This window comes from Fertoeibacter niger, assembly GCF_009380135.2.
Classification (GTDB): Bacteria; Pseudomonadota; Alphaproteobacteria; order Rhodobacterales; family Rhodobacteraceae; genus Fertoeibacter; species Fertoeibacter niger.
On sequence record NZ_WHUT02000005.1, the window covers coordinates 1 to 56,164 of the forward strand.

A 56,164-nucleotide genomic window follows, 5' to 3' on the forward strand; every position below is an offset into this window, starting at 1 on the left:
GCCTGGAATGCGGGGTCGACGCTGCTGAAGCGGGGGATCGCGCTGACGCCGGTGAAGTTCGGGATATCGTTCACGCTGACATGGCTCAATCAGGCCGGAGCTTTGGTGCATGTGTATCAGGATGGATCAATCCACCTGAACCATGGCGGGACCGAGATGGGGCAAGGCCTGTTCCAGAAGGTGGCGCAGGTGGCGGCGTCGGTGTTTGGCGTGGGGCTGGAGGCGGTGAAGATCACCGCGACCGATACCGGCAAGGTGCCGAACACGTCGGCCACGGCGGCCAGTTCCGGGTCTGACCTGAACGGCATGGCGGCGCGGGTGGCCTGCGAGACCATCCGCGCGCGGATGGCGGATTTTCTGGCCGAGCGGCATCAGGCGCAGGCGGCGGATGTGGAGTTTGACGCGGGCCGGGTGCGGGTGGGCGGGGCGGATTACAGCTTTGCCGCGGTGGCGGGGATGGCCTATCAGGCGCGGATTTCGCTATCGTCCACCGGGTATTACCGGACGCCGAAGATCGTGTGGGACCGGACGCGCGGCGAGGGGCGGCCGTTCTTCTACTTTGCTTACGGCGCGGCGGTGACGGAGGTGGTGATCGACACGCTGACCGGCGAGAACCGGATCTTGCGGGTGGACGTGTTGCATGACACCGGGGCGTCATTGAACCCGGCGCTGGATATCGGCCAGATCGAAGGGGCTTATGTGCAGGGCGCGGGCTGGCTGACGACCGAGGAACTGGTGTGGGACGGCAAGGGGCGGCTGCGCACGCATGCGCCATCAACCTACAAGATACCCGCCTGTTCTGACCGCCCGCCGGTGTTCAACGTGGCCTTGTGGGGGCGGCCGAACCGGGAGGATTCCATCGGCAGGTCGAAGGCGGTAGGCGAGCCGCCGTTCATGCTGGGGATATCCGCGCTGATGGCGCTGAGCGATGCGGTGGCCGCCTGTGGTGACGGGTCGGTTTACCCTGCGCTGGATGCGCCTGCGACCGCCGAGCGGGTGCTGTTTGCGGTGAAGCGGCAGCATCATGGCTGAGGTGGGGTTTGATCTGGCGGGCCTTGCGGCGGCTGTGGCGGCTGAGGGCCGCGTGGCGCGGGTGGTGATTGCCGCGCATGACGGGTCATCGCCGCGCGAGGTGGGGGCCGCGATGCTGGTCTGGGGCACGGGTGCCTCGGGGACGATCGGAGGCGGGGCGCTGGAGTGGGAGGCGATCGGGCGGGCGCGTTTGATGCTCGCCTCGGGCGGCCTGCGGCTGGACCGCGAGGCTTTGGGACCGAAGCTTGGGCAATGCTGCGGCGGGGCAGTGACACTGCTGACCGAGGTGTATGGCGCGGCAGAAGTGGCGGGGCTTGAAGGAGATGTGATCGCGCGGCCCGTGGCGGGGGCGGCGATGCCCCTTGCGGTCAAGCGGATGCTGGACCGGGCGCGGGCGCAGGGAGACTTGCCGCAGGCGGTGCTGGTGCAGGGCTGGATGGTAGAGCCTGTGGCCCGTACGGAACGGCAGATCTGGGTCTGGGGGGCCGGGCATGTGGGGCGCGCTCTGGTGGGGGTGTTGCAGCCCCTGCCCGGGCTGGCGATTACATGGGTGGATGTGGCGCGCGAGCGGTTTCCCGATGCGCTGCCGGAGGGGGTGACGGCCCTTTGGGCCGCAGCGGCGGAGCGGCTGGCCGATCATGCGCCGCAGGATGCCGAGCATCTGGTGCTGACATATTCGCATGCGCTGGATCTGGAGCTGTGCCACCGGCTGTTGTTGCGCGGATTTGGCGGGCTGGGGCTGATCGGGTCGGCGACGAAATGGGCGCGGTTTCGCGCGCGGTTGCGGGCGCTGGGGCATGGCGATGCGGCGATCATGCGGATCAGGTGCCCGATCGGGGATACTTCGCTGGGGAAACATCCGCAGGCCATCGCACTGGGCGTGGCGCTGGACGTGTTGAAACACAAGAACAAGAACCAAACCGAGACGGAGATCGCGGTATGAAGACGGGGACGGATCTTTTGCGCGTGGAGGGGCTGACCAAGGCCTATCCGGGCGTGGTGGCCAACAGCGACGTGTCTTTCACCATCAAGCCCGGCGAAGTGCATGCTTTGCTGGGGGAAAACGGTGCGGGCAAATCGACGCTGGTGAAGATGATCTATGGGCTGGTGAAGCCCGACAAGGGGCGCATGACGCTGCGGGGGGCCGATTATGCGCCATCGGAACCCAGGGCGGCGCGGGCATCGGGCGTGGCCATGGTGTTCCAGCATTTCAGCCTGTTCGAGGCGCTGAACGTGGCCGAGAATGTGGCGCTGGGCATGGAAAACCCGCCCAAGATGCGCGAACTGGCGGGGCGCATCCGGCAGGTGTCGCAGGCCTATGGCCTGCCGCTGGACCCTGACCGGATGGTGGGCGATCTGTCGGCGGGCGAACGGCAGAGGGTGGAGATCATCCGCTGTCTGCTGCAAGACCCCAAGCTGTTGATCATGGACGAGCCGACTTCGGTGCTGACCCCGCAAGAGGTGGACATCCTGTTCCGCACACTGCGGCAATTGTCGGCGGAAGGGACGGCGATCCTGTATATCTCGCACAAGCTGGAGGAGATCCGCGCGCTGTGCGACGAGGCGACGATTTTGCGGCGCGGCAAGGTGGTGGCAACCTGCACCCCGCGCGAACGGTCGGCGCGTGAAATGGCGGAGCTGATGGTGGGCGCGGTGCTGACCCCGCCTGCGAAGAACGCCAAGCCCAAGGGCGCGGTGGCGCTGGAGGTGACGGGGCTGTCGGTGAATTCGCCCATCCCCTTTGGCACATCCTTGAAAAACATCAGCTTTGCGGTGCGGAAGGGCGAGGTTCTGGGCATCGCCGGGGTGGCGGGCAACGGGCAGGACGAATTGCTGCTGGCGCTGTCGGGGGAACTGAAATCGGCGCGCGATGCGGTGAAGATCAGCGGTGCCGCGGTGGGCGAACAGGGGCCGAACGAGCGGCGGGTTCTGGGCCTGGTATCGGCGCCCGAGGAGCGTTTGGGCCATGCGGCGGCCCCCGACATGTCACTTGTGGAGAATGCCCTGCTGTCGGGGTCGGTGCGCAAGGGACTGACCACGCGCGGGTTCATCGACTGGGGCGCGACGCGGACCTTTGCCGAGGAAATCGTGAAAGAGTTTGACGTGCGCACGCCGGGCACCTGGGTGGCGGCGCGGGCACTGTCGGGCGGGAATTTGCAGAAATTCGTGGTGGGGCGGGAATTGTCGCAGGCCCCGAGCGTGATCGTCATCAACCAGCCGACATGGGGGGTGGATGCGGCGGCGGCGGCATCCATCCGGCAGGCGATCATCGACCGGGCGGCGGATGGGGCGGCGGTGGTCGTCATATCGCAGGATCTGGATGAACTGCTGGAAATTGCCGACAATTTCGCCGCGCTGAACGGCGGGGCGATGACGGTGCCACGCCCGACACAGGGCCTGACCATCGACGAGATCGGCCTGATGATGGGCGGCGCGCATGGGATGGAGGTGGCCCATGTGGCGTAGCGAGATGCGGACGGGAGCAGAAGTGGTCTGCTGCAATAATCACGGCGCAGTTGCAGGCGGGAGGGCCATGACATGCTGATACTTGAAAAACGCCCGAGCCCCTCGCGGTTCTGGCAGGGGGCCACGCCGGTGCTGGCGGTGGCGCTGACGATGATTGCGGGCGGGGTGATGTTTGCCATTCTGGGCAAGAACCCGTTCGAGGCGATACGCACGATATTCTGGGATCCGGTGTTCGGCGAATTTGCCTGGTATTTCCGGGGGCAGTTGCTGGTGAAGGCCGGCCCGCTGATCCTGATCGCGGTGGGGCTGTCACTGGGCTTTCGCGCGGGTATCTGGAACATCGGGGCCGAGGGCCAGTATATCATGGGGGCGATTTTCGGGGCTGCCGTGGGGCTGGCATTCTACCCGGCGTCGGGGTGGTTCATCTTTCCGCTGATGGTGCTGGCGGGGGGGTTCGGCGGCTGGCTGTGGGCGATGATCCCGGCGATCTTGCGCACGAAGTTCCGCACCAACGAAATCCTCGTGTCGCTGCTCTTGGTCTATGTGGCGCAGTCGATCCTGTCATCCATGGCGCTGGGGGCGCTGCGCAACCCTGAAGGCGGCGGTTTCCCGGGCTCGCGCAACCTGTCGCAATATCCGGCGGCGGCGAACCCCGAGATCATTGCGGGGTCGGGCATGCATTGGGGCGTGGTGGCGGCGTTCATTGCCGTGATCGCGGCCTATGTGCTGCTGCAACGCCATATCCTTGGGTTCCATATCCGGCTGGCCGGGCAGGCCCCGCGGGCCGCGCGCTTTGCCGGTGTGTCGCCTGACAGGCTGGTGGTGCTGTGCATGGGCATTTCGGGGGCTTTGGCCGGGCTGGCCGGGCTGTTCGAGGTGTCGGGGCCTGCCGGGCAGATCAGCATTGATTTCGCATCCGGCTATGGCTTTACCGCCATAATCGTGGCCTTTCTGGGCCGGTTGAACCCGCTGGGCATATTGCTGGCCGGGCTGTTGATGGCGCTGACCTATGTGGGCGGCGACAATGCCTCCACCAACCTCGGGCTGCCGTCGGCGTCGATCCAGGCGTTTCAGGGGATGCTCTTGTTCTTCCTGCTGGCGGTGGATCTGCTGTCAAACTACCGGATCAAATTTCTGCTGAAGGAGCGTGCGTGATGGAGTTGTTCGGAGGCATCAACCCTGCCGTGCTGATCGCGTCGCTGATGGTGGCGGCGGTGCCGATCCTGCTGGCGGCGATTGGCGAGCTGGTGGTGGAAAAGGCGGGTGTTCTGAACCTCGGGGTCGAGGGGATGATGATCATGGGCGCGATCTGCGGCTTTGTGGCGGCTGTGGAAAGCGGCAGCCCGCTGGTGGGCTTTATTGGCGGGGCGCTGGGGGCTGCGGCGCTGAGCCTGATCTTCGCCTTCCTGACGCAGGTGCTGCTGGCCAATCAGGTGGCGACGGGGCTGGCGCTGACGCTGTTCGGGCTGGGGCTTTCCAGCCTGATCGGGCAGGGGTATGTAGGCATCAAGCCGCCCTTGACCGGCGAGGTGCCCTTCGGCCCGCTGGCCGACATTCCGGTGATCGGCACGATATTGTTCCAGCATGACTGGATGGTCTATGCGTCGATTGCGGTGATTGCCGCCGTTTGGGCCGTGCTGCGCTATACCCGCACGGGGCTGATCATCCGCGCGGTGGGCGAAAGCCACGATGCGGCGCATGCGCTGGGCTACAAGGTGATCCGCATCCGCGTGCTGGCGATCATGTTCGGCGGGGCCATGGCGGGGCTGGGCGGGGCCTATATTTCACTGGTCCGGGTGCCGCAATGGACCGATGGCATCACGGCAGGCGCGGGCTGGATTGCGCTGGCGATTGTGGTGTTTGCCAGCTGGAAACCCTGGCGCGTGCTGGTCGGTGCCTATTTGTTTGGCGGAATCACGGTGTTGCAGCTTAATCTGCAAGCGGCGGGGGCGCGGATTCCGGTCGAATACTTGTCGATGTCCCCCTATCTGATAACCATCCTCGTGCTGGTCATCATGTCTGCCGACAAGAGCCGCGCCGCGCTGAACGCGCCCGCAGCTTTGGGTCGGAACTTCCACGCCTCGCGCTGAGGCATCACAACGCCCCTTCAAGGGCATAAAAACACCGGAAAATCCGGTTCAACAGGGAGCCTAATATGTTTCGCAGAACCCTTCTTGGCACCGCCGCCGTGGCGCTTGGCCTGTCACTGGCCGGTGCGGCCTTTGCGCAGGACAAGCTGAAGGTCGGTTTCATCTATGTCGGCCCGGTGGGCGATGGCGGCTGGACCTATCAGCACGATCAGGGCCGTCTGGCCGTGGAAGCCGAGTTTGGCGACAAGGTTGAGACGGTCTTTCAGGAAAACGTGCCCGAAGGCGCGGATGCCGAGCGCGTGCTGACCCAGATGGCACTGGGCGGGGCTGACATCATCTTTACCACCTCGTTCGGCTATATGGACCAGACCAATGCAGTGGCGGCCAAATTCCCCGATGTGAAGTTCGAACATGCCACGGGGTTCAAGCGCGAGCATCCGAACGTATCCACTTACGATGCGCGGTTCTATGAGGGCCGGGCCGTGATGGGCACGATTGCCGGACACATGACCAAATCGGGCAAGATCGGCTATATCGGGTCGTTCCCGATCCCCGAGGTGATCCAGGGTATCAATTCCAGCTTCATCCATGCCAAGAAGATCAACCCGGATGTGACGATTTCGGTCGTCTGGGCCTATACTTGGTTCGACCCGGCGAAAGAGGCCGATGCGGCCAAGGCGCTGATCGAACAGGGCGTGGATGTGATCTTGCAGCACACCGATTCCACCGCGCCTTTGGCCGAAGCGGCCAAGACCCCCGGCGTGATCGGCTTCGGCCAGGCGTCGGACATGACCGAATACAAGCCCAGCCCGCGCGTGTCGGCGATCATCGACAACTGGGCACCCTATTACATCAAGCGCGTGGGTGCCCTGCTGGACGGCACCTATGAGCAGTCGGCGGCCTGGGAAGGCATCGCGGGCGGCGAGGTGGAAATCGGCGAGATCACCGACGCGGTGCCGGCCGAGGTGAAAGCGGCGGCGGAGAAGATGCGCGATGACATCGCGGCGGGCACCTATCACCCGTTCACCGGGCCGATCAACAAGCAGGACGGTTCGGTCTGGCTGGCTGACGGCGTGGTGGCGCAGGATGGCGAACTGGCGGGGATGAACTTCTACGTGGAAGGCATCACCGGCGACATTCCGCAGTAATCGCGCCCCGAGCCAAAGCCGGGGGGCTGCCTGCCCCCCAGCCTTGCCATTGGCAAGGCGTTCTTCGCAAAAAACCTTCCCCCGGAAGGTTTTTCGGGCGCTCATCACCCCCGGGGATATTTAGAGACGGAAAATGAGGGCAGAAGGGTGACTTTCTGCCCTTTATGCGTGGGAGGACGCGATGGATTTCGACTTCATCATCATCGGCGGCGGGATTGCCGGGGTGTCGGCGGCGGCGCGGCTGGCGGAACTGGGCCGGGTGCTGCTGCTGGAGGCTGAGGCGGCATTGGCGCATCACGCCTCGGGCCGGTCGGCGGCGCTGTATGAGCCGCGCTATGGGCTGGGGCCGGTGGTGGAACTGTCGCTGGCGTCGGAAGGATATTTCCACGCGGCCGAAGGGGTGCTGGGGCCGCGCGGGATGATGATCGTGGGGCGGGAAAGCGATGCGGCGGTGTTCGGGGCAGAGGCCGATGGCATGGCGCTGCACCGGATCAGCGTGGATGAGGCTGTGGCCATGGTGCCGGTGCTGAACCCGGGCGCGGTGGCCTTTGCCGCCCATGCCGACCATGCCTGGGATATTGATACCGATCTGCTGTTGCAGGGTTTTGCACGCCACGCGCGGGGGTTGGGCGCGCAGATCCTGACCGGGGCACGGGTGGGCCGTATCGCGCGCAATGGGGCCGGGTGGCGGGTGGCGACGGCGCAGGGCGATTTCACGGGGCGGATCGTGGTGAATGCCGCCGGGGCCTGGGCTGATGGGGTGGCAGCGATGGCCGGGGTGCGGCCGCTGGGCCTGACGCCCTTGCGCCGGTCGATGGCGCGGATACCTGCGCCGGGCGGGCGGGATGTCAGCCGCTGGCCCATGGTCTTTGGTGCGGGCGAGACATGGTATGCCAAGCCGGATGCCGGGGCCTTGATCGTGTCGCCCGCCGAGGAGCATCCGATGGAACCGCATGACGCCTGGGCCGATGACATGGTGCTGGCCGAGGGGCTGGCGCGGTATGAGGAAATGGTGAGCGAACCCGTGACCCGCCTGCTGGCAAGCTGGGCGGGCTTGCGCACCTTTGCGCCCGACCGGGTGCTGGTGATCGGGCCGGATGCGCGGGAGCCCGGGTTTTTCTGGCTGGCGGGGCAAGGCGGCTATGGGTTTCAGACCTCGCCTGCCGCCAGCCTGCTGGTCGCCGATCTGATCGGCGGGCGCGACAGCGGGCATGATGCCACCCTGCGCGCGGCGCTTGACCCGGCGCGGTTTGGCTGAACCCGAGGGGTGACGCGGAATTGCCGGGTGACAGCCCCCGCGTTCCGCGCCAAAAGGGGGCGTCCCCAGCCGGAGAATGCCATGACCCGCCTTGCCCTGCTTGCCCTGCTGCTGCTGGCCGTCGCGGGCTGTGGTGGCGGGCGTGACCGCCAGGCCGCGTTTGACAGGCCAGCCCCTGCCGCCAGCGCCGCCGTGATCGCTCCGCGCTTTGGCGATGCCGATCCGCATCCCTGGGACGGGCGTGCGCCGCAGACCTATGCCGTGCATGGCATCGACGCCGCGCGGTTTCAGGGTGAAATCGACTGGCCCGCAGCCCGGGCCGCCGGGGTGAATTTCGCCTTTCTGAAAGCGACCGAGGGCGGCGACCGGGTGGATGAGAGATTCGCCGACCATTGGCGCGGGGCGGGCCGGGCCGGGGTGGCGCGCGGGGCCTATCATTTCCACTATCATTGCCGCCCGGCGGCGGAACAGGCGCGCTGGTTCATCCGCAATGTGCCACGGGTGGCGGGCGCCCTGCCCCCGGTGCTGGACATGGAATGGACGCCGTTTTCGCCCACCTGCACCATCCGGCCCGACGGGGCGGTGGTGCGGCGCGAGGCCGAGATTTTCATGGATGCGGTCGAGGCGCATTATGGCCAGCGCCCGCTGATCTACACCAGCATTGATTTCTGGGAGGACAACCAGATGTGGCGCATTCCGCGCGCCGAATTCTGGCTGCGGTCGGTCGCGGCGCACCCGGACAGGCTTTACCGGCATCCCTGGACGTTCTGGCAATATTCCAGCACCGGGCTTATCGACGGGGTGACGGGCGAGGTGGACCTGAACGTGTTCGCCGGATCGGCACAGGACTGGCGCAACTGGCTGGCGGCCCGGGCGCGGTAAAGGGCGGCTCCCTGCCGGGCGGCCCCGCGATACGCACTACTGTCACATCCCTGCGCTATCCCCGGTGGTGGAGATTCCACAGCCACTGCCCAAAGGGGAAAGCCATGAGAGATTTCAATATCAACCAGATCACCTTCGATGAACTGGACGAACTGCGCCGCCCCGCGCCCGAAACCACCGATTTCGACCGGGTGGTCGATGCCGCCATGTCGCGCCGCGGCTTTCTGCGTGGTGTGCTGGCCTTTGGGTCGGGCGCTGCCGCGATGGGTCTGGGCAACATGATGTCGGCCACCTCGGCCCAGGCGCAGGCTGCTGCCGCCTCGCGTTTTGCCTTCACGCCGATCGCCATCGCCACCGATTTCACCGTGCATGTGCCCGAGGGCTATTCCTGGGCACCCGTGGCCAAATGGGGCCAGCCGCTGTTTTCCGACGCGGAGGCCTATGATCCGGCGAACGGTATCAGCGCCGCCGGTCAGGCTCGCGCCTTTGGCGAAAACACCGACGGGATGGAGCTGTTCAACATCGGTGGCCGTCAGGTCATCGCGGTGAACCACGAATACGTGAACCTCGACATCAACCTGCCGAACAATGCCGATGACGGCCTGCCTGCCAGCGCCGAAGACGTGCTGATGGTGCAGAACGCCCAGGGTATTTCCGTGATGGAAGTGGCCGAAGGCGCGGATGGCTGGTCCATCGTGGTTGATTCGCCCTTCAACCGCCGCATCACCAACAACACGCCGATGACGATCAGCGGCCCGGCTGCCGGCCATGACCTGCTGAAGACCGAAGCCGACCCGACCGGCACCGCCGTTCTGGGCACGCTGAACAACTGCGGCGCGGGCAAGACCCCCTGGGGCACCTATCTGACCTGCGAAGAAAACTTCAACGGCTATTTCGGTTCAACCAATGCCGAGCTGGCCATGCCGGAAGGTTTCGACCGCTACGGCATCGAAGCGGAATCGGGCTATGCCTATGAGAAATTCGACCCGCGTTTCGACATTGCCGTGAACCCGAACGAGCCGCACCGCTTTGGCTATATCGTCGAAATCAATCCCGCGGATCCGACCTCGACCCCGGTGAAGCACACCGCCCTTGGCCGGTTCAAGCATGAAAACGCCGCCTGCGTGCTGAACGCTGCCGGGCGCGTCGTGGTCTATCTGGGCGATGACGAACGCGGCGAGTTCCTGTATCGCTATGTGTCGAACGGTGTGTATGTGACCGGCGGCGACACCTCGAACCTGCTGGTGGATGGTGTTCTGTCGGTGGCAAAATTCGCCGAGGATGGCACCGGCCAGTGGCTGGCGCTGACCCCCGAGACGACCGGCATGGATGCCGCGATGATCTGCATCCACACCCGTCAGGCTGCATCCGCCGTGGGCGCCACCACGATGGACCGCCCGGAATGGGTTGCGGTGAACCCGGTTGCGGTCGAGGGCTATTGCGCGCTGACCAACAACTCGCGCCGCAAGGCCGATGCGACCAACGCAGGCGGCGACGCCATGGTTGCGGTCGAAAACAGCCCCAACCCGCGCGCCGAAAACGGCTATGGCCAGATCGTGCGCTGGTATCCGGCCGATGACGATCACGCGGCAGATGCCTTTACCTGGGATCTGTATGTCATGGCGGGCAACCCCACCGTGCATCAGGATGCCTATGCCGGTTCGGCCAACGTGACGGCGGGCAACATGTTCAACTCGCCCGACGGGATGATGTTTGACAGCACCGGCCTGCTGTGGATCCAGACCGATGGCGACGACAGCAACGAAGGCGACTTTGCGGGCCAGGGCAACAACCAGATGCTGGTTGGCGACCCCGTTACCGGCGAAATCGCCCGTTTCCTGACCGGGCCGAAGGGCGGCGAAGTGACCGGCCTGACCTTCTCGTCCGACCGGCGCACGGTGTTCGTGGGCCTGCAGCACCCGGGCGGCAACTTCCCCGATGGCGAGGGCCTGCCGCGCTCGACCGTCATCGCGGTAAAGCGCAACGACGGCGCCGTGCTGGCCTGATCTTTGTTTGAGAATGCGAAAGGGCACCCATCGGGTGCCCTTTTTCATTTGCAGGCCTTTTCCGTGGCAGATCCGGGGGCTGAAGCAAGTATATTCGCAGAAACGTGTGCGACACCGGGGTGCCGCTGCCCTCAGCCGTCCTTGCGGATGCGCGCGTTCTGCGGGTCAAAGGGGCTGTCCTCCACCACCGTCACATCGAACAGGTCGCGGAACATGCGCAGTTTCAGCTTTTGGCCCACCTCGGCCAGATCATTGCGCACATAGCCCATGCCGATCTGCTTGCCAAAGGCCACCGACCAGCCGCCCGAGGTCAGCCGCCCCACCTTCACGCCGTCATGCAGCAGCGCCTCTTTGCCCCATGGGTCGGCATCGGCCGGGCCATCGATCAGCACCGTCACGCATTTGGAACGGATACCAGTGGCCAGCATCGCGGCCTTGCCCTGAAAATCCTTGGAAAGGTCAACGAAACGGTCCAGCCCCGCCTCCAGCGGCGTGGCATCGCGGCCAAGTTCGGTGCCGAAGGCGCGGTAGGATTTTTCCTGACGCAGCCAGTTCTGTGCCCGCGCGCCGACCAGTTTCATGCCGTGCTTTGCGCCCGCCGCCAGCAGCAGATCCCACAGATAAGTTTGCATCTCGATCGGGTGGTGCAGTTCCCATCCCAGCTCGCCGGTATAGGCCACGCGGATGGCGTTGACTGGGCACATGCCCAGTTCGATCTTGCGGGCGGTCAGCCAGGGGAAACGCTTGTTCGACAGCACGGTGTCGGGATCGGCATCCTTGACCACCTCGCGCAAGATCGCGCGGCTGTTCGGCCCGGCAAGGGCAAAGACGCCCCATTGGGTCGTTACGTCATGCACCTCGATATAGCCGAATTCGGGGGCCTTATCCTCGGCGCATTTGCGCAGCCAGTCGCCGTCATAGGCCGTCCAAGCCCCCGCCGACACGAGGTAGTAATCATTCAACCCGTTGCGCACGATGGTGTATTCGGTGCGTGTGGTGCCGGTGGGGGTCAGCGCATAGGTCAGGTTGATGCGGCCCACGGCGGGCAGCTTGTTGGTGGTGAACCAGTCGAGGAAGGCCGTCGCGCCGGGCCCGCGCACGATATGCTTGGTGAATGCGGTGGCGTCGATCAGGCCGGCGGTTTCGCGCAATGCCTCGGCCTCGGCCTTGGCATATTGCCACCATGCGCCACGGCGGAACGACCGCGAGTCGTGGTCGAAATGCGTGGGCGCGTCCAGCGGGCCATAGTAGTTCGGCCGCTCCCAGCCGTTCACCTGGCCGAATTGCGCGCCAAGCGTCTTTTGCCGGTCATAGACCGGGGCGGTGCGCAGGGGGCGGCAGGCTTCGCGTTCTTCGTCCGGGTGGTGCAGGATGAAGACATGCTCATAGCATTCCTCATTCTTGCGCGCGGCATATTCGGTGGTCATCCATGACCCGTAGCGGCGCGGATCAAGCGACGCCATGTCGATCTCGGCCTCGCCATCCACCATCATCTGCGCGAGGTAGTAACCCGTGCCGCCCGCCGCCGTGATGCCGAAACTGAAGCCTTCGGCGATCCATATGTTGCGCAGGCCGGGCACCGGGCCGACCAGCGGGTTGCCGTCGGGGGTATAGCAGATCGGGCCGTTGTAGTCGTCTTTCAGACCCACGGTTTCGGAACTGGGCAGGCGGTGGATCATCGACATGTATTCCGCCTCGATCCGCTCCAGATCCAGCGGGAACAGGTCGGCGCGGAAGCTGGCCGGCACGTCGTAAAGGAACCGCGCGGGGGCGTTGCGCTCATACGGCCCCAGAATCCAGCCGCCGCGTTCCTCGCGCACATACCATTTCGCGTCGGCGTCGCGCAGGACGGGGTGCTGCGGGTTGGTCTTGCGCCATTCGACCAGCATCGGGTCGGGTTCGGTGACGATATACTGGTGTTCGACCGGGATAGCCGGGATCTTGATGCCCAGCAGCCGCGCCGTGCGCTGCGCATGGTTGCCGGTGGCGGTGACGACATGTTCGGCGCGGATCTCGAATGTTTCATCCGAGGCCACCAGATTGCCGCCCTGTTCCACCATCCGCGCGCAGGTCACGATCCATTCGCTGCCCGTCCAGCGGTAGCCGTTGACCTGAATCTTGCGCTCGATCGTGGCACCCAGTTGCCGCGCGCCCTTGGCCATGGCCTGCGTGACATCCGCCGGGTTGATGTAGCCGTCCTGCGGGTGATAGAGCGCGCCTTTCAGATCATCCGTGCGCAGCAGGGGCCAGCGGTCTTTCATCTGCGTGGGCGTCAGGAATTCGTGATAGACATCGGCGGTTTCGGCCACGGATGAATACAGCATGTATTCATCCATCCGCGCATCGGTCTGGGCCATGCGCAGATTGCCCACCACATAGAAGCCGGGGTTCAGGCCGGTTTCAGCCTCCAGCCCCTTGTAGAAATCGACCGAGTATTTGTGGATATGCGTGGTGGCATAGCCCATGTTGAACAAGGGCAGCAGCCCCGCCGCATGCCAGGTGGAGCCTGCTGTCAGCTCGTCCCGTTCCACCAGCATCGTATCCCAGCCTGCGCGTGCCAGATGATAGGCGATGCCGTTGCCGACGGCACCACCGCCGACAACCAGGGCTTTGACATGGGTTTTCATGGGCGACTCCTCGCGGCGCGGATTTTGCCCATACATGCCTGATCGCCATGCCGCCGGGCAAGGCAGGCCGACCTTTGCCAGACGAAAACGACATGCCGCGCTGTTTGCGGCATTGACGGCGGGCAAAGCACGCGGATAACCCTTGCCGCATGCGCCGCAACGCCCGCCTTTTCAGCCTGCTGCACCACGCCCGCTGGGCGTTGCTGCTGCCGTTCGTGCTGATGGCGCTGCTGGCCCCGGGGGTGATGCCGCAGCGGGCGGCGGATGGGCAGATGATGCTGGTGCTGTGCACCCCCGAAGGCCCGTCGGAAATGGTGATCGACCTGGCCACCGGCCAGCCGGTGCCCGCCGACGCGCCCCAGGACGGGCGCTGCGACTGGGCCATGGCGCAGGCCGCAGCCGTGCTGCCGTTTGATGCGCCCGCCACCGCCTGGCCGCTGGTGCTGGCCCGCGCCGAACATGCCGCAGGGGCCTCGCTCTGGCGTGCCGGGGCGCTGCCCGGTGCCGTCACCGCACGGGGGCCGCCGATCCTGACCTGACGTTCACGGGACCGAATTTTCCGAAAACTCAGCAAGGGATCAAGTGGATGAGCAACGCTCAGACCCAAGACCTGCGCCCGGCCACAGCGGCGGGGCAGGCAAACAAACTTTATTTCGCGGCGTGGCGTTGGCATTTCTATGCCGGGCTTTATGTCGCGCCGTTTCTGATGATGCTGGCGGTGACGGGGCTGATCATGCTCTGGACCGCCACCCTGTCGGGCATGAACGGCGAGCGCACGGTTGTGGCCCCCGGCCCGGCCCTGCCGGTGTCGCAGCAGGCGGCAGCGGCGGCGGCCAATGGCGGCACCGTCACGCAATATATCGCGCCGCTGGCGGATGACCGTGTGGCGGTGTTCCGCGTCGAGGCGGGCGATACGGCAACGGCGGTGCTGGTGGATCCGGCGACGGCAACAGTGGTGGATACGCTGCCCTGGCGCGCGGGCCTGTATGACTTTGCCACTGACATCCACGGCACGCTGCTGCTGGGCACCACGGGCGACCGGCTGATCGAGGTTGCGGCGGGGCTGGCGATGGTGCTGATCGTGACCGGGCTTTACCTGTGGTGGCCACGGGGTGGCAAAGGCTGGCGCGCGATGCTGGTGCCGCAGCTTGGCGCGCGGGGCCGGGCGCTGTGGAAATCGCTGCACCAGAGCATCGGTTTCTGGATGTCGGCGCTGCTGTTGGTGTTCCTGCTGTCAGGGCTCAGCTGGGCCGGGATCTGGGGCGAAAAGCTGGTGCAGGCCTGGAGCACCTTTCCCGCCGAGAAATGGGAGAATGTGCCGGTATCGGACGATGTTCACGCCAGCATGAACCACGGTGCCGCCAAAGAGGTGCCCTGGGGGCTGGAACAGACGCCCCTGCCCGCCTCGGGCTCGGATGCCGGGGTGACGGGCCTGCCGGATGGCAGCCCGGTGACGCTGGATACAGTGGCGGGGTTTGCAGCAACGCTGGGGTTTGACGGGCGGTTCCAGCTGAACCTGCCCAAGGACGAGGCGGGTGTATGGACCATCAGCCATGACAGCATGAGCAACGACGGACCCGACCCCTCCGCCGACCGCACCATCCACCTGGACCAGTATACCGGCAAGGTCTTGGCCGATGTGGGCTATGCCGATTATTCGGTCTATGCCAAGGCCATGGCTTACGGCATCGCCTTTCACGAGGGCGACATGGGGCTGTGGAACCTGGTGCTGAACACGGTGTTCTGCCTGTCGGTGATCTTCATGGCGGTGTCGGGGCTGGTGATGTGGTGGAAACGGCGGCCCGCTGGCGCGCTTCGGCTGGCCGCGCCACCGCTGCCGGTGGACCTGCCGCTGTGGAAAGGGGCCGTGTTTCTGGCGCTGGCGCTGAGCCTGGCATTCCCGCTGGTGGGGATCACGCTGCTGGCGGTGCTGGCCTTTGATCTGGCGGTGCTGGCCAATGTGCCGCGCCTGAAGCGGGCGCTGTCGTAGCGGCTGGCGGCGCAGGCGGGGGGGGTTACACCCCCCAGTCCGGCCCGACCACGGGCCGGGCGTTCTTCGCGGAAACCCTCCACCGGAGGGTTTCTGATCGCTCATCACCCCCCGCTGGGAAATTTGACGACAGTAAATGAAAGTGAGGGCAGGCGCTTGTCATGCGCGGCGCATCTTGCCGAACACCGCCGAAAGCGCAAAGGCCAGCGCCGCCGCCGCGATGATCGACGGGCCGGCGGGCGTGTCCCAGGCCAGTGACATCTGCAAGCCGCCAAGGCTGGCCCCGGCCCCGATCAGCGTGGCCAGCACGGCCATGGTTTCGGGCGTGCGCGACAGGCCGCGTGCAGCGGCGGCGGGGATGATCAGCAGGGCGGCGATCAGCAGGGCCCCCACCACTTTCAGCGCGACGGCCACCACCAGCGCCAGCGCCAGCGTCAAAATCAGCCGCTCGCGATCCGGGTTCAGGCCCGAGGCATGTGCAAGGTCGGTGTTCAGCGTGGCGGTCAGCAGCGCCTGCCAGCGCCAGACCAGCAGCGCCAGCACCGCCACCGCGCCGCCCCAGACGAACCCCAGATCAGCGCGCGACACCGCCAGAATATCGCCGAAGAGATAGGCTTGCAGATCAACCCGCGCGCCGGGCACGAAGCTGATGGCCACCAGCCCCAGCGCCAGTGCGGCATGGGCCAGCACGCCCAAAGTGGTATCCATCGCCCAGCCGCGTGCTGCGAGGGTGGAGACCAACAGCGCCATCACCAAGGCCACCGCCAGCGTGCCAAAGCCCACCGGCAGATCGGCCGCCAGCGCCAGCGCCACGCCCAGAATGGCCGCATGCGCCGTGGCATCGCCGAAATAGGCCATCCGCCGCCAGACCACAAAGGCACCCAGCGGCCCGGTGGCCAGCGACAGGCCCACCCCGGCCAAACCTGCGCGCAGCAGGAAATCATCCAGCATGGTCATGCTCCGCCGTGCCGCGGGCCTGCCGCGCGGGGGTGGCCGGGCCATGGCCATGGCCGTCGTGATGCCCATGATCGTGGTGCTGGTGATCGTGGTCATGCAGGTGGTCGTGGTCGTGGTCGTGCTGATACAACGCCAGCGCGCCCTGCGTGCCCAGCCCGAACAGCGCGCGGTATTCCGGCGCGTTCGACACCACGCGCGGCGTGCCCTCGCAGCAGATATGGCCGTTGAGGCAGATCACCCGGTCAGACGCGCTCATCACCACGTGCAGATCATGGCTGACCATCAGCACCGCCGCCCCCGTGTCGCGGCGCACCTCGTCGATCAGCCGGTAGAACGCGGCCTCTCCCGGCTGGTCCAGCCCCTGCGTGGGTTCATCGAGTATCAGCAGGTCGGGCGCGTTCAGCAGGGCGCGGGCCAGCAACACGCGCTGGAACTGGCCGCCCGACAGGCCGGTCATCTGCTGGCCCGCCACATCGGGCACGCCGCAGCGCGCCAGCGCGGCCTGCGCCTCGGCGTCCGGGCGGCGCACGGGCAGCGACAGAAAGCGCCGCGCGGTCAGCGGCAGCGTGGGGTCGATCTGCAACCGCTGCGGCACATAGCCGATGCGCAGCCCCGCCTTGCGCTGCACGGCACCCTTGGCGGGCGGCAGGATGCCCAGCAGCGCCCGCAGCAGGGTGGATTTGCCCGAGCCGTTGGGCCCGACAATGGTGACGATCTCGCCCGGCGCGATCGACAATGACACGTCATGCAGCACCTCGCGCCCCGACAGCGTGACGCACAGATGGCGGGCGGCAAGCAGGCTCATGCCGGGGCCTGCGTTTCTGTGGCGCGGCAGGCGGGGCACAGGCCCAGCGCCTCGACATTGCTGCGCTCGATGGCAAAGCCAAGGGCGGCGGCGGCGGTATCCAGTGCCGCGCGCACCGGGGCGGCGGGTGCCTCGGCCACCGCATCGCACAGGCGGCAGATCAGAAAGGCGGGCGAATGCGTCTCGCCCGGATGCATGCAGGCGGTAAAGGCGTTCAGGCGGCGGATGCGGTGGGCCAGCCCCTGTTCCACCAGAAAATCCAGCGCGCGGTAGGCCACGGGGGGCTGGTTGCCAAAGCCCTCGGCAGCCAGCCGTTGCAGCACGTCATAGGCCCCCAGCGCGCGATGCGCCTCCAGCAGAATCTCCAGCACGCGGCGGCGCACCGGGGTCAGGCGCGCGCCATTCTGGCGGGCCAGCGCCTCGGCCCGTTCCATCACATCGCCCGTGCAAAGCGCGTGGTCATGCGCGGCAAAGGCCGAAACGGCGGGTTGCGGGTCTTTCATGACGCGGCCTCTTGACGTGTTATGCTATAACATATGATACCCATGCATGGATTCCAAGCGAAGGGCAGAAACGATGCGTTATACCATATCCCTGCGGCGGGCCAGCCTGCCGATGGCCACCCTGCTTGCCACCGCTGCACCCGCCTTGGCCGATGTGCCCCGCGTTGTGACCGACATGCCGCCGGTGCATGCGCTGGTGGCCGGGGTGATGGGCGATCTGGGCCAGCCGGAGCTGTTGCTTGACCGCGGGGCCAACGCCCATGCGTTCCAGTTGCGCCCCAGCCAGGCGCAGGCGCTGGCCGATGCCGGTCTGGTGGTCTGGATCGGCCCCGAGATGACCCCGTGGCTGGACCGGGCGGTTGACAGCCTGGGCAGCGGCATTCCGCAACTGCGCCTGCTGGCCGTGCCGGGCACGCTGACGCTGGCCTATGGCGAAGACGAGCATGACCATGGGGCCGAGGCTGGCCACGACGATCATGGGACCGATGACCATGCGGCGGGCGAGGCGCATGGGCACGAGCATGCAGAAGCCGCCGAAGAGGCGGATGCGCACGAAGGCCACGCGCATGACGCGGAAGAACACGAAGACCATGCAGAAAACGGCGACCACGCGGGCCATGATGACCATGCAGAGGGCGAGCATGCAGGCCATGACGACCACGACCACGAGGAACACGCGGAGGGAGACGACCACGCAGAGGGCGACCACGCGGGCCATGATGGCCACTCACATGACGGCACCGATCCGCATGCCTGGCTTGACCCGGCCAATGCCGCCGTCTGGATGCAGGCCATTGCGGTAGAGCTTGGCCGTCTCGACCCCGAAAATGCCGCGACCTATGCGGCAAATGCGGCGACCGAAGCCACGAAACTTCAGGCGCTGGATGCCGAGGTGGCGGGCATCCTTGCCCCGGCGCAGGGCAAGCCCTTTGTCGTTTTCCACGACGCCTACCGCTATTTCACCGGCCATTACGGCCTGACAGTCGCGGGCAGCGTGGCCCTGGGCGATGCGGCCTCGCCGGGTGCGGCGCGGCTGGCCGAACTGCGCGGCACCATGCAGGATGGCGGCGCGCTGTGCATCTTCCCCGAGGCGCAGCACGATCCGAAACTGGTGGCCCAGATGGCCGAGGCCACCGGCGCGCGTCTGGGCGGCACGCTGGACCCCGAAGGGTCGCAGATGGAGCCGGGGGCGGGCCTTTACGCCGCCCTGCTGCGCGATCTGGCCACCACGATCACGGATTGCGTGACCAAAGGCTAAGGCCTGAACCAAAGCACCGGGCCGGGCTTGACCCCGGCCCGGGTTTCGGCACTTCTTGCCCCAGCGCCGGGCCTTGGCGCGGCACAGGGGGAAGCATGGCAGACATCACGACATTCGGCACAGCCTCGGACAGGCGGGATGTGCAGGCCATGACCCTGCGCGCGGGCGATCTTACGCTGCGGCTGTTGACCTGGGGGTCAGTCTTGCACGATCTGCGGCTGGCCGGAGCCGACTGGCCGCTGACGCTGGGCTCACCTGAACTGGCTGCCTATGAAGGGCCGATGGATTATTTCGGCGCGATCGTCGGCCCCGTGGCCAACCGCATCGGCGGCGCGCAGGCGGTGATTGCCGGGCAATTGTGCCGCTTTCCCGCCAATGAAGGCACGACCCTGCTGCATGGCGGCCCCACCGGCACGCAGAAACGCCACTGGGAACTGGTTGCGGCGGGCGACGACCATGCCACATTGCGGCTGACCCTGCCCCACGGCACCGATGGCTTTCCCGGCAACCGCGTGATTACCGCCCACTGGCGGCTGGAGGCCCCGGGCCGGATGCTGCTGGACCTGACGGCCACCAGCGATGCACCCACGCTGATGAACCTAGCCAACCACAGTTATTGGAACCTTGACGGTGGCGGCACAGTGGCGGGCCACAGCCTGAGCGTGGCAGCCGACAGCTATCTGCCCACCGAAAACATCCTGCCCACGGGCGAACGCCGCCCGGTTTCGGGCGCGTTCGATCTGCGCGAGGCGCGGCCTTTCGATCTGACGGCGGGCTATGACCACAACTTCTGCCTTGCCCCGGCCCCCCGTGCGCTGACCGAGGTGGCGGTGCTGACCGGCGCGCGCGGCATCCGCATGCGGCTGGCCACGACCGAGCCGGGGTTGCAATTGTATGACGGCACGTTCCTGACCGGCGGCGGCTTTCCCGGCCATGATGGCGCGGCCTATGGCAAGCACGAGGCGCTGGCGCTGGAGCCGCAACGCTGGCCCGACGCGCCCAACCACCCCAGCTTTCCCCCCGTCACGCTGGAACCGGGCGAGATTTACCGGCAAAGCAATGTCTGGACGTTCGAGCGGCCCTGAGGCGGGCTATTGGCGGCTGTCAGCGGACGGGGCTGATGGCGGAGTCCTCCGGCGGGGATACTTGGGCCAAGATGAAAGCCGCCGTGATGAGGGCATCACGCGGGGGCGCAAAGGCTGGCGGGGTGTTCAGCCCTTGACGCCCGCCGTCCCGGCATTGCGGAACCATTCGATGATGGCGGCGCGTTCAGCGGGTTCCATATAGCTGAGGTTGCCGGGCGGCATGGCGTGGCTGATGCCCGATTGCAGGTAGATGCGCCGGGCCTCATGCGCGATCTGTTCGGGGGTTTCCAGCACCACGCCCTTGGGCGGCCAATACATGCCTTCCCACACCGGCTCGGCGGCGTGGCACATGGAACAGCGGCCCTGCACGATGCTGGTGACATCGTCAAACCCCGGGGCGGCGGCATATGTCAGGGCAGCGCCGTTCAGCGCGGTTTCCTCCTCCGCCGGTTTCATCGGGACGGATGACAGCCAAGCGATGACCAGGAACAGGATCACCGTCAGGCCCCAGGTCCAGTGCGGGTTGCCCTTGCGTGCGTGTTTGGTGTTGAACCAGTGGCGGATGGTGACGCCCATCAGGAACACGAGGCTTGCGATCAGCCAGTTGTATTCGGTGGCAAACACCAGCGGGTAGTGGTTCGACAGCATCAGGAACAGCACGGGCAGCGTCAGGTAATTGTTGTGGGTGGACCGCTGCTTGGCGATCTTGCCGTATTTTGCATCGGGCACCCGGCCGGCCTTCAGGTCAGCCACCACGATGCGCTGGTTCGGCATGATGACCATAAACACATTCGCGCTCATGATCGTGGCGGTGAAGGCCCCCAGATGCAGCAGCGCCGCCCGGCCTGAAAACACCTGCGTATAGCCCCAGCTCATCGCCACCAGGATCACATAGAGGCCGATCATCAGCCGGGTGTTGTCATCGCCAAAGCGGCTCTTGCAGATCGTATCATAGGCCAGCCAGCCAAAGCCCAGGCTTCCAAGGCTGATCAGCACCGCCTGCCACACCGCCAGATCCATCACGTTGGGATCAACCAGATAAAGCTCGGCCCCCAGATAATAGACCAGCACCAGCATGGCGAAACCCGACAGCCAGGTGGCGTAGCTTTCCCATTTGAACCATGTCAGATGCTCGGGCATCATCGCCGGGGCCACCAGATATTTCTGGATGTGGTAGAACCCGCCGCCATGCACCTGCCATTCCTCGCCATGCGCCAAGGGCGGCAGGCTGGGCGTCTTGCGCAGCCCCAGATCCAGCGCGATGAAGTAGAAACTGCTGCCAATCCAGGCGATTGCGGTGATCACATGGGTCCAGCGCGCCGCAATCTCCACCCATTCCCACAGCACGGCCCAGTCATACATCGCAATCTCCTGTTCGGTTTGGCACGAGGCTATACCCTTGGGCACCTTTCTGTTAATTCATCAAATGACAGAGCACTTTCAAACAGCGCCAGAGAATGACGCGTCGAAAACCCGGTTGCGGCAGCCATGTCCTACGTCAACAACATCAAGATGTTCGTGCGTGTCTATGAATTGGGCAGCATGAGTGCGGCGGCGCGCGACCAGCGCACCTCGCCCGCCGTGGCATCGGCCCGAATCTCGGAGCTGGAAAAGCATCTGGGCGTGCGGCTGTTCAACCGCACCACGCGCAGCCTGCAACCCACCGAAAACGGCCGCATCTTTTTCGAGGGTGCCCGCAAGGTGCTGGACGCGATCGACGAGGCCGAGGCGGCGGTTGTGGATGTGACGCAGAACCCGCGCGGCTCGATCTATGTGGCGGCCCCCTTGGGTATCGGGCGGCGGTTCATCGCGCCGCATGTGCCCGCCTTCAAGGATGCCTATCCGCAGATCGACGTTCGCCTGCGCCTGTCTGATCGCATCATCGACGTGACGGGCGAGGGGCTGGACATCGCCTTTCACCTTGGCCTTCTGGAAGACAGCACGCTGAAGGTGCGGCTGGTGGCCGATTGCCCGCGCCTGCTGTGCGCCTCGCCTGCCTATGTGGCGCGGCGCGGCAACCCGGCCGATGGCACGGCGCTGGTCGAGGAACGGCACGAATGCCTGAACCTGCGCTTTCCGGGCGCAAAGGAATTTCAGTGGACGCTGCAAACCCCCGAGGGGCCGCGGCGGTTTGAAATCATGGGGCCGTTCGAGTCCGACGATGGCGATGTGCTGACCGGCTGGGCGCTGGACGGTCGCGGCATCGTGATGAAGCCGATATTCGAGGTGGCCGACCACCTTCGCGCGGGCAATCTGGTGCCGGTCTGCACCGCCACGCCACCACTGGCCACGCAGCTTTCCTGCCTCAGCCAGCACCGCCGCTTCCGCGACCCGAAAATCCGGCTATTCGTCGATTTCATCATCGCGCGCTGCAAGGCCGACATGACAGCGGCGGTGAAGGGGCTGACCCTGGGCTAAGGCTTGCCGGTGGCACAACGCGAAATTTTCTGCGACGCAGAGGAAACCGTGGCGCGTTCACAGCGTTTCCCCCTGCCCGCTGACGGGCGCACAGGAGCCGCCATGCCCGTATCCGCCGCCACGATCTGCGTTCTGGCCAACCCCGGCTCGGGCCGCAACAGCCGCGACGCCGAGGCGATCAATGTGGCGCTGGCCGTCTTTGGCCCGCAGGCCGAACTGCGCCACTGGGAACCGGGTGACGATCTGGAGGTGGCGGTGAAACAGGCGGTGGTGGACGGGTTTTCCACCATCGTGGCCGCCGGGGGTGACGGCACGGTGATGGGCGTGGCGCATGCACTGGCGGGCACAAAGGCCCGGCTGGCCGTGCTGCCGCTGGGCACGTTCAACTATTTCGCCCGGGGGCTGGGCATCCCGCAGGAACCGCGCGAGGCTGCCGAGGCGATACTGGCCGGGCATACAAAGCGCATTTCGGTGGGCGCGGTGAACGGCCAGGTGTTCCTGAACAACGCCAGTATCGGCATCTACCCCAAGATCCTGCGCGAACGCGAAGACATCTACAGCCGTTTTGGCCGCCGCCGCATTGCCGCGCATTGGTCGGTGATCCGCACCGTGATCCGGTTTCAGCGCCCGATGACCCTGCGCCTGACCACCGATGGCACGACACGCAGCGTCAGGACACCGCTGCTGTTTGTCGCGCGCTCGGCCTATCAACTGTCGCATTTCGGGCTGGATGCGCAGCAGACGATCAGCGACGATGGGTTTGCGCTGTTCATCGCCAAGGGCACCACGCGGATGGATTTGCTGAACCTCGCCCTGCGGCTGGCAACGAAAACCGTGGTCATCGGGCGGGATGTGGAAATGATCCCGGCCAAATCCATTTCGGTGGAAACCCTGCACCCGATGCCGGATGTAGCCTTTGACGGCGAAAAGGCACGGATGAAAAGCCCGCTCGATTTCCGCATTCTGACCGACGCGCTGGAAATCATCGTGCCTGACACCGCCCACAAGGCCGCTGCATGAGGCGTGTCGTTCACCTGTCCGACCTGCATTTCGGCCGCACCTCGCCCGCGCTGCTGGAACCCCTGCTGGCCGAGGTGGCCGCGCTGACGCCCGATCTGGTGGTGATCTCGGGCGATCTGACCCAGCGCGCGCGCGTCTGGCAATATGCCGAGGCGGCGGCCTTCATCGCGCGCCTGCCGCAGCCGGTGCTGTGCGTGCCCGGCAACCATGACACGCCGCTGGACAATCTGTTCCTGCGGATGCTGAACCCATGGGGCCGCTACCGCCGCTACATCAACCGCAATCTGGAGCCCACGTTCCGCGACGCGGATCTGGCCGTGGTGGGGGCCAATACGGTGAACCGATTCCGCTGGCAGCAGGGCCGGTTTTCGCGCCGCACGCTGGGCCGGGTGCTGCACGGTTTCGCCGATGCGGGCGAACGCACGCGCATCGTCGTGGTGCATCACCCGCTGGAACATATCGAAGGCAGCGCCAAATCCCTGACCCGTGGCGCAGGCCGCGCGCTGAAGGAACTGTCGGCGGCGGGGGCCGACATCGTGCTGTCGGGCCATATCCACACCACCCATGTCGGCCCCTTCACCTCGGCCCCCGGGCTGTTGTTCGTGCAGGCGGGCACCGGGCTTTCCACCCGCCTGCGGCGCGAGGAAAATGCCTTCAACGTGCTCGACATCACCCCGGGCCGCGTCACCATCCGGTCAATCATCGCGGATGACACCGCGCTTTTCCGCCAGAACGCCAGCGCGGATTTCGTGCAAGGCCCCGACGGCTGGGCCCCCGCCTAACTGCCCCGGTAAGTCGAATAGGCAAAGGGCGAGATCAGCAGCGGCACATGGTAATGCGCCCCCGCATCCGGCACGCCGAACCGGATCGGGATCTCGTCCAGAAACAGCACACCCTCCCCCGCCTGCCCGGATGCGCGCAGATAGTCGCCCGCGCCAAACACCAGCTCATAGCTGCCCGTCGTCAGCTTGGCCCCTGCCAGCAGCGGCGCATCGGTGCGGCCATCGGCATTTGTCACCACCTCGGCGATCTTGCGGTGGCTTTGCCCGCTGATCCGGTAAAGCATGATCTTCACGCCCGCCGCCGGCATGCCCCGCGCGGTATCCAGCACATGAGTGGTCAAACGTCCCTCGGCCATCGCATTCTCCCCGGCATCATTCCCGCATCAGTCTTGCCCTGATTTGCCCAAGGAAGCGACAGCCGCGTTGCCCGATAGGACTTTCGCGGATTTCTTGAAAAACGAATGCAGAAACCCCGCCTAGAAACGAGGCAGGTTGACCAAGGAGTTGCCGAATGAACCGTTACCCCCGCGATCTTTCGGGCCATGGCGCAAACCCGCCCGATGCCGCATGGCCGGGTGGCGCGAAAATCGCCGTATCGCTGGTGCTGAACTACGAAGAGGGCGGCGAGAATTCGGTGCTGCACGGCGACGGCCAGTCCGAGGCGTTTCTCAGTGACATCGCCGGGGCCGCGCCCTGGCCGGGCCAGCGGCACTGGAACATGGAATCGCTTTACGATTACGGCGCGCGGGCGGGTTTCTGGCGGCTGCACCGGCTGTTCACCGGCATGGATATTCCGGTGACAATCTACGGCGTGGCCACGGCGCTGGCCCGCAGCCCGGCCCAAGTGGCCGCGATGAAATCGGCAGGCTGGGAAATCGCGTCGCATGGCCTGAAATGGGTCGAACACCGCGACATGCCCGAGCACCTCGAACGCGCCGCCATTGCCGAGGCGATCCGCCTGCATGCCGAGGTGGTGGGGGAACGCCCGCGCGGCTGGTATACCGGGCGCTGTTCGGTCAACACCGTGCGCCTTGTGGCCGAAGAGGGCGGTTTCGACTGGATTTCCGACACATACGACGACGACCTGCCCTATTGGATGGCCGCAGGCGACCGCGACCAGCTGATCATCCCCTACACGCTGGAGGCGAATGACATGCGGTTCGCCACCGCCCCTGGCTATACGACGGGTGAGCAGTTCTATTCCTATCTGAAAGACAGCTTCGATACGCTCTATGCCGAAGGGCAGCAGGGCGCGGCCAAGATGTTCTCCATCGGCCTGCATTGCCGCCTGATCGGCCGCCCGGGCAAGATCGCCGGACTGAAGCGTTTTCTCGACCATGCAAAATCACACGAGGGAGTGTGGTTTCCCCGCCGCGCCGACATTGCCGCGCACTGGGCAAAGACCCATCCCGCCCGACGCTTCCAACGCCCTTCTCAGATGGCACATGAAGAGTTTGTGCAGCGCTTCGGCAGCATTTTCGAACATTCGCCCTGGATCGCCGACCGCGCCTGGCACTTGGAGCTTGGCCCCGCGCATGACACGGCCACCGGCCTGCACAATGCGCTGGCCCGCATGTTCCGCGCCGCCTCGCCCGCCGAACGGCTGGGCGTGCTGACCGCCCACCCCGACCTTGCGGGCAAGCTGGCGGCGGCCAAACGCCTGACCGCCGAGTCCACCCACGAACAGGCCAGCGCGGGCCTCGATGCCCTGACCGACGCCGAACGCAGCGCGTTCGAGCACCTCAACACCGCCTATGTGGCCAAACACGGTTTCCCCTTCATCATCGCGGTGCGTGACAACACCAAGGCCTCGATTCTTGCGGCCTTCCATGCCCGCCTTGCCAACGACACCCCCACCGAATTCGCCACCGCCTGCGCGCAGGTGGAACGCATCGCCGAAATCCGGCTTCAGGACATGCTGAAATGACCACCTATGCCAGCCCCCGCGACGGCCTGCCGCCGCAAACCGACCTGCACACCGGCCGCGCCATCTTTACCGAATCCTACGCCGTGATCCCGCGCGGGGTGATGACCGATATCGTCACCTCCTATCTGCCCGGCTGGGATGGCACCCGCGCCTGGGTCATCGCCCGCCCGATGAGCGGCTTTTCCGAAACCTTCTCGCAATACATCATGGAACTGGCCCCCGGTGGCGGATCGGATGCGCCCGAGCCTGAGTCCGGGGCCGAGGGCGTGATCTTCGTCACCGAAGGCCGCCTCGCGCTGACCCTGGCGGGCAACCCCGACGCGATGGGCCCCGGCGGCTATGCCTATATCCCCGCAGGCACCGCCTGGACCCTGCGCAACACCGGCAAGACCGCCGCGCGCTTCCACTGGATCCGCAAATTGTGGGAACCGGCCCCCGGCCTCAGCCTCCCCGACGCCTTTGTCACCAACGAACAGCACCTGACCCCGGGTGCGATGCCCGGCACCGAGGGCCGCTGGGCCACCACCCGCTTCGTGCCGCATGACGATCTGCGCCATGACATGCATGTGAACATCGTCACCTTCCGCCCCGGCGGCCTGATCCCTTTCGAGGAAACCCATGTGATGGAGCATGGCCTCTACGTTCTCGAAGGCAAGGCGGTCTACAAGCTGAACCGCGACTGGGTCGAGGTCGAGGCGGGCGATTTCATGTGGCTGCGCGCCTATTGCCCGCAGGCCTGCTATGCCGCCGGTCCCGGCCCGTTCCGCTATCTGCTTTACAAGGACGTGAACCGCCACGCCAAACTGCGCGGCCCCGGGGCCTTCGGTGCGCTGAAATGAAACAGGGTATCCCCCCATCGCGGCCAACACGGCAGCGCCCCTCCTCTTTCCAGACCTAAATATCCACGGGGGGTCCGGGGGGCAGTCAGCCCCCCGGCTCCGCCAGAACCGCAAGGCACCCCGCACGATGCCCCGCACCATCCGCACCGAACCCCTGACCCAAGCCGCCTTCGCCGCCTTCGGCGATGTGCTGGATGCATCCGGCCCGCCCGACCGGTTGATCAATGCGGGGCTCTGCGGGCGGTATCACGACCGTGCCACCCTCGATTTCGGCCCGGATGGCCGCGCCGGGATTTCGATATTTTACGCCCAGCCCCGCGCCCTGCCCTATGCGCTTGATCTGCTGGAGCGGCACCCCGAGGGCAGCCAGGCCTTCATTCCCATGACGCAGCACCCGTTTCTGGTGATCGTGGCGCCCGATGACCATGGCACCCCGGGCATCCCCCGCGCCTTCCTGACCGATGGCGCGCAGGGCATCAACCTGCACCGCTGCATCTGGCATGGCGTGCTGACCCCGCTTGCCGCCCCCGGCCTTTTCGCCGTGATCGACCGCATCGGCCGCACGCCAAACCTTCAGGAACACCCGCTGTCCGACCCATGGACCATTGTTTCCGGCGGCTGAACCCAGGGCTGCCGCCTGTCATTCGCGTTTCAGGCGACCCGGCTTTTGCCACCGCCTGACACGCCCTAACCGGCCCGCGCCAAGGGGCGCGCGGGACGGCGCGAAGAACAGCCCCGTCAGGGAAAGGGAACCCGAAACATGACAGAGTCCGTCCACCCCCCCATCCACCCGGTAGATCAGATACTGCCCACGCCCAAGCTTTTCACCCTGGGCCTTCAGCATGTGCTGGTGATGTATGCCGGTGCGATCGCCGTGCCGCTGATCGTGGGCCGCGCGCTGAAACTTTCGCCCGAGGATGTGGCCTTCCTCATCTCCGCCGACCTGTTCGCCTGTGGCGTGGTCACGCTGATCCAGTCGCTCGGCCTGACCCAGTGGTTCGGTGTCAGGCTGCCGGTGATGATGGGCGTCACCTTTGCAAGCGTCGGCCCCATGGTCGCCATCGGCAATGCCAACCCGGGGGCCGAGGGCGCGCGGATGATCTTTGGCGCCATCATCGCCGCGGGCATCATCGCGATGCTGCTGGCCCCGCTGGTCAGCCGGATGCTGCGGTTTTTCCCGCCGGTCGTCACCGGCACGATCATTCTGGTGATCGGCGTCACGCTGATGCGCATTGGCATCAACTGGATCTTTGGCACGCCCGTGGGCCCCACTGCGCCCCGCGTGGTGAACCCTGAACATGCCGAATGGCTGAAGACGGTGACCGATCTGGCCGCCACCACGCCCGCCTTGCCGCCCGTGCCCGCAGGCATGAACATCGCCGCATCCGTGCCGAACCCGGCCTATGCGCCCTTGTCCAACGTGGCGATTTCCGCGGTGGTTCTGGTGTCGATCCTGCTGATCGCACGTTATGGCAAGGGTTTTGTCGCCAATATCTCGGTGCTTCTGGGCATTGTCATCGGCGGCATCATCGCCACCGTGGCGGGCAAGATGGCCTTTGGCAAGGTGGCCGAAGCCGACTGGTTCGCGCTGATCACGCCGTTCCATTTCGGCACGCCGATCTTTGACCCGGTGATGACCATCACCATGAGCCTTGTCATGATCGTGGTGATGATCGAATCCACCGGCATGTTTCTGGCGCTGGGCGACATCACCGGGCGGCCTGTCACGCGGCCCATGCTGACGGCGGGGCTGCGCACCGATGGTCTGGGCACGGTGATCGGCGGGATTTTCAACACCTTCCCCTACACGTCGTTCTCGCAGAACGTGGGCCTTGTGGGCGTCACCGGCATCAAAAGCCGCTATGTCTGCGTGGCGGGGGGGTTGATCCTGATCGTGCTGGGTCTGGTGCCCAAGATGAGCGTGCTGATCGAATCGCTGCCCGTGGCGGTGCTGGGCGGTGCGGGCATCGTGATGTTCGGCATGGTGGCCGCCACCGGCATCCGCATTCTGGCCTCAGGCGTGGATTTTGCGGGCAACCGCAACAACCTGTTCATCGTGGCGGTCAGCCTTGGTTTCGGCATGATCCCCCTCATCGCGCCCGATTTCAAGATGTGGATGCCGCATGCGCTGCACCCGCTGATCGAATCGGGCATCCTGCTGGCCACGATCGCCGCCGTGGGTCTGAACGCCTTTTTCAACGGCGCAAGGGGCACCGAGGCCGACCTGCGCGCCGCCGCAGCGGTGGCGGATCACTGACGACAGCCGGGCAAAAACCACAGGCCCCCGGTTCCGGCCGGGGGCCATGATGCGCCACCGCGCTTTGCGTGCGTCACAGCACGGCCCGTCACCAGGTCGGATGAAACTTCCCCGCCGGTGACTGGGTGAAAATTTCGCATCCCGTGGCCGTGACCCCCACCGAATGTTCAAACTGCGCCGACAGCGACTTGTCGCGTGTCACCGCCGTCCAGTCATCGGCCAGCACCTTGGTTTCGGAGCGCCCAAGGTTCACCATCGGCTCGATGGTGAAAAACATCCCCTCTTCCAGCACCGGCCCGGTGCCCGCCCGCCCGTAGTGCAGCACGTTGGGCGGCGCGTGGAACACCCGCCCCAGCCCATGCCCGCAGAAATCGCGCACCACCGACATGCGATGCGCCTCGACATAGGCTTGTATGGCATGGCCGATGTCGCCGAAGGTGTTGCCGGGCTTCACCGCCGCGATGCCCTTCATCAGCGCGTCATGCGTCACGTCGATCAGGCGTTTCGACTTCGCCGACATCACCCCCGCCACATACATGCGGGAATTGTCGCCGAACCATCCATCGGCAATCACCGTCACGTCGATGTTGAGGATGTCACCCTCCAGAAGCCTGTCATCCGGGCGGCATTTTTCAAGGTCGCGTGAAATCGTCTCGGTCTTGCTCATCGGGATCCGGGCACCCGGGATGCCATGGCAGACCACATGGTTCACAGAAATGCAGGATGCGTGCTGATACCCCTTGTAGCCGATGGTGGCCGAGGTCACGCCGCGCCGCTGCACCTCTGCGGTGATGAAATCATCCAGCGCGGCGGTGCTGACGCCCGGCTGGACCAGCGGCGCCACGGCATCAAGTATCTCTGCCGCCACACGGCCAGCCGCGCGCATGCCGGCGAAATCCGCATCTTCATGGATGCGGATGCCATTTCGGGTGATGCGGCCACGGGTTTCGTCCAAGGCGCCTGTCCTTCCGGTCGGGGTTTTGGCAGTAATAATCAAGGAATCCGGCCTTGGCCAGAGCCGCGACCCGCCTGGCAGGGTTTGAAACTGCCGTCCGCGCGCCCTATACCCATCACAAAGCTGTAGGAGCCGACCATGTCCAACCCCACCGCCGCGATGCTGGTTATCGGCGACGAGATTCTGTCGGGCCGCACCCGCGACGGCAACACCCATTACCTTGCAGGCGAATTGACCCGCCACGGCATCACCCTGGCCGAGGCGCGGGTGGTGCCGGACGCGCAGCCCCGCATCGTGGCGGCGCTGAACGACCTGCGATCGGCCCATGACCATGTCTTTACCTCGGGCGGCATCGGCCCCACGCATGACGACATCACCGCCGATGCCATTGCCGCCGCTTTTGGCGTGACCATCGGCATCCGTGCCGATGCCGCGGCGCTGCTTCAGGCGCATTACGACCGGTCGGGCCTGCCCTTCAACGAGGCGCGGCAGCGCATGGCGCGCATTCCCGATGGCGCGACACTGATCGAAAACCCCGTCTCCATCGCGCCCGGTTTCACCATCGGCAATGTGCATGTTATGGCCGGTGTGCCCAACATCTTTCAGGCCATGGTGGCATCCGTCCTGCCCACGCTGACCGGCGGGGCCCCGCTGCTCAGCCAAAGCCTGCGGGTGAACCGGGGCGAGGGCGAGATTGCAGGGCCGTTCGGCGCATTGGCGGCGGAATATCCGGATCTCAGCATGGGCAGCTATCCATTCCAGCTGAACGGTGCGCATGGCACCAATCTGGTGATCCGCGGCACGGATGCCGCGCAGATCAGCGCGGCGATGACCCGGCTGGCCGCGCTGTTCCCCGCCCAATGACCCCCAGAGAACTGGAGGCGGTGCTGGAGGCGACCTGGCCCCCCGCCGCCACCTGCCGCGCAGGGCCATGGCTGATCCGCGACGGACTGGGCGGGGGCAAGCGGGTGTCGGCCGCCACCGCCGCCGCTGACTGGCAGGTGGCCGACATTGCCACCGCCGAGGCCGCGCAGGCTGCATTGGGCCAGCCCGCGCTGTTCATGATCCGCCCGGGCGAGGATGCGCTGGATGCGGCGCTGGCCGCGCAGGGCTACCGCGTTGTCGATCCGGTGCTGGCCTATGCCGCGCCCGTTGTGTCGCTGGCGCATCCCGCACCCGACCCGACGGCGGGCTTTGCCCATTGGCCCCCCCTGGGCATCACCGCCGACATCTGGGCCAGTTGCGGCACCGATGCCGCGCGCCTGCGGGTGATGGACCGCGCCACGGGGCCAAAATGCGTGATTCTGGGCCGCCACAACGACCGTGTCGCCGGTGTGGCCTTTGCGGCAATCCACGGCGCCACCGCCATGCTGCACGCGCTGGAGGTGCTGCCCGCCCAGCGCAGGCAAGGTTCCGCCCACAGCATGCTGCGGTGCGCGGCAATCTGGGCGCAAGATCATGGGGCTACTCAACTTTCCCTTGTGGTGACGGCGGCCAACACCGGCGCGCGCGCGCTCTATGCTTCCCTGAACATGCAAATTGTGGGACAGTATCACTACCGCATGAAGTGAGCCCGAAGAGGCCAGAGCAGTTGAAACCCGGCGCCCCAACCCGCATTGCGCCCTTTGGCGCGGTGGCTGTCGCAGCACTGCTGCACACATCGGCGGCGCTTGGCCTGACGCTGGAATTTGCCGCCCCCGCCACCACCAACGCCACCCGGCAAGAGGCGCTGACCAGTTACCGCCTGCCCGTCGGTCCCTGGCGCGACGGCACCACCCCCACCACCCTGACCGAAGGCGCGCTGGACCAGACCGCATGGCGCATCGACGCCCCCGGCCTGACCACCCTGCAATTGCTGGCCCCGCTGCGCGACCAGATCGCCGCCGCCGGTTTCACCCCGCTTTACGAATGCGAAACCGATGCCTGCGGCGGTTTCGATTTCCGCTATGGCACCGAGGTGCTGGCCGAGCCCGACATGCATGTCGATCTGGGCGATTTCCGCTATCTGGCCGCCCAAAGGGGCGGGGCGGATGGCACCGAATACCTTAGTCTGCTGGTCAGCCGGTCGTCAGAGGCAGGCTTTGTGCAACTGATCCGCGTGGGGGCCAATGCGCCCGCCATCGTGGCCCCGCCCACGGCGCGGCCCATCGTCAGCGCCTCGACCAAATCGCCGCTGGCGTTGCCATTGTCCAACCTGCCCGCTGACGGCATCGGCGCGCGGCTGGAAAGCGGCGGCGCGGTGGCGCTGGATGATCTGGTGTTTCCCAGCGGCACGGCGGAACTGGCGGCGGGCGATTATGCGTCACTGGCCGAACTGGCCGCCTGGCTGGCCGCGAACCCCGCGCGCAAGGTGGCGCTGGTGGGCCATACCGATGCCTCGGGCACGCTGGAACCGAACGTGGCCCTGTCGCAAAAACGGGCCGAGGCGGTGCGCGCGCGGCTGACCACACTCGGCATCCCCGCCGACCAGATCAGCGCCGAAGGCGTGGGCTACCTCGCCCCCCGGGCCAGCAACCAGACCGAAGAAGGCCGCCGGATGAACAGAAGGGTCGAGGTCATGCTGACCTCGACCCAGTAAAGGCACCTTCGTCGTAAAACCTTGGGCGCGGCAAGGCCGGGGCCTTGCGAAACCCGGGGCCGCTCACCAGTTGTCGGGCCCCTTGTCCATATAGCGCCGCGCCAGAAAATCGATGAACGCCCGCACCTTGGGCTGGGTGAACCGTCCCGGCGGATAGACCGCATAGATGCCCAGCGTTTCCACCGGCAGGCCCGGTATCGCCTCTTCCACCTGTTTGGCCTTCATCGCCTCGGCAAACAGGAAGGACGGCAGATAGGCGATGCCCAGCCCCGAAATCGCCGCGTTCAGCAGGCTTTGCCCGTCGTTCACCGTCAGCCAGCCCGCCGTGCGCACCTGCCGCCGCTCGCCCGAGGGCGCGATCACCTTCCACACATTGCCATTGGCCTGGTTGGAATAATGCAGCAGCTTGTGGTCGTTCAGATCGTCGATCTTCATCGGCCGCCCGAATTTCTGGAAATAACCGGGCGCTGCGATCATCCGCTTCGTGGTTTCGGTCAGCTTGCGGGCGCGCAGGCTGCTGTCCTCCAGATCACCGATGCGGATCGCCATGTCGAACCCTTCGGAAATCAGTTCGACATAGCGGTTGTTCAGCACCATGTTCACGGTGATATCGGGGTATTCCAGCAGGAAATCCCCCAGAATCGGCGACAGCAGGTTCACCCCGAAATCCGTCGCCACCGAAATCCGCAACAGCCCCGAAGGTGCCGATTGCATGGATGTCACCAGCGCATCCGCCTCGCCCGCGTCATTTAGCACGCGGCGGGCACGGTCGTAATAGGCCAGGCCGATTTCGGTCGGGCTGACGCGCCGCGTGGTGCGGTTCAACAGCCGCGCGCCCAGCCGCGCCTCCAGCGCCGAGACATGTTTCGAGACCGCCGATTTCGAGATACCCATCTTTTTGGCCGCATCGGTAAAGCCGCCCTGATCCACCACAGTGGCAAAGGCTTCCATCTCGGTCAATCGATCCATTGTTCTCACCATACAGCCAAAACGGTTCACTCCCCCCGTATTGACCCCGAAATCGGGCAGGATTGCGGTAAGAGCGCGACAAGTCCGGGGTTTTGCAGCAGATCGTTCCGGGGAAGGAAACAACCAAAAGGCGAGTAGCGCAAGCCTAAGCTCTTGGTTTCACATCGGACCAGTCGAAATATCTGCCGTTTCAAGGGCACAATGGCGGCAGGGCCGCCGTTTGAAGTGGAAACGCGGCAACAGTGGCCCATGCGGCAGCTTCATCCCACGCCTATGCGGGGGTGGTGTCCTTTGCACAAGGCACTGGTTGCGAGCCGGGTTAAAGCGCCGCCGCCAGCCGCGCGCCCTGATCTATCGCGCGTTTCGCATCCAGTTCCGCCGCCACATCGGCCCCGCCGATGACATGATGCGCGATCCCCGCCGCCGCCAATGCATCGGCCAGCCAGCGTTCCGGTATCTGCCCCGCGCACAGCACCACCGTATCCACCGCCAGCAGTTGCGGGTTTTCCCGTGTCGGGCCGTGGCTGATCTCCAGCCCATCCGCCGTGATACGCTCGTAATTCACGCCGCCCTGCATGGTGACACCCTTCATCGCCAGCGCGGCGCGGTGAATCCATCCGGTTGTCTTGCCCAGCCCCCGGCCCGGCTTTTCCGCCTTGCGCTGCAACAGATGCACGGCGCGGGCGGGGGCATGCGGCTGGGGCCCCGCGGCGGCCAGCCCGCCCGGCACCAGCGCAGGGTCGCCCACCCCCCATTCGCGCCGCCACAGCGCCGCATCCTCGGTAGGGCTTTGCCCCGCATGCACCAGAAACTCCGCCACGTCGAACCCGATGCCGCCCGCCCCGATCACCGCCACACGCGGCCCCACAGGCGCACGGCGCAGCACGTCGACATAGCCCAGCGCCCGTTCCTGCCCCGGAATACCGGGGTCGCGCGGTGCAACGCCCGTGGCCACGATCACCGCATCAAACCCCGCCAGCATGGCCACATCCGCCGCCACACCCAGCCGCAGATCAATCGTGCTGCGCGCCACCATGGTTTCGAACCAGCGCACCAGCCCGTGAAATTCCTCTTTCCCCGGCACCTGTTTCGCCAGATTCAACTGCCCGCCCAGTTCCACCGCCTTGTCGAACAGCACCACCCGGTGCCCGCGTTCCGCCGCCACCAGCGCCGCCATCAGCCCGGCAGGCCCGGCCCCCACCACCGCCACAGCCTTGGGCGCATCGGCAACGGGATAGGTCAGCACCGTTTCATGGCAGGCGCGCGGGTTGACCAGACACGAGGTCAGCCTGCCGCTGAACGTATGGTCCAGACAGGCCTGATTGCAGGCGATGCAGGGGGCAATCTCTGCCGCCCGGCCCTGCGCCGCCTTGGCCACGAAATCGGGATCGGCAAGGAAAGGCCGCGCCATCGACACCATGTCGGCCAGCCCATCAGACAGAACTCGCTCGGCCACATCCGGCGCGTTGATGCGGTTTGACGCGATCACCGGAATGCCCACTTCGGGCCGCAACCGCCCGGTCAGCCCGGCAAAAGCCGCGCGCGGCACCGATGTGGCAATCGTCGGCACCCGCGCCTCGTGCCAGCCGATGCCGGTGTTCAGGATCGTGGCCCCCGCACCCTCGATGGCGCGGGCCAGCAGCACCACCTCATCCCAGCTTGACCCGTCGGGCACCAGATCAATCAGGGAAATGCGGTAGATGATGATGAAATCGGCCCCCACGGCGGCGCGGACCCGCCGCACCACCTCGACCGGCAGGCGCATGCGGTTGGCATAGGCCCCGCCCCAGTCATCGGTGCGGCGGTTCACATGGGTCACAAGGAACTGGTTCAGGAAATAGCCTTCCGATCCCATGATCTCGACCCCGTCATAGCCCGCCTCGCGGGCACGCACGGCGGCTGTCACCATGTCGGCGATCTGTTTTTCAATCCCCTCGGCATCCAGCGCCCGCGGCACAAAGGGCGAGATGGGCGATTTCACCGCCGAGGCGCTGACACATTCCTTGCCATAGGCATAACGCCCGGCATGCAGGATCTGCATCGCAATCCGCCCGCCCGCATCATGCACCCGGCCCGTCACCACGCGGTGATTGGCAATATCCGCAGGCGTGAACAGCCCCGCCGCACCCGGAAACACCCCGCCCTCGCGGTTGGGGGCCATGCCGCCCGTCACCATCAGCCCCACACCGCCCCGCGCCCGTGTGGCATAGAATTCCGCCACCCGGTTCCAGTCGCCGGTTTCCTCCAGCCCCGTGTGCATCGACCCCATCAACACCCGGTTGGGCAGGGTGACAAAACCAAGGTCCAGCGGTGCCAGAAGATGCGGGTAATGGGTCATGAACGGGCCTCCCTGCCTGCCGCCACCATGCCGCCGGGTGCGCCGCCTGTCACGCCAAACGCGGCGTCAGATTCTGGCGCCGCCGATGCTGCATTGCAGCAAACGCATGACGACCTTGCACCATTGGCGGATGAAACCCCCGCCGCAGCGGACTAATTGACACCCCAGAGAAGGAAACCCCATGACCCTGACAGCCACAACCACCCCCGACACAGGCCTTGCCTATTTTGCCCCGGCTCCCCGCCCCGCCATACCGGCCCCGGCAAAGACCAACCCCGCACAGGCCGCGCTGGATCTGATGTTCGGCTATTTCGACCAGAAATGATGCGCCACCTGCCGGGCCTCAGGGCGCGGCAGGGCCCGCCGTTTCCAGACAATGCCGCCGGAAGGCACGTTTCAGCATGTCGAGTTCCGCGCGCAAAAGGTCGATCTCGGCGCGCAGGTCATCCTCCATCGCCACCCCGGTGATGATGGTGAAATGCGCCAGCCGCTCGCCGCTGGCGGCGTCACGGATCAGGAATGTCTGCACACCCTCGGTCAGCGCCGCCACCGGCACCGGCACGCGCAGCGCCCATTCGCCCGCACGGCCCGGCACCTCGGCCAGCGTGACATTGGGCACCGGGGCCTCCAGATGCAGCACCTCCAGCGCGGGGCGCTGTGGCGCACCCGTCACCAGCCCCTCCCAGACCCCGGCCCTTATGCGCGTCTTGGTCAGCGTGATCCCGGTCATGGCACCCCCTTAAAAATCAGCGCGCGGGCGGCGGCTGAAGGTCACGTCGCGCAGGATGATCTGGTTCATCTCCGGCCCCTCGAAAATCAGGTCGATCCAGATCTTTTCCAGCCGCTTTTCGTTCATCTTGGTATAGGCGAGGTCGAATTCCACCATCACCTCTTCGGCGGCCAGCGGCAGTTCGCGCACGATCTGTTCCACATTCGGGCCATGCTTCACATTCAGCCGGGCAAAGATTTCCAGCGGCTTTTCCATTTCCACGATCACATCCAGCCGGATCAGATGGCGCAAAGTCAGCCCGCGCACTGCATCCTCGGGCAGGTCGATGACAAGGCTCAGGAAAGACCCGTCAAACCGGAACACATCCATGCGGAACCCGTATGGCGCAAGATCGGCCTCGCGGGTGTTCCTGATCTGGCGCACCGTCAGCTCCGACCGGCGGCAGTCGTGAAAGATCGTGGCCCCATCGGCCACCGGCGCCTTGCCGGGAACCGAGGCGAAACCCGGCACCGGTATGGGCCCGCGCCAGATTTCCGGCCGCCACAGCCAGTCGGCCCCCATGGGGCGGCGGATGGCGTTCGACCCGATGACCGGCAGCGCCAGCCGGTGCTCGGCCACATGGATCACCCGGTCCAACTGCCTGCGCACCGCCCGCGCGCGGCCCCTGAGGCCGCGCAGGGTTTCCAGATCCAGCGCGTCAGACCCGTCGGCCAGCAGCCCCCAACGGCGCTGCATGCGGCGATGCGCCAGAGAGTCGATCAGCCACCCCAGACCCTTTGCCATAGCGCCTTGCCATCTACCCCGGACAAAGGGGCGGCCCGACCGCCCCGCAAAAAACCAATCACATATTGCCGCAAACCCGTCAGGATTCCATCCCAAAGCCCTGTGCCCGGTGAATTTTCTGCAAAAGGCTCAACAGGGGGCCGCAGTTGCGGCGCGGCCCCCTTGGCACTTACTGGTCCATATAGACGTGGCGTTCGGCCTTGGCCCCCGGATGCGTCACCGCCCCGTTGCGCGCGCCGCCCACCAGTTTGGCGTATTTCCACAGCGCGCCGCTGGTGTATTCGGTCTGGCGCGGGCCTTTCCATTCAGCCTTGCGCGCGGCCAGATCCGCATCGGTCAGGTCAACCGACAATTCCCCGGTCAGCGCGTTCAGCGTGATCATGTCGCCGGTTTTCAGCAGGGCAATCGGCCCGCCATGCGCCGCCTCGGGGCCGACATGGCCCACGCAGAAACCGCGCGTCGCGCCGGAAAAGCGCCCGTCGGTGATCAGCGCCACCTTTTTGCCCATGCCCTGACCGCTCAGCGCCGCCGTGGTGGACAGCATCTCGCGCATGCCCGGCCCGCCTGCGGGGCCCTCGTTGCGGATGACGATCACATCGCCCTCGGCATATTCGCGGTTCTTCACCGCCTCGAACGCCTCTTCCTCGCATTCGAACACCCGAGCCGGGCCTTTGAACACCTGTTCCGCCTCGGACATGCCCGCCACCTTCACGATCGCGCCTTCCGGGGCCAGATTGCCCTTCAGCCCCACCACGCCACCCGTCTTGGTGATCGGCGTGGCGATGGAATAGATCACCCGGCCATCGGCCTCGCCCGTGATCTCCTCCAGGCTTTCGCCCAGAGTTTTCCCGCTGGCGGTGATGCAATCCAGATGCAAGAGCCCGGCCTTGGCCAGCTCCTTCATCACCACCGGCACGCCGCCAACCTCATACAGATCCTTGGCCACATATTTCCCGCCCGGCCGCAGATCGACGAAATAGGGCGTGTCGCGCATGATGTCGGCAACGTCGAACAGATCGAAATCCAGCCCCGCCTCATGCGCAATCGCGGGCAGGTGCAGCGCGCCGTTGGTCGAACCGCCCGTGCAGGCCACAACCCGCGCGGCATTCTCTAGGCTTTTCAGCGTCACGATATCCCGCGCGCGGATGTTCTTTTCGATCAGGTTCATTACAGCGACGCCCGACGCCTCGCCATACTGGTCGCGCGATTCATAAGGTGCCGGTGCCCCCGACGAATTCAGCAGCGCCAGCCCGATCGCCTCGGACACGCAGGCCATCGTGTTGGCGGTGTATTGCGCGCCACAGGCGCCCGAGGACGGGCAGGCCACCCGCTCCATTATCTCCAGCTCGGCGGCAGAAAGCGTGCCCGCCTGATTTTTCCCCACCGCCTCGAACATGTCCTGCACGGTGATGTCCTGGCCCTTGTAGCGGCCCGGCAGGATCGACCCGCCATAGATGAACACCGACGGCACGTTCAGCCGCACCATGGCCATCATCATGCCGGGCAGCGACTTGTCGCAACCGGCCAGACCCACCAGCGCGTCATAGCAATGCCCGCGCATCGTCAGTTCCACCGTATCGGTGATCGCGTCGCGTGACGCGAGGGATGACCGCATGCCTTCATGCCCCATGGCAATGCCATCGGTCACGGTGATGGTGGTGAATTCGCGTGGCGTGCCGCCAGCCTTCTTCACCCCGTGCTTCACGATCTGCGCCTGACGGTTCAGCGCGATGTTGCAGGGCGCGGCCTCGTTCCAGCAGGTTGCCACGCCCACCCAGGGCTGGTGAATCTCTTCCTCGGTGATCCCCATGGCATAGAAATAGCTGCGGTGCGGCGCGCGGGCCGGGCCTTCGGTCACATGACGCGAGGGCAGCTTCGACTTGTCGAAACGGGTGTTCTGCATGGGGTTCCTCCGGCGAATGGGCTGGGCAACGGAATAAAGGCCCCCGCCGCAAGGGGCAAGCGCGATTGCATCCCCGCGCCAGAAGCCGGTTGCCAGCGCGCGGGCCTTGCTGTTGAGTTGCCTGTAAAGGGGAGATCAGATGCACGCAACCGAACTGGCCAAGGCGCTTGCCGGGCAGGAAAACCTTTACGCCGCCCTTGCGGATGCCATCCGCGCGCAAGACGTGACCGATGACGCCGGCACGGTTCTGGCCGCCCTGCGCCCCGCGCTTGACGCGGCCACCGGTGCCCGCCTTGCCGCCGTCGATCAGGGCCTTGTCGCCGCCGTGATCCGCCATGCGCAGGGGTTGGCCCCCATTCCCGCCGCACCTGCCATCCTCGCCCATATTGCCAGCCTCACGCCCGCGCCGCTGTTCCTGCCGCCCATCGCCGACAGCGCCAGCATCCCCTTGCCCACCAATGGGCAAGACCCCACGATGCCCGGCTTTTCCGACCGCGCCTTTGACGCATGGTTCGCGGCCAAATCCGTGCCCTACGGCCTTGGCCTTTATGCCGAACGCCGCCGCGTCTATGCCACGCCGCAGTTTGCCGATGCCGCCAGCCCCGAACGCCGCACCGCCCATCTGGGCATCGACGTGTTCGCCCCCGCCCTGACCCCGGTCTATGCGCCCCTTGCGGGCAAGGTCCGCCACATCACCTATAACGCCGACCCGCTGGATTACGGCCATACCCTGATACTGGAGCATGACGCGGGCGGGATACCGTTCTTTACCCTCTACGGCCACCTCGCCCATACCCTGCCGGGCCTGCTGGCCGTGGGCGACAGCGTGCAGCCCGGCCAGCACATCGCCCATCTGGGTGACTGGCATGAAAACGGCGGCTGGGCCGCGCATATCCATTTCCAGATCATGACCGACATGCTGGGCCAGACGCAGGGCAATTTCTTTGGCGTTGGCCATGACAGCCTGTGGCCAGTCTGGGCCGCCATCTGCCCCGACCCCAACCTGATCCTGCGGCTGCCCCCCGAACGGTTTTCTCAGGCGGCCTTGGGCGGATAAAGCGGCTCAAACAGCCCCAGCCCCCGCGCCGTGGCAATATCGGCCAGCAAATCCCGCTCCGCCGCGCGGAACAGGTCATCCAGATCACTGATGACAAAATACACCGGCTGGTGAATGTCGATCCGGTAGGGCGTGCGCAGCATGTCGATCACGTCGAACGCCCGCCGCTGCGGCCCCTCGCCCACCGACCACGGCAGTTCCCCGGGCGAGGATGCGAGGCCAGACCCCAGCGCCTTCACCACCCCCGCCTCCTCCATCAGGCCAAACTCGATGGAAAACCAGTAAAGCCTAATCAGCCAACTGTAATCCTCCTTCGTCGCCCGCAGCCCCGTGGCCCCGATCGCCTGCGAAAACGCGGCAAAGCGTGGGTCGGCCAGCAAGGGCGCATGGCCGAACACCTCGTGAAAAATATCCGGCTCCTCGATATAGTCGAAATCCCTGCGCGACCGGATGAACGACGCCGCCGGAAACCGCCGTTCCGCCAGCATGCCGAAAAACCGCCCGAACCCGATCAGCGCGGGCACAGGCTCCACCCGCCAACCGGTCAGCGGTTCCAGCACCGCTGACACATCGGGGCATTGCGGCACGCGGTCTGCTGGCAAATCCACCGCCGCCAGCCCATCCAGATAGGGCCGCGCCATGTGCCGCCGCACATTCGGCATCTGCCGCGCCACCAGATCGCGCCACACTGCATCCTCCTCGGGCGTATAGCCGATGCGGCCCGTGGCATCGGGGATCTTGGCCTCGTAACTCGTGGATTTCGGCATGGCGGCACCCTTGCGTTGAACATCCCCCCATTCTGCCCCAAATCGGCGAAATTTTTGCCCTTTCCGGGCCGGATCATGCAAAACTTGGCAACATGAAACCTCAAAGCCCGCCAAAAGCGAAACACCATGCCCCAAGCCCCGCTCGACGACGCCGACAAACGCCTGCTGCGCCAGTTGCAGCGCGATGCACGCATCAGCACGCAGGATCTGGCCGACCGCGCCGGCCTTTCGGCCTCGCCTGCATGGCGCCGCGTCAAACGGATGGAAGATGCGGGCCTCATCCGCAAACATGTGGCCATGCTTGACCCCAAACGGCTGGGCCTCAGCGCCGTGGCCTATGTGCATGTGTCCTTGCTCGACCATTCCGAGCCCACGATGGCGCGTTTCGACGATTTCGTGCAGCATCAGGATCAGGTGGTGGAATGCGCTTCGATCACCGGATCGGATGATTACCTGCTGAAGGTCTACGCCCGCGACCCCGAGGATCTGGAACGCTTCATCATGCGCAAACTGCTGGCCCTGGGCATCGTGCGGTCATCGACCACGAATTTCGTCTTGCGCCAGACCAAATATACCACTGAACTGCCACTCGACTGACCGAGGATACCATGACCCCACTTGCCCGGACGCTTGCCGCCATCGACGCCGCCAATGCCGCCGACCCAAATGCCGAGGATGGCCGCCCCGCCGCCGCCCTTTACGGCGAACGCATGTCGGCAGAACTGGCCCGCCTGTTCCCCGATGCCTCGCCGCTCCTGCAGATCGCCGCGCGCGGCCAGCACGTCGAACGCTGGCTTCTGCCGCGCGACGCCTACCCCGAGGGGCGCACAGGCTATCTGGACTGGCGGCGCGAACAGGCCCGCCGCCATGCCGAACGGGTGGCGGGCATGATGGCCGATGCCGGCTACAGCGCCGATGACCAGACCCGCATCGGCACCCTCTTGCGCAAGGAAGGCCTGAAACGCGACCCCGAGGTGCAGGCGCTGGAGGATACGATCTGCTTCACCTTCCTGCGCTGGTATTTCGCCCCCTTCGCCGCCAAACACCCCGCCGAGGACGTGCAGCGCATCGTGGAAAAGACCGCGCGCAAGATGTCAACCGAAGGCCGCGCACGGGTGCGGGCAGAGTTTGATTTGCCGGATGCACTGGCGGCAGCCTTCGAAGGCTGATCCAGGCGCCCAAGCCCGATCTCCGGCCTGCTCTTTCCAGACCCAAGTATCCTCGGGGGGGCGGGGGGCAGACAGCCCCCCGGCGGCCAACCAGAAGTGCCAGGATGGGACAACTCATGCGCAAACCCGCCACCTTTGCCGCCCTCGAAAAACTTGGCCGCGTCCGGCTGTCGAAGCATTTCGTCTTCCGCGACTTCCTGCATTCCGAAATCGCCAGCTTCCACGGCATCGCCAACATCCCCGACGACCCCGATCTGGCCATCGCCGCAGGCACCCGGCTGGCGACCGACCTGATTGACCCGCTGGTCGAAACCTTTGGCCCGATCACCATCCGCTCGGCCTACCGCGCACCGGCGGTCAATGCCTTCGGCAATGCGCATGGCCTGAACTGCGCCCGAAATGAGGCCTCCCACGCCAACCACATCTGGGACCGGCGCGATGCGCAGGGCCGCATGGGGGCCTGCGCCTGCATCCAGATCCCGTGGTTCGCCGACCAGTATGAGCGTGGCCGCGACTGGCGCGATCTGGCCTGGTGGATTCACGACCATCTGCCCTATTCCGAACAGTTCTATTTTCCGATCCGCGCCGCGCTGAACCTCACTTGGCGCGAAGACCCCGACCGCCGCATCGCCAGCTACATCGCCCCGCGCGGTGTGCTGCTGCGGCGGGGCGAAGAACCAGCCGAAACGTCGGCCCGGCGCCGTGCCCGCCATACCGATTTCCCGCCCTTTCGCGGCATCCGCTATCCCTGACGTGGCGCGCGCCATGCAGACGCGATGTGCATCACAATCATACATTGTCTGCATCACAAAATAGCGGTTGACCCTGCCCGGGTGCAGACGCAACTTGCCGCGCCAGCCGGAGCGCGCCATGACCAAAGCCCCCCTCTTTACCCCCGTCCTGATCGCCGGTTGCGTGATCCTGATGATCGGATTTTCCATCCGGGCCAGCTTTGGCGTTTTCCAGATCCCGATTGCCGAGGAATTCGGCTGGCTGCGCGCCGAATTCTCGATGGCCATCGCCATCCAGAACCTGGCCTGGGGTATCGGCCAGCCGATTTTCGGCGCGCTGGCCGAACGTTTCGGCGACCGCAAGGCCATCATCGCGGGGGCGCTGTTCTATGCGGCGGGTCTGGTCCTGTCCAGCTTCGCCGTGACGCCAGGGCAGCACCAGTTTCTTGAAATCCTTGTGGGTTTCGGCATTGCGGGCACCGGCTTCGGCGTCATTCTGGCGGTGGTGGGCCGCGCGGCCTCGCCCGAAAACCGCTCCGTCGCGCTGGGCATCGCCACCGCCGCAGGTTCGGCCGGCCAGGTGTTCGGCGCCCCGGTGGCCGAGGCGCTGCTGGGCTTTTATTCGTGGCAGACCGTGTTCTTGATCTTTGCCGTGGTGATCCTGCTGGCGCTGTTTGCGCTGCCCTTCATGCGCTCCCCCGTCGCCGCCACGCGGCAAGAGCTGGAGGAATCGCTGGGCACGGTTCTGAAGCGCGCCTTCCGCGACCCATCCTTCAGCCTTATTTTCATCGGATTTTTCTCCTGCGGTTATCAGCTGGCCTTCATTACCGCGCATTTCCCCGCCTTCGTGACCGAAGTCTGCGGTGCCATCGACCCCACCGGCATGCTGGCCAGCCTTGGCATCACCACCACCTCGGCGCTGGGGGCGGTGTCGATCGCCGTGATCGGGCTGGCCAATATCGCGGGCACCATCACGGCGGGCTGGCTGGGCAAGCATTATTCCCGCAAGAACCTGCTGGCATTGATTTATCTGCTGCGCACCATCGTTTCGGCAGTGTTCATCCTGCTGCCGATGACACCTGCCTCGGTGCTGCTGTTTTCGCTGTTCATGGGGGCCTTGTGGCTGGCCACCGTGCCGCTGACCAGCGGTCTGGTCGCCCATATCTACGGGCTGCGCTACATGGGCACGCTTTACGGCCTCGTGTTCTTCAGCCACCAGCTTGGGTCGTTCGTGGGGGTCTGGCTGGGCGGGCGGATGTATGACCTGACTGGCGATTACACGTTGGTCTGGTGGATCGGCGTGGGGGTGGGGGCGTTTTCGGCCATCGTCCACCTGCCGGTCAAGGAAAAGCCGCTGGGCCTGCAACCGGCCTGACATTCTTCGCAAACCGCCTGAAAAACAGGCATTTCCCCTTGCCCCTGCCAGCGGGCCGGGCCAATGTCGCGCCGGAAAATGCGGAGAAATCAGATGCGTGCGGGAATCGTCTGCCTGGTGCTGGCCTATGTGTTCAGCCAGTTCTACCGCGCGTTTCTGGCAGTGCTGACCCCGGTTCTGAAGACCGAGCTGGGTGCCACCGCCGAGGATCTGGCCGCCGCGTCGGGCGTGTGGTTCCTGACCTTCGCGCTGATGCAGTTTCCCGTCGGCTGGGCGCTGGACCGGTTCGGCCCGCGCTGGACATCGGTGGTGCTGTTTGCCGCGGGTGGTGCGGGTGGCGCGCTGGTGTTCGCAATGGCGCAGGGGCCGGGGGCGATCATCCTGGCCATGGGGCTGATCGGCATCGGCTGTTCGCCGGTGCTGATGGCGGCCTACTACATCTTTGCCCGCAGCTTTTCGCCCGCCGTGTTCGGCACGTTGGCGGGGGCCGTGATCGGCATCGGCAGCCTGGGCAACATCGCAGGCTCGCTGCCGCTGGCCTGGGCGGTGGATGCCTTTGGCTGGCGTGAGACGCTGCTGGTGCTGGCCGTGCTGAACCTTGGCGTGGCGCTGGCCATGCTGCTGACGGTGCGCGACCCGGCACGGGTGGCGGGCGGGGCCAGAGGCTCGCTGCTTGACCTGCTGCGGCTGGGGGCGCTGTGGCCGGTGCTGGTGATGATGGCCGTGTGCTATGCGCCCGCTGCCGCCCTGCGTGGCCTGTGGATCGGGCCCTATTACACCGATGTCTTTGGGGCCGATGCAGGCCAGATCGGCATGGCCACGCTGGTGATGGGGCTGGCCATGGTGGCGGGCAATTTTGCCTATGGCCCGCTGGACCGGCTGCTGGGCACGCGCAAGGGGCTCATTCTGGGCGGCAATCTGGCCACGGCGGCCTGTTTCGCCGCACTGTGGCTCTGGCCGCTGGCGGGGGGCTGGGCCACGGTGGCGCTGTGTGCAGGGGCGGGTTTTTTCGGCGCGTCCTTTGCCATGGTCATGGCGCACGGCCGGGCCTTCGTTCCGCCGCATCTGATGGGGCGCGGGGTGACGCTGATCAATTTCTTCGGTCTGGGGGCCACCGGGCTGGTGCAGTTTGCCACCGGGCGGCTGCATGCCAGCCTGCCCGCCACCCCGCCCGAGGCCGCCTATGCCACTCTGTTTGCCGTGTTCGCCCTGCTGATCCTTCTGGGCTGCGCCGTCTATGCCTTTGCACAGGACCGGACGGACTGAGCCTTTCGCCCTGCGCCAGCTTGCCCTACCTTCAACGGGAACCGCAGCGAGGCCCGCATGATCACCTATCCCGCCGAACGCAATGCGCTGAAAGAGGCGGTGTTTGCCGCATTGGCCAAGGCTGACGGCGGCGGGCGTCGGTTGCCAATGGTCTGGCTGTCGTTCCGCGATTTTCCCGAAACCGCTGCCCGCACGGCCATGGCCCTTGCCCGCGCCAAACGCCAGCCCAAGGGGCCGCTGCTGCGCTGGCTGAAGCGCCGGTTGATCCGGGGGCAATACAACTGGTCGCGGCGGTATTTCGCGGCGCATCCCGGCCATGTGGCCGTGGCATGGAACGGGCTGACCGGCACGCGGATGGCCTATCTGGCGGGCGCGCGCGATGCGGGGGTGGCGGTGCTGCATGCCGAACTGGCCCCCCTGCCCGGCCGCATCACGCTGGACCCGTCTGGCGTGAATGCCGAAGGCTCGGTGCCGCAAGACCCTGAATTCTTTCGCCAATGGGCGGGGGATGACCCGGCCCGCACAGCCGAAAGCTGGCGCGCGCTGGGGGCCAGCCTGACCGCCCGCGCCTCGCGCCGCGCCGATGTGGGGCAAGGGGCGGGCGCGCTGCCCGATGCGCCCTTTCTGTTCTGCCCGCTGCAAGTGCCCGATGACAGCCAGGTCACGCTGTTTGCAGGCTGGACCGGGGGCATGGCGGGCTTTCTGGCGGCTTTGGCCGAGGCGGCCACCCATCTGCCCGACGGCTGGCACCTGCGGCTGAAGGAACATCCCAGCGCCCGCCAGCCGCTGACCGCGCTGCTGGCCCCGCTGCTGGCCACGGGGCGGGCGGTGCTTGACAACGCATCCGACAGTTTCGCGCAACTCAGCGCCTCGCGCGGGGTGGTCACGCTGAATTCCTCGATGGGGTTGCAGGCGTTCTTCCATGACAAGCAGGTGGTCACTTTGGGCCGCGCGTTCTTTGCCTTGCCCGGGCTGGTGACACCCGCCACCAGCCAGCCCGCCCTGAACGCCGCCTTTGCCGCACCCGACGCGCTGGCCCATGACCCCGCCCTGCGCGCCGCCTTCATGAACTGGCTGGACCAGGTGTATTACCCCCGGTTTTCGCTGGCAGATGGCGCCGATCTGCCCGCTTTCGCCGCCCGGCTGGCCGATGCCCGCGCCAAGGCCCTTTCCCCGCCCCCCCGCCTGCGGTAAGGGAACCCGTCATTCTGACATCTGGAGGGTCCGATGGGCTATAAAGTCGTCGTCGCCGGTGCCACGGGCAATGTGGGCCGCGAAATGCTGAACATCCTCGCCGAGCGCGAGTTTCCGGTGGATGAGATCGTGGCACTTGCCTCGCGCAAATCCATGGGCACCGAAATCAGCTTTGGCGACAAGACACTCAAGACCAAGGATCTGGAGACATTCGATTTCACCGGATGGGATATTGCCCTGTTCGCCGTGGGATCCGAGGCGACGAAAATCTATGCGCCCCGCGCCACGGCGGCGGGCTGCGTGGTGATCGACAACTCGTCCCTCTACCGCTACGACCCCGCGATTCCGCTGGTGGTGCCCGAGGTGAACCCCGAGGCGGTGGAACTTTACAAAAACAAGATGATCATCGCCAACCCGAACTGTTCGACCGCGCAGATGGTGGTGGCGCTGAAGCCGCTGCACGATCGCGCGCGGATCAAGCGGGTGGTGGTTTCCACCTACCAATCCGTGTCGGGCGCGGGCAAAGAGGGGATTGACGAGCTTTGGAACCAGACCAAGGGCATCTATGTGCCGGGTCAGGAGGTTGCGCCCAAGAAGTTCTCCAAACAGATCGCCTTCAACGTGATCCCGCATATCGACGTGTTCCTCGACGACGGCTCCACCAAGGAAGAGTGGAAGATGGTCGCGGAAACCAAGAAGATCCTCGACAAGAACATCAAGGTCACGGCCACCTGCGTGCGCGTGCCGGTGTTCGTGGGCCATTCGGAATCGATCAACATCGAATTCGAGGATTTTCTGGATGAACACGAGGCCCGCGACATTCTGCGCGAGGCCCCGGGGGTGATGGTGATCGACAAGCGCGAGGCCGGTGGCTACATCACCCCGGTCGAATGCGTGGGCGATTACGCCACCTACATCAGCCGCATCCGGCAGGATTCGACGATCGACAACGGCATCAACCTGTGGTGCGTTTCCGACAACCTGCGCAAGGGCGCAGCCCTGAACGCGGTGCAGATCGCCGAGGTGCTGGGCAACCGGTGCCTGAAGAAGGGGTGATGTAAGGGCGGCGCAGGCACAAGCTGCGCCGTTATCTCGAGCCAGCCGCGCTGCGGATCATGTCTTCGAGTTCCTCACGCAATTCTTTGCGCAGTTCATCGTCGATCACGAGCTGTTGGTTACGCGCCCGCATGGATTGCACATAGCGCTCGGTTAGCGCATCAATGATGTCTGGATACTGCTCCTGAGCTACACGCCTGCGTGCATCAAGAAGTTGGGGTGTTGCTTGAGAAGACATCGCGCCTCTGTTCTTGCTGGTCGCTACAGGCAGCCGACTGCAGTGATGTTACAACTACAGCGGGTCGCGCGCCAAGCAGATTGTTCGTGGTCGTCTTTCCGCATCCCCATGGAAACACACATCGAGCCACTTTTGTTTCATACGTGTGAATATATGCCTAAATTATCCCACTATCAGCCCTTGCGGGCAGAAATGTGGCAAAAATACGACACGATTCTGCGAGCCGTCTTCCCGCGTTGACAGCAAATGCCGCCTGGCGACACTCTTCGGCTATTGTAAGGAGTGATTGCCGTGGCGCATAAACCGCATATCGTGCAAAGCGTGGGCGCCGCCATCCGCACGGTGCTGCCAAAGGGGGCGAATCCTGAGGTGGTGATTCGTAGCAGCCTGCCCCACGCAGACAAGTATGATCCAAGCTATCGCTGGCTGCTTGTGCCGGAAATAGCGACTGATCTGTTCGCCGTCTGTGGCCATCTGTGCCGGATCGGTGGCGTTGTAGGCTTCTTTGAACCCTCCCCCTATGCCCGCCACGGCGATGATTGCCTGTTTGTCTTCGACCGGGCGTTCCGTGACAGGATCGACGACATTGTGTGGCATTGGCGTGGCGGGCAACGCGGCGGCCGTCCGGACCACCCATACCACAATAGCACACGGGAGCCTTCGCTGACGCCACCCCCAGCCGTCCAGGAATTGTGGCAGGAGTTGCTCGGGGCATGGGACGCACCCGTAAACTGTGGCCATTATGTGCATCAAGAGGAGGGCAACCCACCGGGCTGGTGGAAAGCGGCACTAGCTTTGGTGACGATTTCCGATCTTGTCTCGGTTCGACTGTTCCGCGACCCGTTGAAACGCTTCGACGGTCAGGCAATGGGAGAATTGCTGAAGTCACTTTACCAGTTTGAAGACAGGGCTTTACCTGACGCAGGCGCAGAACCGGTCGCAGTTGCTGACCTCGCCGCTATACAAGGCATCGACGGCGCAACCGCCAACACTCCGACAGCCACCCGCGCGGCCCCGCGCGGCCCCGCGTCGCTCACCTTTCTCGCCGATAGTAGCGTTGTCTGCGTCATGCCCAAGATCCGGGTCGCGGCGGTTGGCGCGACAATACGCAATGTGACGCGCAATCTGGCGCTGCTTCCGGGTCGCGGCGAGTTGCGCTGCTTCTGGGATATGACGGATGCGGAACCTGATAGCGAAGACCGTGAAACCTTAGATATACTGTTGATTCCAGCACCTTTCGTTCTCAACGCAACCGACTTTCAGCCCCACACGGTGCCAAATGGCGCAACCACGCCCAACGACTTGCGCTGGGACAAACCGAACTGGGAGAGTTTTCATTTGGCCCAGAACTGGATTGGCGGCCACGACAAGCAGGAAGGTTTCATTCGCGGCTGCGTCGATCTGCTGACGGCGGCGAGAGCCGAAACGCGGGCGGTGAATGCTGTCATTCTGCCGGAATACGCACTGACCTACGCGCTGTTTGATCGACTGTGTTCACGCATGAAAGACGCTGCACCGGACCTGGAGTTTGTCGTTGCTGGAGCCTCGGACAATTGCGAGGGCCAGGCTGCAAACACGCTGCTGACGCGCGTTTGGCAAAAACGCAATCCCCTAATGCACATCACCAACAGCCGCCGCAAACATCACCGTTGGCGGCTGGACAGGCGGCAGGTCGAAAGCTATGGCTTGGGCACAGTATTGAATCCGATGGTGTCTCATTGGTGGGAAACTACGCCCATTGGTCAACGCGAACTGTATTTTCATCGGTTCCGCAAGGATTCTGCCTTTGCCGCTCTGATCTGCGAAGAATTGGCCCGGTCTGATGTCTGTCATGATGTTCTGCGGGCCGTGGGGCCCAACCTGGTGTTTGCTCTGCTGATGGACAGCGCCCAGATCCCCGGCCGCTGGTCGGCGCAGTATGCTGCCAGCCTTGCAGACGATCCGGGCTGTGCAGTGCTCAGCTTCACGTCTTACGGCCTTGTGGAGCGTGCCAACAGGCTCCGCAAGGATGGCAGCCATTCGGTTGCCCTTTGGAAAGACGATACTGGCAATCTGGTGCAGATTGCGATGGCCTCGGGCGAAGGACCGCGCGGGGTTCTGCTGTCGCTCTGGTCGCAGCATGTGGTGGATCAAACGATCACCGGCAAAAGGTCAAATGTCCGGGCTTGGCGCTATTCCAGCCATTTCCCAGTTATCCTCTCCAGGAAGGCCTGAAACCCGAGGCCCGTCAAACTGCACCCGATGCGGCGCCGCTCAGAACCGTTCCGCCCGCAGCACAGCGCAATCGGTGATGCTGACCACGCCGATGTGGCGCTCTACCACGGCAAAGGCGGCGTCGAGCAACCCGTCCAGCCGCTCGGGGCGCACGAGGCAGATGACCGCCACCATGCCCGCGCGGCCCACCTGCCCGTCGCGCGTCCAGCGGCCAGACCGGCCCGACCCGCCCAGCACGGGCAGCACGGTAAAGCCCGTGACGCCCGCCTTTTCCAGCGCCGCCGTCAGCCGGCCCTCCATCGGGGCCTCGATGATGATTTCAACGCGTTTGGCCTGATGGGTCTGCATGGCTTAGCCTGCGGCAAGGGCTGTCGCAACCGCCACATAAAGCGGGATGCCGACAACCAGATTGAAGGGAAAGGTGACCCCCAACGAGAGGGTCAGATAGACCGAGGGATTGGCATCCGGCAGCGCCACGCGCATGGCGGCAGGCACGGCGATATAGCTGGCAGAGGCCGCAAGCACCATCAACAGCGCAACCCCGCCAGGTGAGAGGCCCAGAAGAAGCCCCGCCGCCAGCCCCGTAGCGGCCCCGATGGGCGGCATTATCACGCCAAAACAAAGCGCCCCCGCGCCCAGAACTCCGCGCGCGCCCCGCAGCCCGCGCCCCGCCACAAGGCCCATATCCAGCAGGAAAAGGCACAGCACTCCCTGAAAGGGCGCCACGATGAAGCTTGCGATGCGGTCTAGCCCTTCGGCCCCCGTCAGCATGCCGATGACGAACGACCCCACCAGCAGCACGATCGACCCGTTGAGCAGGATTTCACGCCACAGATCACCATCCATCCGACTGCCCCCGCCCCCGCGCGAGGCCAGCCACAGTGCAGAGACGATGGCCGGGGCCTCCATCGCTGCGGCAACCGCCACCATGTAGCCCTCGGCGGTGATGCCCCGGTCCACCAGAACCGATGTCGCGGTCACGAAGGTCACGATGCTGATCGACCCGTAGTGCGCCGCCACCGCCGCCGCATCGACACGCCCCAGCCGCGTCATGAACCGCAGCAGCGCGAATGCCAAGAGCGGCAGCACGAAAGACAGCACCACCCCGGCCGCCAGCGCCGCCAGCAGCGCCCCGTCGGCCCCATGTGCCGCCACCGAGGCCCCGCCCTTGAACCCGATGGAAAACAGCAGGTAAAGCGATATTGCCTTTGCCGCCGCCTCGGGCACGGTCAGTTCCGATCGCGCCAGAGCGGCCAATAGACCCAGCACGAAACACAGGATTGCGAGCGACAGCAGATTGTCGGCGGCCAGCCGGAACAGATCAGACATCGCGCTGCATCACACCGCTACAAACCCCAGCTTGGGCACATATTGCTCCAGCCCGCCGTCGCCCATGTGGGTCCACAGGCCGTGCAGCGTCAGGCGGTCGGTTTCCACCGCCGTGCGCACGAAGGGGAAGGTCATCAGGTTTTCCAGGCTGACCACGACCGCCTCTTTTTCCAGTGCGGCCACGCGGCCCTCGTCGGGCAGATGCGCCACCCGCTCATAGCCGGGGCGCAGGATCTCCATCCAGCGGCCGACAAAGCTGGATTTCTCCAACAACTCCGGCGCATGGCCGGAACACATGTCATGGCAGCCCTTGACGCCGCCGCAGTTGGAATGGCCCAGCACCACCACATGCGCCACCTTCAGCGCGGTCACGGCATATTCCACCGCGGCCGATGTGCCGTGATACTCGCCGTCGGGGTTATAGGGCGGCACCAGATTGGCCACGTTGCGGTGAATGAAGAACTCGCCCTCGTCCGCGCCGAAGATCGACGTCACATGAACCCGGCTGTCGCAGCAGGAAATGACCATGGCGCGGGGATGCTGGCCGGATTCGTACAGGCGGCGATACCAGGCCTTGTTGTCGTGATAGGCCGTTGCCTTCCAGCCGTGAAACCGTTGAACAAGATAGCCGGGCAGGGGTTTGGCCTGATCCATCGCGTCATCCTTCGGGTTGGGTCAACCCCTGTGGATAGGCTGCAATCGCGGAAAATTCGAGGGTTTTCTTGCAGGCGCAGAAACCTTTTCTTCAGCACGCCGGGCCAGACTGGCGCCGGGTGTGAACGGAGGGAGTGATGACATGCAGCATAGTGCCGCTGCGGCCGGTTGACCGGCTGCGGCAGGATGCCGGACCGATTGCCGCCATCTACCGCGATCTGGATACGCAGACCGCCGAACAGGTGGTGACCCGGGCGCTGGGTGAACTGGCGCTGACCATGGCAGGCCTGTCCGCGCAGATGCGGGCGCGCGACCTCAGCGATCTGCACCGGCAACTCAGGCGCGTGCAGCGCATGGCAGAGCATCTGGGCATGGTCAGCCTTGCGCTGGTGGCCCGCGATGTGCGGCAATGCCTGGACAGCAGCGACGTCACGGCTTTTTCCGCCGTCTGGTCGCGGCTGATGCGGGTGGCCGAACAATCACTGTCGCAGGACGGCAAGCCTCTGGACCAGACGGTATAGGCCTGCGCAGCCCTACGGCGGCGCGTGGCGCTGGGCAATGCCGCGCCCGCGCCACGCGTTGCCCCGATGCTGCCATGCTGGCGCCATGCCGGTGCGGTTTGGTGAACCCGACACGGCGTGCCATGGCCCTTGCGCGGCACGCCTTCGTTTGCCCCGTCTGCGCTTTCCCGCCCCTGCGCCGGACCGCAGGCAAACGGGCACAGGGGGGCCTGCCCTGCGGGCCCCCCGACGAAACGCCACCTTCGGCCATGCATGCCAACAGCCTTGCGGCCACCGGCGGAACAGCTAGGCTCCGCTCCGAGCCCTTGCCACCGGATGCCGCCATGCCCCCTGCCTTTGCCGATCCTGCCGCCCCGTCCCGCCCCCTGCATGTCATCCCGGTGGCCGATCTGCCCGGCTGGCGCGCGGCCCAGCCCGCCGAAGTGGCCGCATGGCTGCAAGCGACGGGGTTCGAGGCGGCTTTGGGCGATCTGCGGCTGATCCCGGGGCCGGGTGGCGTGGCAGCGGCGGTCATTGGCCATGGCACGGAAAAAACCCGTGCCCGCAGCCGCTTTGCGCTGGCCAGGGCGGCCACGGCCCTGCCTGCAGGCAACTGGCACCTGGCAGGCAACCTGACAGCGGCCGAGCGCGACGAGGCCGCCCTTGGCTGGCTGCTGGCGCATTACAATTATACCCGCTACCGCCCGGCCAAGCCCCCCGCCCCCCGCGCGCTGCTGCAGGCGCCCGAAGGCTGCGATACCGCGCGGCTGCTGGCGATGGCCGCAGGGGAATGGCTGACGCGCGACCTGATCAACACACCCTCCAGCGACATGGGCCCGCAGGAACTGGAAGAGGCGTTTCTGGCACTGGCCGCACGGCACGGGGCGGAAACCACGGTGATCCGGGGCGATGACCTGCTGGCGCAGAACCTGCCGATGATCCATGCGGTTGGCCGCGCCTCCACCCGCGCGCCGCGCCTGCTTGACCTGCGCTGGGGCCACACCGGCCCCTTGCTGACGCTGGTGGGCAAGGGCGTGTGTTTTGACACCGGGGGCCTCGACATCAAGCCTTCGGCAGGCATGCTGCTGATGAAGAAAGACATGGGCGGCGCGGCCACTGTCATGGGGCTGGCGCAGATGATCATGGCGCTGGATCTGCCGTTGCGGCTGCGCGTGCTGGTGCCTGCGGTGGAAAACGCCATATCGGGCAATGCGATGCGCCCGCGCGACATCCTGACCTCACGCAAGGGCCTGACGGTGGAGGTGAACAACACCGATGCCGAGGGGCGGCTGATCCTCGCCGATGCCTTGGCCTTGGCCGATGAGGGTGCGCCTGCGCTGGTCATCTCGATGGCCACGCTGACCGGGGCAGCGCGCGTGGCTGTGGGGCCGGATCTGGCCCCCTATTTCACCGATGACGCAGGGCTGGCGCGGGCGCTGGAGGCGGGGGCGGCGGAAACCTGCGATCCGGTCTGGCGGCTGCCGTTCTGGGACGGGTATGAAAGCCTGATCGAGCCGGGCATCGCCGATCTGGACAATGCGCCTTCGGGCGGGTTTGCCGGGGCGATCACGGCGGCGCTGTTCCTGCGGCGGTTTGTCGAAAACCCGCGCTACATCCATTTCGACATCTACGGCCACCAGCCCGCCGATGCGCCCGCCCGGCCCAAGGGTGGCGTGGGTCAGGGCGCACGGGCGTTGCTGGCCGCCCTGCCGCAGATGCTGGACCTGTGATGGACAGCCGCCTGACCCCCGCCACCGCCCGGGTGGCACACGAAAGCCTGCGCGGAAGGGTCGAGGCGGCACGCTACACCCCGGGCGAGGTGGCCGAAGTGGTTGTGCCGCTGGCAGACCTTCTGGCCGCGCCCGACGGCGCGCGCGACCGGCAGGTTCTGCTGGGCGACGGCTTCACCGTGATCGACAGGGAGCATGGCTTTGCCTTCGGCCAGGCCGCGAAGGATGGCTATTGCGGCTGGCTGCGGGAAACCGTGCTGGGGCCGCCCGTCGGGCCGACGCATTGGGTGGCCGCCCCCGCCAGCCACATCTACCGCGCCCCGCGCGTGCAGGCGCAGGAAACCGCCAGCCTCAGCCTTGGCGCGCGGGTCAGGGTCACGGGCACATCGGGCGCCTTTGCCGAAACGCCGCTGGGCTTTGTGCCCTCGGCGCATCTGCGGCCCATCGGTGACTGGTTCACCGATCCGGTGGATGTGGCGCATCAGTTTCTGGGCTCGCCCTATCTGTGGGGTGGCAACAGCCGCGCGGGGCTGGATTGTTCGGGGCTGGTGCAGGCGGCGCTGCTGGCCTGCGGCTGGCCCTGCCCGGCTGACAGCGATTTGCAGCTGGCGCTGGGCCAGCCGGTTGACCAGACCGGGCTGATGCGCGGCGACCTTATCTTCTGGAAGGGCCATGTGGCGATGATCGTCGATGGCGAGATGATGATCCACGCCACCGCCCATGGCATGACCACACGGCTGGAGCCCACCGCCCGCGCTATCGCCCGCATCGCGGCGCAAGGTGGCGGGCCGGTCACAGCCTGCCGCCGCCCCTGATCATTTTCTGCCCTTAAACATCCTCGGGGGTGAGCCCGGAACGGGCGAGGGGGCAGACAGCCCCCTGATATCGGGGGCCTCAATCCACCGGGCGGATCAGCTTGCGTTCCAGCACCCGCAGCACCGCCGCCAGATCATGCCCGCGCCGCAGCACCTGCCCGTCCATGCCGACCACGGCATAGATGCCCTGCTTGCCACGTAGCCTTGGGCGCTTTTCGATGCGGTAAAGCGGGTTTTCCGCCGTGCGGCGGAACACCGAAAACACCGCCAGATCGCGCAGACAGGAAATGCCATAGTCGCGCCATTCCCCGCAGGCCACCATCCGGCCATACAGCGTCAGGATCGCGCCCAGTTCGCGGCGGTCAAAGCTGACCTGTTCGGCAGGATGCGGGGCGAAAGGGATCGGGGGCTGCGCGGTCATCGGGTCAGCTTACGCGCTTGGCCCGGCAAATCAAGCATTTCG

At 65.7% G+C, this 56,164-nt stretch carries 54 protein-coding genes; 36 read left to right on the forward strand and 18 right to left on the reverse strand.

Annotation, left to right across the window (positions count from 1 at the left end):
• The 9 genes from GEU84_RS09515 to GEU84_RS09555 form a co-directional block, all read left to right on the forward strand.
• Nucleotides 1-1,032, forward strand: a 1,032-nt coding sequence (locus GEU84_RS09515) for a molybdopterin cofactor-binding domain-containing protein (RefSeq protein WP_152825850.1), incomplete at its 5' end; no start/stop codon positions are given.
• Nucleotides 1,025-1,975: a xanthine dehydrogenase accessory protein XdhC gene (gene xdhC / locus GEU84_RS09520; RefSeq protein WP_152825852.1), complete on the forward strand. Its 951-nt coding sequence runs from the start codon at nt 1,025-1,027 to the stop codon at nt 1,973-1,975. The genes GEU84_RS09515 and xdhC, both read left to right, overlap by 8 nt.
• Nucleotides 1,972-3,498 carry an ABC transporter ATP-binding protein gene (locus GEU84_RS09525; protein WP_152825854.1) on the forward strand — a complete coding sequence of 509 codons (1,527 nt, stop codon included), beginning with the start codon at nt 1,972-1,974 and terminating at the stop codon, nt 3,496-3,498. Before xdhC ends, GEU84_RS09525 begins: the two co-directional genes overlap by 4 nt.
• Nucleotides 3,499-3,570: 72 nt before the next feature.
• Nucleotides 3,571-4,653: an ABC transporter permease gene (locus tag GEU84_RS09530; RefSeq protein ID WP_152825855.1), complete on the forward strand. Its 1,083-nt coding sequence runs from the start codon at nt 3,571-3,573 to the stop codon at nt 4,651-4,653.
• A complete protein-coding gene (locus GEU84_RS09535) occupies nt 4,653-5,588 on the forward strand; it encodes an ABC transporter permease (RefSeq protein WP_152825857.1) in 936 nt (311 codons plus the stop codon). The genes GEU84_RS09530 and GEU84_RS09535 overlap by 1 nt, the downstream gene beginning before the upstream one ends.
• Before the next feature lie 65 nt (nt 5,589-5,653).
• The gene (locus GEU84_RS09540) at nt 5,654-6,736 is read left to right on the forward strand and encodes a BMP family ABC transporter substrate-binding protein (protein WP_152825859.1); all 1,083 of its coding nucleotides are present in this window, start codon (nt 5,654-5,656) and stop codon (nt 6,734-6,736) included.
• A 181-nt stretch (nt 6,737-6,917) separates the two neighbouring features.
• Nucleotides 6,918-7,994, forward strand: coding sequence for an NAD(P)/FAD-dependent oxidoreductase (locus GEU84_RS09545; RefSeq protein WP_152825861.1), 1,077 nt, complete (start codon nt 6,918-6,920; stop codon nt 7,992-7,994).
• 81 nt (nt 7,995-8,075) lie between these two features.
• On the forward strand, nt 8,076-8,876 hold the full coding sequence (locus GEU84_RS09550; RefSeq protein WP_152825863.1) for a glycoside hydrolase family 25 protein: 801 nt from the start codon (nt 8,076-8,078) through the stop codon (nt 8,874-8,876).
• A gap of 104 nt (nt 8,877-8,980) precedes the next feature.
• Nucleotides 8,981-10,882: a PhoX family protein gene (locus GEU84_RS09555; RefSeq protein ID WP_152825865.1), complete on the forward strand. Its 1,902-nt coding sequence runs from the start codon at nt 8,981-8,983 to the stop codon at nt 10,880-10,882.
• Between the two features lie 131 nt (nt 10,883-11,013).
• Here GEU84_RS09555 and GEU84_RS09560 read toward each other — a convergent pair whose 3' ends face one another.
• A complete protein-coding gene (locus tag GEU84_RS09560) occupies nt 11,014-13,509 on the reverse strand; it encodes a GcvT family protein (RefSeq protein WP_152825867.1) in 2,496 nt (831 codons plus the stop codon).
• Nucleotides 13,510-13,658: 149 nt separating this feature from the next.
• On the opposite strand from GEU84_RS09560, the gene GEU84_RS09565 reads away from it, so the two are divergent.
• A complete protein-coding gene (locus GEU84_RS09565) occupies nt 13,659-14,048 on the forward strand; it encodes a DUF2946 family protein (protein WP_152825869.1) in 390 nt (129 codons plus the stop codon).
• 47 nt (nt 14,049-14,095) lie between these two features.
• Nucleotides 14,096-15,499, forward strand: a complete 1,404-nt coding sequence (locus GEU84_RS09570; RefSeq protein ID WP_152825871.1) for a PepSY-associated TM helix domain-containing protein — start codon at nt 14,096-14,098, stop codon at nt 15,497-15,499.
• A 159-nt stretch (nt 15,500-15,658) separates the two neighbouring features.
• Here the strand turns inward: GEU84_RS09570 and GEU84_RS09575 are convergent, their stop codons facing one another.
• Genes GEU84_RS09575 through GEU84_RS09585 form a run of 3 tightly spaced genes read right to left on the reverse strand, consistent with a single transcriptional unit; the run spans nt 15,659 to nt 17,764 of the window.
• Nucleotides 15,659-16,450: a metal ABC transporter permease gene (locus tag GEU84_RS09575; protein WP_152826406.1), complete on the reverse strand. Its 792-nt coding sequence runs from the start codon at nt 16,448-16,450 to the stop codon at nt 15,659-15,661.
• Complete coding sequence (locus GEU84_RS09580) at nt 16,440-17,261, reverse strand: metal ABC transporter ATP-binding protein (RefSeq protein ID WP_152825873.1); 822 nt, start codon at nt 17,259-17,261, stop codon at nt 16,440-16,442. The genes GEU84_RS09575 and GEU84_RS09580 overlap by 11 nt, the downstream gene beginning before the upstream one ends.
• Nucleotides 17,258-17,764: a Fur family transcriptional regulator gene (locus GEU84_RS09585; protein ID WP_152825875.1), complete on the reverse strand. Its 507-nt coding sequence runs from the start codon at nt 17,762-17,764 to the stop codon at nt 17,258-17,260. The genes GEU84_RS09580 and GEU84_RS09585 overlap by 4 nt, the downstream gene beginning before the upstream one ends.
• Before the next feature lie 73 nt (nt 17,765-17,837).
• Between GEU84_RS09585 and GEU84_RS09590 the strand changes: the two genes are divergently transcribed.
• Both GEU84_RS09590 and GEU84_RS09595 read left to right on the forward strand, forming a co-directional pair.
• Complete coding sequence (locus GEU84_RS09590; protein WP_152825877.1) at nt 17,838-19,022, forward strand: zinc ABC transporter substrate-binding protein; 1,185 nt, start codon at nt 17,838-17,840, stop codon at nt 19,020-19,022.
• Nucleotides 19,023-19,117: 95 nt separating this feature from the next.
• Entirely contained in the window at nt 19,118-20,107 is a 990-nt protein-coding gene (locus GEU84_RS09595) for an aldose epimerase family protein (protein WP_152825879.1), read from the forward strand.
• Nucleotides 20,108-20,233: 126 nt separating this feature from the next.
• On the opposite strand, the gene GEU84_RS09600 is transcribed toward GEU84_RS09595, so the two are convergent.
• A complete protein-coding gene (locus GEU84_RS09600; RefSeq protein ID WP_152825881.1) occupies nt 20,234-21,469 on the reverse strand; it encodes a urate hydroxylase PuuD in 1,236 nt (411 codons plus the stop codon).
• A 126-nt stretch (nt 21,470-21,595) separates the two neighbouring features.
• Here GEU84_RS09600 and GEU84_RS09605 point away from each other — a divergent pair, with 126 nt between their 5' ends.
• The 3 genes from GEU84_RS09605 (at nt 21,596) to GEU84_RS09615 (ending at nt 24,327) form a co-directional block, all read left to right on the forward strand.
• Nucleotides 21,596-22,525 (forward strand): LysR family transcriptional regulator, encoded by a 930-nt coding sequence (locus tag GEU84_RS09605; RefSeq protein WP_152825883.1) that lies wholly within the window; start codon nt 21,596-21,598, stop codon nt 22,523-22,525.
• Between the two features lie 102 nt (nt 22,526-22,627).
• Nucleotides 22,628-23,545 (forward strand): diacylglycerol/lipid kinase family protein, encoded by a 918-nt coding sequence (locus GEU84_RS09610; protein ID WP_152825885.1) that lies wholly within the window; start codon nt 22,628-22,630, stop codon nt 23,543-23,545.
• On the forward strand, nt 23,542-24,327 hold the full coding sequence (locus GEU84_RS09615) for a metallophosphoesterase family protein (protein ID WP_152825887.1): 786 nt from the start codon (nt 23,542-23,544) through the stop codon (nt 24,325-24,327). The genes GEU84_RS09610 and GEU84_RS09615 overlap by 4 nt, the downstream gene beginning before the upstream one ends.
• On the opposite strand, the gene uraH is transcribed toward GEU84_RS09615, so the two are convergent.
• A complete protein-coding gene (uraH, locus tag GEU84_RS09620; RefSeq protein WP_152825889.1) occupies nt 24,324-24,683 on the reverse strand; it encodes a hydroxyisourate hydrolase in 360 nt (119 codons plus the stop codon). The genes GEU84_RS09615 and uraH overlap by 4 nt on opposite strands.
• A gap of 155 nt (nt 24,684-24,838) precedes the next feature.
• Here uraH and puuE point away from each other — a divergent pair, with 155 nt between their 5' ends.
• The 4 genes from puuE (at nt 24,839) to GEU84_RS09640 (ending at nt 29,350) form a co-directional block, all read left to right on the forward strand.
• Nucleotides 24,839-26,254, forward strand: a complete 1,416-nt coding sequence (puuE, locus tag GEU84_RS09625) for an allantoinase PuuE (RefSeq protein ID WP_152825891.1) — start codon at nt 24,839-24,841, stop codon at nt 26,252-26,254.
• Nucleotides 26,251-27,093 carry a bifunctional allantoicase/(S)-ureidoglycine aminohydrolase gene (locus tag GEU84_RS09630; protein WP_152825893.1) on the forward strand — a complete coding sequence of 281 codons (843 nt, stop codon included), beginning with the start codon at nt 26,251-26,253 and terminating at the stop codon, nt 27,091-27,093. The genes puuE and GEU84_RS09630 overlap by 4 nt, the downstream gene beginning before the upstream one ends.
• Nucleotides 27,094-27,220: 127 nt before the next feature.
• Nucleotides 27,221-27,715: an ureidoglycolate lyase gene (locus tag GEU84_RS09635; protein ID WP_152825895.1), complete on the forward strand. Its 495-nt coding sequence runs from the start codon at nt 27,221-27,223 to the stop codon at nt 27,713-27,715.
• Between the two features lie 138 nt (nt 27,716-27,853).
• Nucleotides 27,854-29,350 carry a nucleobase:cation symporter-2 family protein gene (locus tag GEU84_RS09640; protein ID WP_152825897.1) on the forward strand — a complete coding sequence of 499 codons (1,497 nt, stop codon included), beginning with the start codon at nt 27,854-27,856 and terminating at the stop codon, nt 29,348-29,350.
• Nucleotides 29,351-29,438: 88 nt separating this feature from the next.
• Here the strand turns inward: GEU84_RS09640 and map are convergent, their stop codons facing one another.
• Nucleotides 29,439-30,305 carry a type I methionyl aminopeptidase gene (gene map, locus GEU84_RS09645; protein WP_152825899.1) on the reverse strand — a complete coding sequence of 289 codons (867 nt, stop codon included), beginning with the start codon at nt 30,303-30,305 and terminating at the stop codon, nt 29,439-29,441.
• Nucleotides 30,306-30,443: 138 nt separating this feature from the next.
• Between map and GEU84_RS09650 the strand changes: the two genes are divergently transcribed.
• From GEU84_RS09650 to GEU84_RS21430, 3 genes are read left to right on the forward strand one after another with little or no spacing between them, the layout of a single operon-like run.
• On the forward strand, nt 30,444-31,169 hold the full coding sequence (locus GEU84_RS09650) for a competence/damage-inducible protein A (protein ID WP_152825901.1): 726 nt from the start codon (nt 30,444-30,446) through the stop codon (nt 31,167-31,169).
• Nucleotides 31,166-31,876, forward strand: a complete 711-nt coding sequence (locus GEU84_RS09655; RefSeq protein ID WP_152825903.1) for a GNAT family N-acetyltransferase — start codon at nt 31,166-31,168, stop codon at nt 31,874-31,876. Before GEU84_RS09650 ends, GEU84_RS09655 begins: the two co-directional genes overlap by 4 nt.
• Nucleotides 31,873-32,883, forward strand: a complete 1,011-nt coding sequence (locus GEU84_RS21430; protein ID WP_174539750.1) for an OmpA family protein — start codon at nt 31,873-31,875, stop codon at nt 32,881-32,883. Before GEU84_RS09655 ends, GEU84_RS21430 begins: the two co-directional genes overlap by 4 nt.
• 63 nt (nt 32,884-32,946) lie before the next feature.
• On the opposite strand, the gene GEU84_RS09665 is transcribed toward GEU84_RS21430, so the two are convergent.
• Nucleotides 32,947-33,852 (reverse strand): LysR family transcriptional regulator, encoded by a 906-nt coding sequence (locus tag GEU84_RS09665; protein ID WP_152825907.1) that lies wholly within the window; start codon nt 33,850-33,852, stop codon nt 32,947-32,949.
• Between the two features lie 319 nt (nt 33,853-34,171).
• A complete protein-coding gene (locus GEU84_RS21345) occupies nt 34,172-36,190 on the reverse strand; it encodes an oxidoreductase (protein WP_152825909.1) in 2,019 nt (672 codons plus the stop codon).
• A gap of 181 nt (nt 36,191-36,371) precedes the next feature.
• On the opposite strand from GEU84_RS21345, the gene GEU84_RS09675 reads away from it, so the two are divergent.
• Nucleotides 36,372-36,515 (forward strand): hypothetical protein, encoded by a 144-nt coding sequence (locus GEU84_RS09675; protein ID WP_174539751.1) that lies wholly within the window; start codon nt 36,372-36,374, stop codon nt 36,513-36,515.
• A gap of 18 nt (nt 36,516-36,533) precedes the next feature.
• Here GEU84_RS09675 and GEU84_RS09680 read toward each other — a convergent pair whose 3' ends face one another.
• The 3 genes from GEU84_RS09680 to ilvD form a co-directional block, all read right to left on the reverse strand.
• Nucleotides 36,534-36,920 (reverse strand): hypothetical protein, encoded by a 387-nt coding sequence (locus tag GEU84_RS09680; RefSeq protein ID WP_152825911.1) that lies wholly within the window; start codon nt 36,918-36,920, stop codon nt 36,534-36,536.
• Between the two features lie 9 nt (nt 36,921-36,929).
• Complete coding sequence (locus tag GEU84_RS09685; protein ID WP_174539752.1) at nt 36,930-37,703, reverse strand: DUF6478 family protein; 774 nt, start codon at nt 37,701-37,703, stop codon at nt 36,930-36,932.
• Between the two features lie 169 nt (nt 37,704-37,872).
• The gene (ilvD, locus tag GEU84_RS09690; protein WP_152825913.1) at nt 37,873-39,606 is read right to left on the reverse strand and encodes a dihydroxy-acid dehydratase; all 1,734 of its coding nucleotides are present in this window, start codon (nt 39,604-39,606) and stop codon (nt 37,873-37,875) included.
• Nucleotides 39,607-39,745: 139 nt separating this feature from the next.
• Between ilvD and GEU84_RS09695 the strand changes: the two genes are divergently transcribed.
• Entirely contained in the window at nt 39,746-40,663 is a 918-nt protein-coding gene (locus GEU84_RS09695; protein ID WP_152825915.1) for a peptidoglycan DD-metalloendopeptidase family protein, read from the forward strand.
• Here the strand turns inward: GEU84_RS09695 and GEU84_RS09700 are convergent.
• The gene (locus tag GEU84_RS09700) at nt 40,642-41,430 is read right to left on the reverse strand and encodes a phenylalanine 4-monooxygenase (protein WP_152825917.1); all 789 of its coding nucleotides are present in this window, start codon (nt 41,428-41,430) and stop codon (nt 40,642-40,644) included. The two genes, GEU84_RS09695 and GEU84_RS09700, sit on opposite strands and share 22 nt — an antisense overlap.
• Before the next feature lie 126 nt (nt 41,431-41,556).
• On the opposite strand from GEU84_RS09700, the gene GEU84_RS09705 reads away from it, so the two are divergent.
• The 7 genes from GEU84_RS09705 to GEU84_RS09735 all read left to right on the forward strand — a co-directional run bounded on the left by GEU84_RS09705 (nt 41,557) and on the right by GEU84_RS09735 (nt 48,221).
• A complete protein-coding gene (locus GEU84_RS09705; protein ID WP_152825919.1) occupies nt 41,557-42,027 on the forward strand; it encodes an Lrp/AsnC family transcriptional regulator in 471 nt (156 codons plus the stop codon).
• An 11-nt stretch (nt 42,028-42,038) separates the two neighbouring features.
• Nucleotides 42,039-42,599 carry a DUF4202 domain-containing protein gene (locus GEU84_RS09710; protein ID WP_152825920.1) on the forward strand — a complete coding sequence of 187 codons (561 nt, stop codon included), beginning with the start codon at nt 42,039-42,041 and terminating at the stop codon, nt 42,597-42,599.
• 104 nt (nt 42,600-42,703) lie between these two features.
• On the forward strand, nt 42,704-43,351 hold the full coding sequence (locus tag GEU84_RS09715) for a hypothetical protein (RefSeq protein ID WP_241427638.1): 648 nt from the start codon (nt 42,704-42,706) through the stop codon (nt 43,349-43,351).
• A gap of 118 nt (nt 43,352-43,469) precedes the next feature.
• On the forward strand, nt 43,470-44,705 hold the full coding sequence (locus GEU84_RS09720; protein WP_152825922.1) for an MFS transporter: 1,236 nt from the start codon (nt 43,470-43,472) through the stop codon (nt 44,703-44,705).
• A 93-nt stretch (nt 44,706-44,798) separates the two neighbouring features.
• Complete coding sequence (locus GEU84_RS09725; RefSeq protein WP_152825924.1) at nt 44,799-45,971, forward strand: MFS transporter; 1,173 nt, start codon at nt 44,799-44,801, stop codon at nt 45,969-45,971.
• Between the two features lie 57 nt (nt 45,972-46,028).
• Entirely contained in the window at nt 46,029-47,165 is a 1,137-nt protein-coding gene (locus GEU84_RS09730; RefSeq protein WP_152825926.1) for a capsular polysaccharide export protein, LipB/KpsS family, read from the forward strand.
• A 33-nt stretch (nt 47,166-47,198) separates the two neighbouring features.
• On the forward strand, nt 47,199-48,221 hold the full coding sequence (locus tag GEU84_RS09735; protein ID WP_152825928.1) for an aspartate-semialdehyde dehydrogenase: 1,023 nt from the start codon (nt 47,199-47,201) through the stop codon (nt 48,219-48,221).
• A 31-nt stretch (nt 48,222-48,252) separates the two neighbouring features.
• Here GEU84_RS09735 and GEU84_RS09740 read toward each other — a convergent pair whose 3' ends face one another.
• The gene (locus tag GEU84_RS09740) at nt 48,253-48,459 is read right to left on the reverse strand and encodes a hypothetical protein (protein WP_152825930.1); all 207 of its coding nucleotides are present in this window, start codon (nt 48,457-48,459) and stop codon (nt 48,253-48,255) included.
• 291 nt (nt 48,460-48,750) lie between these two features.
• Here GEU84_RS09740 and GEU84_RS09745 point away from each other — a divergent pair, with 291 nt between their 5' ends.
• Complete coding sequence (locus tag GEU84_RS09745) at nt 48,751-50,673, forward strand: hypothetical protein (protein ID WP_152825932.1); 1,923 nt, start codon at nt 48,751-48,753, stop codon at nt 50,671-50,673.
• 39 nt (nt 50,674-50,712) lie between these two features.
• Here GEU84_RS09745 and GEU84_RS09750 read toward each other — a convergent pair whose 3' ends face one another.
• The 3 genes from GEU84_RS09750 to GEU84_RS09760 are packed head-to-tail and all read right to left on the reverse strand — an operon-like array spanning nt 50,713 to nt 52,656.
• The gene (locus tag GEU84_RS09750; protein WP_152825934.1) at nt 50,713-51,021 is read right to left on the reverse strand and encodes a P-II family nitrogen regulator; all 309 of its coding nucleotides are present in this window, start codon (nt 51,019-51,021) and stop codon (nt 50,713-50,715) included.
• Nucleotides 51,022-51,024: 3 nt separating this feature from the next.
• Complete coding sequence (locus tag GEU84_RS09755; protein WP_152825936.1) at nt 51,025-52,002, reverse strand: sodium-dependent bicarbonate transport family permease; 978 nt, start codon at nt 52,000-52,002, stop codon at nt 51,025-51,027.
• A 9-nt stretch (nt 52,003-52,011) separates the two neighbouring features.
• Entirely contained in the window at nt 52,012-52,656 is a 645-nt protein-coding gene (locus GEU84_RS09760; RefSeq protein ID WP_152825939.1) for a carbonic anhydrase, read from the reverse strand.
• 137 nt (nt 52,657-52,793) lie between these two features.
• On the opposite strand from GEU84_RS09760, the gene GEU84_RS09765 reads away from it, so the two are divergent.
• The 3 genes from GEU84_RS09765 (at nt 52,794) to GEU84_RS09775 (ending at nt 55,701) form a co-directional block, all read left to right on the forward strand.
• Complete coding sequence (locus GEU84_RS09765) at nt 52,794-53,177, forward strand: hypothetical protein (protein ID WP_152825941.1); 384 nt, start codon at nt 52,794-52,796, stop codon at nt 53,175-53,177.
• Between the two features lie 323 nt (nt 53,178-53,500).
• Nucleotides 53,501-54,886: a leucyl aminopeptidase family protein gene (locus GEU84_RS09770; RefSeq protein ID WP_152825943.1), complete on the forward strand. Its 1,386-nt coding sequence runs from the start codon at nt 53,501-53,503 to the stop codon at nt 54,884-54,886.
• Complete coding sequence (locus GEU84_RS09775) at nt 54,886-55,701, forward strand: C40 family peptidase (protein WP_152825945.1); 816 nt, start codon at nt 54,886-54,888, stop codon at nt 55,699-55,701. Before GEU84_RS09770 ends, GEU84_RS09775 begins: the two co-directional genes overlap by 1 nt.
• A 79-nt stretch (nt 55,702-55,780) precedes the next feature.
• Here GEU84_RS09775 and GEU84_RS09780 read toward each other — a convergent pair whose 3' ends face one another.
• Nucleotides 55,781-56,122 (reverse strand): DUF2794 domain-containing protein, encoded by a 342-nt coding sequence (locus tag GEU84_RS09780; RefSeq protein WP_152825947.1) that lies wholly within the window; start codon nt 56,120-56,122, stop codon nt 55,781-55,783.
• Nucleotides 56,123-56,164: the final 42 nt, after the last annotated feature.

Coding starts and splice junctions, on each gene's coding strand:
- xdhC (WP_152825852.1), top strand. CDS start 1,025: ATGGCTGAGGTGGGGTTTGATCTGGCGGGCCTTGCGGCGGCTGTGGCG.
- GEU84_RS09525 (WP_152825854.1), top strand. CDS start 1,972: ATGAAGACGGGGACGGATCTTTTGCGCGTGGAGGGGCTGACCAAGGCC.
- GEU84_RS09530 (WP_152825855.1), top strand. CDS start 3,571: ATGCTGATACTTGAAAAACGCCCGAGCCCCTCGCGGTTCTGGCAGGGG.
- GEU84_RS09535 (WP_152825857.1), top strand. CDS start 4,653: ATGGAGTTGTTCGGAGGCATCAACCCTGCCGTGCTGATCGCGTCGCTG.
- GEU84_RS09540 (WP_152825859.1), top strand. CDS start 5,654: ATGTTTCGCAGAACCCTTCTTGGCACCGCCGCCGTGGCGCTTGGCCTG.
- GEU84_RS09545 (WP_152825861.1), top strand. CDS start 6,918: ATGGATTTCGACTTCATCATCATCGGCGGCGGGATTGCCGGGGTGTCG.
- GEU84_RS09550 (WP_152825863.1), top strand. CDS start 8,076: ATGACCCGCCTTGCCCTGCTTGCCCTGCTGCTGCTGGCCGTCGCGGGC.
- GEU84_RS09555 (WP_152825865.1), top strand. CDS start 8,981: ATGAGAGATTTCAATATCAACCAGATCACCTTCGATGAACTGGACGAA.
- GEU84_RS09560 (WP_152825867.1), bottom strand. CDS start 13,509: ATGAAAACCCATGTCAAAGCCCTGGTTGTCGGCGGTGGTGCCGTCGGC.
- GEU84_RS09565 (WP_152825869.1), top strand. CDS start 13,659: ATGCGCCGCAACGCCCGCCTTTTCAGCCTGCTGCACCACGCCCGCTGG.
- GEU84_RS09570 (WP_152825871.1), top strand. CDS start 14,096: ATGAGCAACGCTCAGACCCAAGACCTGCGCCCGGCCACAGCGGCGGGG.
- GEU84_RS09575 (WP_152826406.1), bottom strand. CDS start 16,450: ATGCTGGATGATTTCCTGCTGCGCGCAGGTTTGGCCGGGGTGGGCCTG.
- GEU84_RS09580 (WP_152825873.1), bottom strand. CDS start 17,261: ATGAGCCTGCTTGCCGCCCGCCATCTGTGCGTCACGCTGTCGGGGCGC.
- GEU84_RS09585 (WP_152825875.1), bottom strand. CDS start 17,764: ATGAAAGACCCGCAACCCGCCGTTTCGGCCTTTGCCGCGCATGACCAC.
- GEU84_RS09590 (WP_152825877.1), top strand. CDS start 17,838: ATGCGTTATACCATATCCCTGCGGCGGGCCAGCCTGCCGATGGCCACC.
- GEU84_RS09595 (WP_152825879.1), top strand. CDS start 19,118: ATGGCAGACATCACGACATTCGGCACAGCCTCGGACAGGCGGGATGTG.
- GEU84_RS09600 (WP_152825881.1), bottom strand. CDS start 21,469: ATGTATGACTGGGCCGTGCTGTGGGAATGGGTGGAGATTGCGGCGCGC.
- GEU84_RS09605 (WP_152825883.1), top strand. CDS start 21,596: ATGTCCTACGTCAACAACATCAAGATGTTCGTGCGTGTCTATGAATTG.
- GEU84_RS09610 (WP_152825885.1), top strand. CDS start 22,628: ATGCCCGTATCCGCCGCCACGATCTGCGTTCTGGCCAACCCCGGCTCG.
- GEU84_RS09615 (WP_152825887.1), top strand. CDS start 23,542: ATGAGGCGTGTCGTTCACCTGTCCGACCTGCATTTCGGCCGCACCTCG.
- uraH (WP_152825889.1), bottom strand. CDS start 24,683: ATGGCCGAGGGACGTTTGACCACTCATGTGCTGGATACCGCGCGGGGC.
- puuE (WP_152825891.1), top strand. CDS start 24,839: ATGAACCGTTACCCCCGCGATCTTTCGGGCCATGGCGCAAACCCGCCC.
- GEU84_RS09630 (WP_152825893.1), top strand. CDS start 26,251: ATGACCACCTATGCCAGCCCCCGCGACGGCCTGCCGCCGCAAACCGAC.
- GEU84_RS09635 (WP_152825895.1), top strand. CDS start 27,221: ATGCCCCGCACCATCCGCACCGAACCCCTGACCCAAGCCGCCTTCGCC.
- GEU84_RS09640 (WP_152825897.1), top strand. CDS start 27,854: ATGACAGAGTCCGTCCACCCCCCCATCCACCCGGTAGATCAGATACTG.
- GEU84_RS09650 (WP_152825901.1), top strand. CDS start 30,444: ATGTCCAACCCCACCGCCGCGATGCTGGTTATCGGCGACGAGATTCTG.
- GEU84_RS09655 (WP_152825903.1), top strand. CDS start 31,166: ATGACCCCCAGAGAACTGGAGGCGGTGCTGGAGGCGACCTGGCCCCCC.
- GEU84_RS09665 (WP_152825907.1), bottom strand. CDS start 33,852: ATGGATCGATTGACCGAGATGGAAGCCTTTGCCACTGTGGTGGATCAG.
- GEU84_RS21345 (WP_152825909.1), bottom strand. CDS start 36,190: ATGACCCATTACCCGCATCTTCTGGCACCGCTGGACCTTGGTTTTGTC.
- GEU84_RS09675 (WP_174539751.1), top strand. CDS start 36,372: ATGACCCTGACAGCCACAACCACCCCCGACACAGGCCTTGCCTATTTT.
- GEU84_RS09680 (WP_152825911.1), bottom strand. CDS start 36,920: ATGACCGGGATCACGCTGACCAAGACGCGCATAAGGGCCGGGGTCTGG.
- GEU84_RS09685 (WP_174539752.1), bottom strand. CDS start 37,703: ATGGCAAAGGGTCTGGGGTGGCTGATCGACTCTCTGGCGCATCGCCGC.
- ilvD (WP_152825913.1), bottom strand. CDS start 39,606: ATGCAGAACACCCGTTTCGACAAGTCGAAGCTGCCCTCGCGTCATGTG.
- GEU84_RS09695 (WP_152825915.1), top strand. CDS start 39,746: ATGCACGCAACCGAACTGGCCAAGGCGCTTGCCGGGCAGGAAAACCTT.
- GEU84_RS09700 (WP_152825917.1), bottom strand. CDS start 41,430: ATGCCGAAATCCACGAGTTACGAGGCCAAGATCCCCGATGCCACGGGC.
- GEU84_RS09705 (WP_152825919.1), top strand. CDS start 41,557: ATGCCCCAAGCCCCGCTCGACGACGCCGACAAACGCCTGCTGCGCCAG.
- GEU84_RS09710 (WP_152825920.1), top strand. CDS start 42,039: ATGACCCCACTTGCCCGGACGCTTGCCGCCATCGACGCCGCCAATGCC.
- GEU84_RS09715 (WP_241427638.1), top strand. CDS start 42,704: ATGGGACAACTCATGCGCAAACCCGCCACCTTTGCCGCCCTCGAAAAA.
- GEU84_RS09720 (WP_152825922.1), top strand. CDS start 43,470: ATGACCAAAGCCCCCCTCTTTACCCCCGTCCTGATCGCCGGTTGCGTG.
- GEU84_RS09725 (WP_152825924.1), top strand. CDS start 44,799: ATGCGTGCGGGAATCGTCTGCCTGGTGCTGGCCTATGTGTTCAGCCAG.
- GEU84_RS09730 (WP_152825926.1), top strand. CDS start 46,029: ATGATCACCTATCCCGCCGAACGCAATGCGCTGAAAGAGGCGGTGTTT.
- GEU84_RS09735 (WP_152825928.1), top strand. CDS start 47,199: ATGGGCTATAAAGTCGTCGTCGCCGGTGCCACGGGCAATGTGGGCCGC.
- GEU84_RS09740 (WP_152825930.1), bottom strand. CDS start 48,459: ATGTCTTCTCAAGCAACACCCCAACTTCTTGATGCACGCAGGCGTGTA.
- GEU84_RS09750 (WP_152825934.1), bottom strand. CDS start 51,021: ATGCAGACCCATCAGGCCAAACGCGTTGAAATCATCATCGAGGCCCCG.
- GEU84_RS09755 (WP_152825936.1), bottom strand. CDS start 52,002: ATGTCTGATCTGTTCCGGCTGGCCGCCGACAATCTGCTGTCGCTCGCA.
- GEU84_RS09760 (WP_152825939.1), bottom strand. CDS start 52,656: ATGGATCAGGCCAAACCCCTGCCCGGCTATCTTGTTCAACGGTTTCAC.
- GEU84_RS09765 (WP_152825941.1), top strand. CDS start 52,794: ATGACATGCAGCATAGTGCCGCTGCGGCCGGTTGACCGGCTGCGGCAG.
- GEU84_RS09770 (WP_152825943.1), top strand. CDS start 53,501: ATGCCCCCTGCCTTTGCCGATCCTGCCGCCCCGTCCCGCCCCCTGCAT.
- GEU84_RS09775 (WP_152825945.1), top strand. CDS start 54,886: ATGGACAGCCGCCTGACCCCCGCCACCGCCCGGGTGGCACACGAAAGC.
- GEU84_RS09780 (WP_152825947.1), bottom strand. CDS start 56,122: ATGACCGCGCAGCCCCCGATCCCTTTCGCCCCGCATCCTGCCGAACAG.